Source organism: Desulfovibrio sp. 86 (genome assembly GCF_902702915.1).
GTDB lineage: Bacteria > Desulfobacterota > Desulfovibrionia > Desulfovibrionales > Desulfovibrionaceae > Desulfovibrio.
Map to the genome: position 1 here is coordinate 1,843,841 of NZ_LR738849.1, position 57,671 is coordinate 1,901,511.

The window sequence follows — 57,671 nt, forward strand, 5'->3', positions numbered from 1 at the left end:
GTCAGACTGTTGTCTCATTACGTTAGCGCAGTTTTTCTGTCAACGAAAAAGCGTAAAATGCGCGCCGTTCAAGCTTTTTGGCTCGCGAAACCAAAAGAAATCCGTTCTGGCAAGGCTGCGCGCACGATCATGATTACTGATAGTCTGATGAAATATTTGAAAATAAGAATTATAACCTACAAATCTACCAGGGTTACTTCGCTTTCCGTCATTTTTCGGCCAAGAAACAGGCCGCCAGTGCGGATAAAACGGGCCACGTGGTCTGTGGTCAGAAAATGGCTTTGCCCCAGGTGCTTTCCTGTGGCATCGCTGTCAGCGGTCGCCCTGTCCGGGTGCAGCAGATGCAGAGTGTTCAGCTCCCGCGCCACAAATTCCGCTGTGGTGGCGGCGGAGTCCACAATATGCACGTCCGGCCCCACAACCTGACGCAATGCGTCCTGAAGCAGGGGGTAGTGCGTGCAGCCGAGCACCAGGGTGTCGGGCAGAAGCGCGGCGTCATTGGCGGTCTTATTATCCGGCGCATCAAAAAGCCCTTCAAGGTAGCGGCGGATGATGCCTTCAACCAGGGGGCCGTTCATCCAGCCCTCTTCGGCCAGCGAGACAAAAAGATTGCACGCGCGCGTCAGAACCACGGCATCGGGGCGGATGCGCGTAATGGCCTGCTGATAGGCCCCGCCGTTGATGGTGGCCTCCGTGGCCAGCACCAGGATGCGTCCGTTGCGGCTGGCCTCTGCCGCTGCCTGTGATCCTGGTTCCACCACGCCCAGAACGGGCAGGGGAGCAAAATGCTCACGCAAAGCGGGCAGGGCAGCCGCTGTGGCCGTGTTGCAGGCGATCACCAGCATCTTGACGCCCATGTCCACCAGCTTTTGCGCGGCGCTGAGCGTATAACGGATGATGGTGTCACGGCCCTTTGTGCCATAGGGCAGCCGGGCTGTGTCGCCGAGGTAGAGCAGATCTTCGCCGGGCAGGCGCTTGGCCAGAGCCTTGAAAACGGTAAGGCCGCCCATGCCGGAGTCAAAAAGTCCAATGGGCAGCCGGGAATTCGAATCCATGCCATATCCTTTGAATGGGCCGCCCCAGACAAAGGCAGGCGGCCGTTAGAAACCTTGGCCCAAATACCGTATGGCTGTAAAGAGCAAAATGGCCGCCAGAAGGCATTTCAGCAAAGTGGCGGGCACGTATTTCTGGCAGCGTGCGCCAAGATACATGCCGCACATGCCGCCCAGCCCCACCAGCAGGCCCATGCGCCAGTCGGGCGCGACAGCCATGTCCGGATAAAAGGGGGCCAGCAGAAAGTAAAAGCTCACCCCTGCCACTGATGTGAGAAAGGTGGCAAAAAGTGTAGCTCCGGCCACGGCATAAACCGGAAGCGCAAAAAAGGAAACCAGAAAAGGAGCCATGATGGCGCCGCCGCCTATGCCGTATATGCCGCCCACAAGGCCGACGGCAAGGCTGAGCAGGGCCAGTTTGCGGGTGGAAACGGTATGGTTTTTTTCCTGAAAAACAAAAACAAGGGCGCGGGTGTTCCACACAAGCACGGTGCAACGGTCTGTGGCCGGCTGCCGACCTGCGGGGTTTATTGCCGCCGAGCCGCCCGCCCGCATGCTTTCCGTCTTGTTGTGCCGGGCCTTCCAGGTGGTAAGGGCCATGCGCCCGCCGACATACAGCAGTACCAGCCCCGCGAATATCTTGAAATTTGTCGGGTCTGGCAACCAGTTGATGCGGATGAGCGCCCCGAAAAAAACCCCCGGCAAGGTTCCGACGGCCACGGTGAGGGTCAATGGCCAGACAAGCCTGCCCTCACGCCAGTAGCGCCAGACGCCGGGCGGACAGGCCAGCACGTTGAAAAACTGGTTGGTGGCGCTGACGCTGGGGTTCACATAGCCAAGTACGCTCATATGAAAGGGGAGCAGAAGGAACGCGCCCGAGATGCCGCCCATGGACGTAAAAAAAGATATGCCCAGGGCAACACCAAAGGGCAGCAGCGGGTTGCATTCGATGCCGGCAGTGGGAAAATACATGACGGCCCCCGGGTTTTGTAAAAATAGCATTATAAAAAAATATTAAAAAACAGTAGAATAAGCGTATCGCTCTTCACGGTTTATATAATAAGCGTGATTTTAACTCTTGTCACTAGATAACACTTGAAATGCTCGCGTACGGCAGGCAAAAGCCCGCCTACTCGCATTTCGTGGCAAGGATTTTTCAGAAAAATCCTTGCATGGCATTTAACTCATTTCATTCGTAAACTGCTCTAGGGCAGGTGGGCGTGCGGCGGCGTGTTGCCTGAAAACGCTGTTTCTGCTGCCCCATGCTCCAGGTCGGAACGCCATAAAATGTATTGAAATACCCCTGCCAAAAAATTTTAGGGAAGCGCTGATTAAAGAGCCTTCTGGAAACGCGCTGGTATTTCCTTTGGCAAGACGCGATCTTTTTATGAAGCAGGAGTGGGCACTTCCGTCCTCGACGGTTTCAAAAAAGTGAAGCAAGTCCGCCAAACGGAATAGATCCGCGCTTCCCTAAAAATAAGAGTTTTGGGGGGAGGGGGCGTGGGGGAGGAGACCTTTTTACAAAAGGGTCCCTCCCCCACAAAGCAGTGCAACGCGCCGCCGCCAGGGCGGATGACGGCGCGTTGCCTGTCGTCCTGCAAAAATGTATGCTTGCGGCTTCTCCGCGCACAAGGCAGTCGGGGCTTTGGCCTGGGCTGCGCAACACAGTAAGGAAGCACCATGCTGGCCATTCTGGATTACAAGGCAGGCAATCAGACGAGCGTGCGCCGCGCTCTGGAGCATCTCGGCATACCCTGCGCCATAACGGCGGACCCCGCAATGCTCGAAAGCGCCGGGGGGGTTATCTTTCCTGGCGTGGGTGCTGCGGGGCAGGCCATGGGCGCGCTGGCGGAATCCGGCATGGACGAAGCCCTGCGGCAGGTTGTGCGCAGGGGGCAGCCCCTGCTCGGCATATGCCTTGGCTGTCAGATCCTGCTGCAACGCAGCGAGGAAAACGACACCACAACCCTTGGCATCGTGCCCGGCATCTGCCGCCTTTTTGAAAACGACATGGTGCAGGAGGACGGCACCCCTGCGCCCGTGCCCCACATGGGCTGGAACAGTCTTGAGGCCGTAGCGCCCTGCGTTCTGCTTGAAGGCATAGAGCCCATGGCGGAATACTACTTTGTGCACAGCTATTATGTGGAGCCCGATCCTGCGCTTGTGCTGGCCACCACCACCTACGGGCGCACCTTCTGCTCGCTGTACGGCCGCGAGGGCCTCTGGGCCGCCCAGTTTCACCCGGAAAAAAGCGGACGGCCCGGCCTGAACCTGCTGCGCAATTTTTACAAGTACTGCCAGAATTCGCGGGAGGCGCGCCATGCTCAGTAAGCGGGTAATACCCTGTCTGGACGTGCGAAATGGCCGTCTGACCAAGGGCGTCAAGTTTGTGGGCAACGAGGACATAGGCGATCCTGTGGAAAGCGCGCGCCGGTATTATGAAGAAGGTGCGGACGAAATCGTTTTTTATGACATCACGGCCTCGGCCGAGGCTCGGGGCATTTTTCTGGATGTGGTGGAGCGCGTCGCGGAACAGATTTTCATTCCCTTTGCCGTGGGCGGCGGTATTTCCAGTGTGGCCGACATGCGCGCCGTGCTGCTGGCCGGGGCGGAAAAGGTCTCCATAAATTCGGCGGCGGTCAAGGACCCCCATCTCATCAGCCAGGGGGCCGACGCCTTTGGCTCGCAGGCCATAACGGTGGGCATGGACGTGCTGGCCGTGCCCGTGAGTCCGGAGATTCCGTCCGGGTATGAAATTGTCATCCACGGGGGCCGCAAGCGCATGGGGCTGGACGCCATTGCCTGGGCGCGCCGCTGTCAGGAACTGGGCGCGGGCGAACTGTGCGTCAATTCCATTGACGCGGACGGCACCAAGGACGGCTATGAACTCAAACTGACCCGCGCCATTGTGGATGCCGTGTCCTTGCCCGTCATCGCGTCGGGCGGGGCGGGCGAGCCGCGTCACATGCTGGAAGCCGTGACCACGGGCGGGGCTTCGGCGGCCCTCATTGCCTCCATTGTGCACTACGGGCAGTACAGCATCCGCGAGTGCAAGGAATACATGGCCGCGCACGGGGCCAAGATGCGCCTGACCTGGTAGGCCGGGCAGCGTGAAGAGGTTTTGGATGGGGGCCCGCGCGGCCCCCGCGCGCTTTTTTTATGGCGCTGTTGCGCCGCATGCACACGCCCCTTCCTTCAGGAACGCCAGAGAAAAGCCAGAGGAGCGCCAGAGGGGCATCAGAGGAGCGCCAGAGGAGCGCCAGTATCACATGACCCACAAGCACCACTTCACAAAGGCCCGTGGGGGGGCAGCCGTCAGCGCGACGGAAGACGCCCCGGCAACCGGGTTCACGGAAACGCCCCAGGCTCTGTCCCCGGCTCAATATCTGCCCCAGGCCCAAGGTCTGGCCCCTGCCCAGGCTCTGCCCCAGGAACTGGCGCGGCGGCTGCGGGCCCTACCGCCGCTGGTGGTGGCTTTTTCCGGCGGCATAGACAGCCGCTTTCTCAGTCACGCGGCCTTGCTGAGCGGGTGCGACGTGCTGGCAGTGCATGCGCGCGGCCCGCATATCCCGGCTGGCGAAAGCGCCCACGCGCTCGCCTGGGCCAGGAGGCGCGGCCTGCCCCTGCTGGTGGTGGATTTTGACCCCCTGTCCCTGCCCGAGGTGGCCACCAACAGCCGCCAGCGCTGCTATGCCTGCAAAACGGGCCTGCTGGCGGCCATCGGGGCGGCCCTGGCGGAGGTCGGGCAGCAGGGGCGCATTGTTTGCGACGGCAGCAACGCTGATGATCTTGTGGCTTTCCGGCCCGGCCTGCGCGCCTTGCAGGAGGCGGGCGTGGTTTCGCCCCTTGCGGAATCGGGCATGGACAAGGCCGCCATCCGCGCGGCGGCACGGGCCACAGGGCTGGATGATCCCGATCAGCGCGCGCGGCCTTGCCTGCTTACCCGGCTGGCCTATGGTCTTGAGCCGGATGCGGACGTGCTGGCGGGTCTGGCCGCTGCCGAAGAAGCGCTGGCAGGGCTGGTACTACCGCAGTTTTCGGAAAAGGCCCCCGCCGCAGCAGGCGCGGCACACGGGGAAGACGTCGCGGGCCACGGGGCTGAGGCTGAAAAAATTGTTTCGCCCTTGGGTGATCTGCGTCTGCGGCTTACGCCAGCCCCCGTGCTTCAGGTGGAGGCGCTGCCCCCGGAGCTTGCGGGCCGGGTGCAGGAGATTCTTGCCCAACACGGATTTACCAACTGCGAGCTGCGCGTGGGGCAGGGCATCAGCGGTTTTTATGACAGTCAGGCCCCCACTCTGGACTGAGTGCAAATCGCCAAGGCCTTTGTCTGCGTCAGCGTGGCGCGGAGCATAAGGCGGCGCGCGGCCTGTTTTTTCTGCCCCGGAGCGGTGCCCAAAAGGGAAAAATTTGGCGTAGCCTTGTGCAAAAGCGCGCCCGCCGCGCATTCCGGCCATATGGGGCTGGACTTTGCAAAAGAAAGAGCCTATGAATACCGACTTATATCAATGGGGCTTACCCCGGAGGAAAACATGGCTCACAAAAAGATCGAACGTAAGAAAGAACTTGCCCGTCGCCGTCATCGTCGCGCTCAGCGCCTCAAGCAGCGCGTGCGTGAAGCCAAGGCTGCCGCCTAGGCTCAGGTTTTTTGATGAGGCCCGCAGGGCCGTGTCGCCCTAGAGCTTTTTCTTGGTGAAACTGCTCTGGCGGCTGCGTGAGCAGGCGCTCGCCGTGAAGGCGCGGGCGCGGTTCATCCGCGCTGGCAAGCGTCATAACTGGCGTGTCGTACTTTTGGGAATGTATGTTCTCAAGGGTGCTCTGCCCAAGAGGGGGCTGCATCGGCAGCAGCCCTCTTGTGTCATGTGCAAGTTTGAGCAGGTTGTGGCGCGCGTAGGTTATGCGCGTGCATTTCCGTCGCCGGAGGGGATTTGTGCTCCCCGGCGAGGCGGGCCTGGGCATTTGACGGGCGGCGCGGTCGTAACAAAAACAGTGTTTAGCCGTCTTTAGCGTAATCATGCCTATTTACGAATATCAGTGTCCCCAGTGTCAGCACCGCTTTGAGGAATGGGTAAAAAGCCCCTCCGCCCAGGGCGAGGAGCCTTGCCCCAAATGTGGCACGGCCTCGCCGCGCATCATGTCGCAGACTTCATTTGTCCTCAAGGGCGGCGGCTGGTATGTTGACGATTATGGCTACCGCAAGGGCATAAAGGAAGAAGGCGCGTCTTCAGCGTCTTCCACCTCATCTGAAGGGTCTTCGGCGTCCGGCGCGGGGGAGGCTTCATCCGCGCCAGCAGGCGGCGAGAAAACCGGCGGCAGCGCCGCGCCTACCCCGGCGTCAAATGCGCCTGCTGCCGCTCCTGCTCCCACGCCAGCCTCAACGCCAGCCCCTACAACCGCGGCCCCCAAGGCCAGCGCCGCCAAACCGGCTCCATGAGGCAGTCATGATCGAACGCTACTCCCGCCCCGAAATGAGCAATATCTGGACGTTGCAGAACCGCTATCAGGCATGGCTTGACGTTGAAGTGGCCGTGTGCCGGGCCTGGAGCGAAATGGGCCGCATCCCGGTCGAAGCCGTGGAAAACATCAGCGCCAAGGCGTCCATCGACGTTGACCGCATTCTTGAAATTGAAGAAGTGACCCGGCACGACGTCATTGCCTTTCTGACCTCGCTTGAGGAAAAGGTGGGCCCTGACGCCCGGTACATCCATCTTGGCTGCACGTCGTCCGATATTGTGGACACGGCCAATGCCCTTTTGCTGGTGCAGGCTGGCGAGCTTATCCTCAAGGATATACGCGCGCTTTTGCAAAGCATTGAAACCCTGGCCCGCCGTCACAAGGGGCAGCTGTGCATGGGCCGCACCCACGGCATCCATGCCGAGCCCACCAGCTTCGGCCTCAAGATGGCCGGGTTTTACGCCGAATTTTCACGCCATCTGGAGCGGGTGCAAGCCGGACTCGAAAGCGTGCGCGTCGGCAAGATTTCCGGCGCGGTGGGCACCTACGCCTTTCTGTCGCCCGAACTGGAACAGCGCGCCCTGACCCATCTGGGCCTTGGGGTTGACCCGCACTCCACCCAGATCATCCAGCGCGACCGCTACGCGCACTTCTTTACCTCGCTGGCCATTCTTGGCGGCGGCATAGAGCGCCTTTGCGTTGAGCTGCGCCACCTGCAGCGCACCGAAGTGCTGGAAGTGGAAGAGGGCTTTGCCAAGGGGCAAAAAGGCTCTTCGGCCATGCCGCACAAAAAGAATCCCATTTCCGCCGAGAACATGACCGGGCTTTCACGGCTGTTGCGCTCCAACGCCCTGGCCTCTCTCGAAAATCAGGCCCTCTGGCATGAGCGCGACATCAGCCACTCTTCGGTGGAGCGCGTGATCATGCCCGATTCCACCATCCTGGCGGACTATATTCTCACCCGCCTTACCCGCCTTCTGGACGGGCTGGTGGTCAAGCCCGAGCGCATGCTCGAAAATATGGACCGTTCTTTTGGCCTGTATTTTTCGCAGCGTGTGCTCACGGCCCTTATCGCCACCGGCATGCCGCGCCAGCAGGCCTATGAGGCCGTGCAGCGTCTTGCCATGCAAAGCTGGGAGACCCGCGTGGCCTTTCCCGATCTTGTGCGGGCCGACGCCGACATGCGCACCCGCCTCGGCGAGGCCGCGCTTGATGAGCTTTTTGATCCCTCCTATTATCTGCAGCACGAGGACGAAATTTTCGCCCGTGTGTTCGACAGCAAACCCGTATTGAGCTAGCCGAGGTCATGATGCGCGCCGGTCAAGAACAGATGATGGAACTCAAGCGCCGTCTGGCGCGTCTGCTGGTGGAAAAATCTTATCGTGAAGGCGATTTTGTGCTGGCTTCGGGCCGCCGAAGCGACTATTATTTTGACTGTCGCGTCACGGCATTGCATGCCGAAGGCTCCTGGCTTATCGGCAACCTGTTCAACGATATGCTCAAAGGCCTTGATATCAAGGGCGTGGGCGGCATGACTCTTGGGGCGGACCCGCTGGTTTCCGCCACAACCGTCATTTCACACGAACAGGGTCGGCCTCTGCATGGCCTCCTGGTGCGCAAGGAGGCCAAAGGCCACGGCACCGGACAGTATGTTGAGGGACTTGGCAATTTTAACGCTGGCGATCAGGTCGCCATGCTTGAAGATGTGGTCACTACGGGCGGTTCGCTGCTCAACGCCTGCCACAGAGTCACCGACGCGGGGCTGAATATCGTCGCCGTGTGCGCAATTCTGGACAGGGAAGAAGGTGGCCGCGAAAAGCTCCGTGAGGCGGGATATGAACTGCTTGCCCTCTTCACCCGCGCGGAACTGGTGGCCCTTGCTCGCTGAGCCTGCCAGCCCTGAGGGCTGGGGCGCGGTCAGACGGGCCGCGTTCCGGTATTTGCGCATAGTTTCCCGTTTTGCCGTGCGCGGGCTTATGGGCTTCATGCTGGCGCTTTTGTGCGCCCTGGCCCCACGTTCCGCATATTCTGCGGAATGGCAGCCCACGCTGTACAACGAGGGGCTGCCTTCGCATCTGGTGGCTGTGGACAAGAACCGCCAGACCTTCATGTTTTTCGAAAAAAAAAGTCCCTTCAAACTCCGCTACGCCTACCCCTGCACCACTGGCCAACTGCCCGGCGACAAGCAGTCCCTCAATGACCTGCGCACCCCGGAAGGCATCTATTTTGTGGAATACAAAATTGCCAGCGGGCTGGACTTCAAGGAATACGGCGGCATAGCCTATACGCTCAACTATCCCAACCCCGTGGACAAGCTGCGCGGCAAAACCGGGCACGGCATCTGGATTCACAGCAAGGGGCTGGGCATCGAACCCCTTTCCACGCGCGGCTGCGTCGCCATCGGCCTCAAGGAAATTGACGAGGTGGGGCCCAACCTTGTACCAGGCACGGCAGTGGTGCTGGCTGAAAAGCTGGACGAAACCAGCATGCTGCAGTCCGACAGCGGCACTGCCCGCGAATTGCGCCGCCTCATGCAGGCCTGGAGCAACGCCTGGGCCGCGCGCTCGGATAAAATGTTCGAGTTCTATGACGCCGAGTCCTATACCAAGGCCATGTCCGAAAGCTTTGCCGCTTTCAGGCTCAACAAGGAACGGCTGTTCAAAATCCTCAGTTTTGTCAAGATTTACAACCGCAAGATACATGTGCTCGAAGGGCCGGGGTACTGGGTTACCTGGTCCGAGCAGCTCTATGCGGCGTCCAACCTTTCCTCCGAGGGCATCCGCCGCCTGTACTGGCAGCGCGGCAAGGACAAGAAATTCCGTATCGTCGGCATGGAGTGGGCCCCGCGCGATCTCGGCATGCGCGCCGCGTACCAGCGCGGGCAGCTCGTGGCCGAGGCTCCCTTGCAGGTGGTCTCGGACGCTGACTCCGAAGCGCCACAGCCGCCGCGCCTTGATATGCCCGAAGCCGCCAGCGACATGACGGCCGAGGCCGCCGTGGCCGCGGCTGCCGCCGATAACGGCAAAGTGCACGACAAGGCCGCGCCGGACAAGACTGCGTCGGACAAGACTTCGTCCGAGTCCGTTCCTGGCAAATCCGTGGCTTTGAGTGACCCTCTTGTGCCGCGCCGTTCGTCCACGCCGCCTCCTGCGGAAGTCAACTGGGGCGCACGACCCGCCATGGAAGATTCCGCCAGACTGGCGGCGGAACAGCGCGCAGCCGAAGAACTGGCGCAGCGTCAGCAGGCCGAAGAAGAGCGGCTCGCCCAACAGGCCGCCGAGGCCCGTGCCGCCGAGACCCGCGCTGCCGAGGAAAAGGCGCTGGCGGAAAAAGCCGCCGCTGAAAAAGCCGCCGCCGAAAAAGCTGCTGCTGAAAAAGCCGCTGCAGAAAAACTTGCCGCAGAAAAAGCTGCCGCCGAAAAAGCCGCCCAGGAGGCGCAGGCCAAACTGCTTGCGCAACAGCAGGCTGCGGAAAAGCTCGCGGCCGAGAAATTGGCCGCCGAGAAGGCTGCCGCTGAAAAACTTGCGGCTGACAAGCTCGCGGCTGAAAAACAGGCAGCCGAGCAACAGGCCGCAGAAAAACTGGTCGCCGAAAAACTGGCAGCAGACCAGCGCGCAGCCCAGGAGCCGGCGCCTCAGGCCCCTGCCGCGCAGGATACAGGTCTGACGCCGCAGGTACAGGCGCAATTGCAACAGGCAGTCAGCGGATGGGGTGCGGCCCTGGCCTCGCGTTCGCCCGCGCTCGCCGATTTTTATGACCATGCCCGCTACAACCGTGAACCCGGCGCGCCCCGTGGCCAGTCGTACAACAGCGCCTGGCGCGAGCTTGAGAAGCACCTTGGCGCGCCCTGGCTGCGCTATATCAGCCGCAAGCCCGTTTTCGAGGTGCACGGCAATCTTGCCACCAGCCGGTGCGAAGAGCTCATAGCCAGCCCCGGCGGCATCAGCGAAGGCATCCGTACGCTCTGGTGGCGCAGGGGCAATGACGGCGACCTGCGCATCGTGGCCGCGCAGTTCAAACCGCAGGATATGGGTCTGGCTGCCGACTATCTTGACCAGGTCGGCGGCGCGGTGAGCGAAACCCTTGAGGGTTGGCGCAAAGCCTGGGAAGCGGGCAACCTGGACGACTATATGGCCTATTACACCAGCAACGCCGTGCAGCAGGGCCGCTGGGGGGCCAAAAACATCCGCAATCAGAAGGAAGGACTGTGGGGCCGGGTCAAGCCTACCCAGGTACAGCTTTCGGGCCTGCGGCTCGTGGTGGACAGGCAGGGCATCCGGGCCGACATGAGCCAGACCTATGCCGACAGTTCGGGACACAGCGACCGGGGCACCAAGACATTGCTGCTCCAGTACGACGGCAAGCAATGGCTCATTGCCCGTGAGGACTGGGCCCCAATGCCCGCAGCCACAGGCAACCCCACTGACGTGGCGCAGGCCAGGGGAGCAGAGGAAAGCAGACCTTGAAGTACAAGGAAAGTCTCTCCATCATTTTTATGAGGGATAACGGCCCCCGGCGCAGTTTTCGCGTACGGCGGGGCCTTTTTTACACTGTTTTGTGTTTTTTCGCCTGCCTGCCCCTGCTGAGCGCGGGCCTTGGCTGGCAATGCTGGAAGCTCTGGCAAGACAACGGCCTCCTGCGCGCCAACATGCTGCGCTTCGAAAGCGATTACCAGGAGGCTCAAGCCACTGCAGAACGCCTTGAGCACCTCGAGGAACTGCTGCGCGAGGAAAACGTGCAGGGGCGCACTCTTGCACTGCGGCGGCTTGGCGGTGAAGACGTCGCCAAACCGGGTGAAGCTGCCCCGGCAGACAGGGAAGAGGCCGCAAAGGCTGAAGCGCCGCGCGGCGCTGAAGGGCCGGGGCATGAGGACTTTCCCGCCATTGACCGCGACTACGTCAAGGTGGACAACGTGCAGGTGCGGGCCCTGCGCGGCGGCAAACTGCGCATGGCCCTCGATTTGCGCAATACCGACAATCAGCGGCTGGCCTCCGGCTCGGTTTCCGGAACCCTGCTTACCGCTGACGGCTCCAAACACCCCCTGAGCTTTGACCCGGAAAATGTGGGCGATTTCCGCATCAGCCGCTTCAAACGCACTGTCATTGTGGTGCGCCTGCCAGGCCGACTCAATCTCGTGAACGCCCAGGTCATCCTTGAAGTGCGCAACCAGGACGACAGCGTGGTGTTCCGCAATATCTTTCCCGTGGAACAGTAGATTTGAGTATTTTTGAAATATTTCGTGGGGAGATGCTTTGTGGGGGAGGGACCCTTTTGCAAAAGGGTCGCCTCCCCCACGCCCCCACCCCCTAAAACTCTTGTTGTATTTTAGTATGCTACAAAGAGTTTGCTGATCTGAAGCGGTGGTTCCAGAGGCCGCGCCCTTCCGGCATCACTCCATATCAAAACACGCTGCAAAAGCCTGCACATAACCCTGCCCTGCTGCATCATTCCGGCTTCATCGGGATGAATATCTCCGTCAGCAGGTCTTCGGGGGCCGTTGTTTGCGGCGAATTGTAGTACGCCTCAAAACCGGGGTCGTTGACAGGTTCCCGCCCGCTCTGCGGAAACCACTGGCCGAAAAGCGAGCGGTAGGCCGGGTGCAGCAGCGCATAGTCCCCTTGCACCTTCACGGCCACGTAGTCGCAGTCGCTGCCAATATGCCGCAAAAACAGTTCCTTGTTGCGCAGCAAATCCCGTATGGCCGGGGTTTCTTCGGTCACGCCTTCGGGCAGGCTCACGCAGACGTCCATGCGGCATTTGTCCTTGGGGGTGACGTCGGGATTGTCATGGCTGACCCCGTAGGCCACCATGCCCGCATGTAAAAGGCCAGCCGGCCCCAGCAGGGAAAACAGATGCAGCCAGGCTGACCCACAGTCGTCGTACGGGCCGGTGTGGCGCATGGCGGCCACCAGCAAGGGCGCGAATTTCGTGACCCGTATTTCCAGCGCGGGCACGCCGACAACCTGGTGATGAAACAGCGGGGCATCGGGGTTCTGTTTGCGCGCCCGCATCAGATGTCCGTCGTTGCGTCGGTACTCGGAAGGCAGCGCGGCAAAGTGGGCGCGAAAAGCCCTGGTGAACGCGTCCACGCTTTCATAGCCAGCATCAAGGGCTATGAGGGTAATGGGGTCGCGCGTATGGGCCACCTGCTGGGCCGCCCTTTCAAGAAGCAGACGGCGCACATAGGCGGCGACGCTTTCCCCCATCATGGACGAGAAAATACGGTGGAAATGGTAGGGGGAAAAGCAGGCGATTTCCGCAAGTTGCGCAAGGTCGGGCCGGGAGTCGAGATTGCTTTCGATATGCCGCAGCACACGGTGCAGGCGCTCCTCATATGACAATGTGTTCATGCTGCTCCGTGGGGGACAGTCTGTTTGGGTGTGGTTGTTGGGGTGGGCGGGTTTCTGTCAGGGTGAACGGAACCGCAAAAAAAGTCGAGCGTGTTTACGCGCGAAAGTGCAGGATGCAGATCAAGCGTCGTTACCGGGCGCTTGCGGCCCCGGCGGCGTGCCGGGCGCAAGCTGCGCGCCCTGCGAACAAACGGCCAAATGGCATTACCAAGCATGTGGAGAATTATTGTGAGTGAATTTACCGTGACGATTGTGGAATACCCGGCCAAGCGCCTCACCGGCATAAAAGTGCGTTCGAACATGGCAAAAGCGCAGGAGGATTGCTCCGCCCTGTGGCAGCGTTTCTGCACCGACTATGCGCAGGTCATGCCCACTGCGTCCTATGGCGTGACTGTCATGGTCAACGCGGAAGACTTCGACTACTGGGCTGCCGTGGAAGACAAGGACGGGCGTCTGCCAGCCGACCTGGAGCACGTGGACATCCCGGCGGGCAAATACGCGGTTTGCGGCGTGCCCAACCTTGCGAGCATCGGGGAAGCGTACATGTTCATTTTTCAAAATTGGCTCGCCAGCCAGCAGACGTATGCTTATGACGAACAGTCACTGAGCTTTGAGCTGTATCCCTCGCACTGGAGCGTGGAAAATCCTTTTGAGATCTATGTGGGCATAAAGGGATAAAGGTTCCGCTCGCCCCACGCGGGGCAACTCCACTGCCATAAGCCCGGCGCCGCCATTTGCAGGCTTGTGTCGCCGCGTGCAGAGCAACCACTCCCGGCGTCACACGGACTTGTCGCGGCAGGGCTCCCTTGCCAATGGCACGTCCTGAGCGTGGCGCTCGTATCGCGCAGGTAAGCTTTTCCAGCGCTAAAAAGATCCAGCCAGAATCCTTATTGCTGGAAAGGCAGACGTGTCCTGAAGGCTGGAAACAAAACCCCAGCGGCGGCGTGTTGTCACGCTGCGCTGGGGTTTTGTCATATGTTGTGATGTCGTGAAGGCTCTGTCTCAGAAACCCCGCTTCAACACAGAAACCACAGTGTATTCTGCTAAAATGCCATAAGAGTTTTAGGGGGTGGGGGTGTGGGGGAGGAGACCCTTTTGCAAAAGGGTCCCTCCCCCACAAAGTATTCCGCCATCCGGCCCTAGCGTGCGCCCTTGGGAAAGAGCACCACGCCGACGGTCTTGAAGATGATGTTGATGTCCAGCAGGATGGACATGTTCTTGATGTAGTACAGGTCGTATTCCAGCTTGCGGCGGGCGTCTTCTTCGGACGCGCCGTAGGGGTAGCACACCTGGGCCCAGCCCGTGAGGCCGGGTTTAACCGTGTGGCGCAGGCTGTAGTAGGGTATGGTTTCCTTGAGCTTCTGCACAAAGGCCATGCGCTCGGGGCGGGGGCCGATAAAGCTCATGTCGCCTTTGAGGATGTTCCATATCTGCGGCAGTTCGTCTATGCGCACCTTGCGTATGAAGCGTCCGAAGCGGGTCACGCGGGCGTCTCCGGCGCTGGCCCAGACGGCTCCGTTCTTTTCGGCGTCAGCCCGCATGGAGCGGAATTTGTACACCGTAAATTCTTTTTCAAACAGTCCCACGCGATCCTGCTTGTAAATGACCGGGCCGGGGGATTCCAGGCGCACGATGAGGGCGGTCAGCAGCATGATGGGCGTGGCAGGTATGAGCAGCACCAGGGAAATGAGCACGTCCAGGGCGCGTTTGAGTCGCCGTAGCGAGCCGCGCGTGTTCAGCGAAAAGCCCTCTGTCTGCAGCAGCCATTCGTCCGTGATTTGTGAAAGCGGCAGGCGCTGCACCACGTGTTCGTAAAAACTGCGAATGTCCACAACCATGCTGCCGCGTAGCTTGGCTTCAAGCAGGTCGTGCGCGATTTCATCGTCAATGGGGGCGTCGGGCAGCAACAGGATCATGGTGGCCTTTTTTTCGTGGGCTATGTCCAGAGCCAGGAATGGCGGACCAAGGCAGGGGCCTGCGTCCGGGCCCTGATCGTGCTCGCCCACATAGCCGATGATTTCGGCCTGGGGCAGGCCTTCGGCCAGCAGTTGCCGCACTTTGCCGGCACGGTCAACGCCCACGAGAAGAATACGCATGGGATGGGTAAGCTTGTGCGCGTTGAGGTGATACAGCCAGCGCCAGAACAGGCTGAAGCAGAAAGAAAGCGCAAAAAGCAAGACGACGGTTTCGCGGTCAAAGCGCCAGTGCTGGAAGGCGTAGGATGCCGTTGCCGATGAAATGATGCCCAGCAGGCAGGCCACAAGCACGCGGCCCGCAGTCTCCTTGAAATCTTCCTGGCCCACGCTGTAGGCGTCAAGAATATAGAAAAACAGCATGTAGAAGAAAATGGTAAAGAGCGTGGCGCCGGTGTAGTCGTCAAAAACGCTCAAATCCGGCGCAATCGTGGTCAGCCCGGAAATTGCCAGGGCCAGCAGGATGCAGAGCAGGTCCAGCACCTGTAAAAGTCCCATACGATAACTGCTTATCATTGCAAAATATCCTCTAGAGCATTTTACCTTGGCGCGTTACGTCCACAAGGTTTTTACGGGCTCGCTTTGCTGCTTGGCAGCGCAATTACATTAATTCAATGGTGAAATGCTTCGCATTATCCCGCCGTAAGCTGCTCTCAACGGCGCGAACGCCTTGGGGCGGACGCCAGGGCGCGCAACAGCCGGGGCAATGTTTCCGTGGAATTGCCCCGGGGAAGTGCCGGCTCGGCAGGGGCTAGCGCCCCGTGCTGTCCGATTCCGGCGATGCCGGAACGTGCATGTCTTCAAGGATGCCGTCGGCCACCTTTTCGGCGTCAAAGTCGTTCAGGGCCATCTGGCGTCCGGCAGCGCCCATGCTGGCCATGAGCTCGGGGCGGAGAATGAATGCTTCCATGGCGGACGCAAGGGCCTTGGGATCGCGCAGGGGTACAAGGTAGCCATTATGCCCGTTGCGCACAACCTCGCGGCAACCGGGCGCGTCAGTGACGATGGCGGCGCGTCCCATGCTCATGCCTTCCATGATGGAGGTGGGCGTGCCCTCGCGCCACGAGGGCAGCACCATGACGTGCGCCGCGCTTATGTAGGGGCGCACGTCCCGCGTTTCGCCAAGATATTCGATGCCGCCGTGGTCCTGCCACTGGCGCACCTGCTCCAGGCTGACGCTGCCGAGTCCCTGTTCCTCGGGTCCCAGAAGCAGAAAACGCGCCTGGGGATGCCTGGCCTTGAGTTCATGCGCGGCCTCGGCGTATTCACTCAGCCCCTTGGCTTCAAGCAGGCGGGCCACCAGCAGAAAAACCGGCGGTTCGGTCAGCGTGCCGTCATCCGTAAGCCCGGGCAAGGGCGTGGGGGCAAAGCGGGCTGTGTCCACCCCGGTGCCGCGCGCCCGCAGGATTCGCGCCTTTGGCCCCAGAATCCCGGCTTTCTGGAAGGTGGCGATGTCGTCTTCATTCTGAAAAAAAACGCCTTCAGCGGCGGAAAGCGCCGTGCGGTACAAGAGGGCGCTCAGGCGGTTGACGCATTTTTTAAAAAGGCTGTCGGCCTCAAAGGCGTAGCCGAGTCCGGTGATGGTGGCGTAACTATGCGGCACGCCTGCCACACGGGCCGCAATGCCGCCGTATATGACGGGCTTGATGGTGGAGGCAAAGAGCAGGTCGGGCTTTTCATTTTTGAAAATGCGCAAAAGCGCCCCGGTGGTGCGCAGGTCGTTCAGGGGGTTGAGCCCCTTGCGATCCAGCGGATAATGCTGCAGCCGCGCCCCCTGGGCCGCCAGAACCGCCTCCGCTCCCGGATCGCCGGGCGGCGTGCAGCAGATCACTTCATGGCCAGCCCGAAACATGTGGCGCACCAGTACGCTCCAGAAATTGCTCATGGACCTGGCCTGATTGCCCAGAACTATGATCTTCATTCTCTCGCGGCTCCCTTTGGCGCTGACACCGGCCTGTCACAAAGTCAGGCCGCGCTCTTATGTAAATGGCTATAGCATCTGCAAGGATAACTGAAAAGGGGCTGCCGCGGCTCAAAACCGATTTTGCTACATTGCCGCGACATTTTCACACGGGCTGACGCCAGGCGAGCCCGGCTTTACAGCCCGGCCCGAGCAGCGTAACATCAACAGAATCTGGCCTGGAGGTCATACGCCTCCCGCACGGATACAAATCATTGCAAAACAGGACGCAACTATGAGCGCGTATTCCCAATTGTGTGCCTCCATGCAGGCAGCCCCTTCCCGCTGGCTGGTTACCGGCGTCGCGGGTTTTATCGGTTCCAACCTGCTGGAACATCTTTTGAAGCTTGGCCAGACCGTCGTCGGTCTGGACAACTTTTTGACCGGTTATCAGAAAAATCTTGATATGGTGCGCGATATCGTCGGGCCTGAAGCCTGGAGCCGTTTTACCTTCATTGAAGGCGACATTCGCGATCTGGACACCTGCCATAAAGCCTGCAAAGGCATACAGCACGTGCTGCACGAGGCGGCGCTGGGTTCCGTGCCGCGCTCCATTGATGATCCCTTGCTGTCCAACAGCTGCAATATCACGGGCTTTCTGCACATGCTTGTGGCCGCCCGCGACGCCGGGGTCAAGAGCTTTGTGTATGCCGCTTCTTCATCAACCTACGGCGATTCGCCGGGACTGCCCAAGGTGGAAGACAAGATCGGCCGTCCCCTGTCGCCATACGCCGTCACCAAGTATGTGGACGAGCTTTATGCCGACGTGTTCAACCGCTGCTACGGCTTTTCCACCGTCGGGCTGCGCTACTTCAACGTTTTCGGCCAGCGGCAGGATCCCTACGGCGCGTATGCCGCCGTTGTGCCGCAGTGGTTCGCCAGCCTCATCAAGGGCGAAACTGTCTTTGTGAACGGCGACGGCGAAACCAGCCGCGACTTCTGCTACATTGACAATGTTGTGGAGGCCAACCTGCTGTCCAGCTTCGCCCAGGGCGAAGCCGCCAACACCATCTACAATGTGGCCTTTGGTCAGCGCACCACCCTCAATGAGCTTTTTGACCTTATCCGCGAAGAGGTGGCCCGCCATAAGCCCGAAGCCGCCAACGCCAAGGCCGAACACCGCGATTTTCGCGCGGGCGACGTGCGCCACAGCCTGGCCGACATCAGCCGCGCCGCGACCCGGCTGGGATATGCCCCCCATTTTGACGTGCGCCAGGGCCTGCGTCTGGCTGGTGACTGGTACGCCGCCAACCTGTAGCCCCCTTTACAGCACGGCCGCAGCCCTGCTTTGCCAGCGCTGCCGCTGCCGCGCCGCGACGAAAGTACTGAAAAAGCCGTCAGCCCATTTGGGCTGACGGCTTTTTTGCGCACTGTGTGATGTCGGTTTGAAGTGCGTTGCGGGGAGATTGCCATGTTCTGTGGGGGAGGGACCCTTTTGCAAAAGGGTCCCCTCCCCCACAAAGCAGCTCAAGCGAATGCGTAAAAAATCGCACGCCTATTGCTTGCGCGTGGAGTTGTAAAAGTTGATCAGGCAGCCGTCGAGAATGATCTGGCGCTCGTCATCGGTCAGATCCTTGAGGGTCAGGGCTATCTGCTCGGCGCTGCCGTTTTCGCGCACGACGTAGGCCAGTATGGTGGGATCGGCATTCTGCACGGCCCTGCGCACGTTGGGCACGGCCAGCCAGTCACCCACCTTGAGCGTCGCGGCAAGATCGGCGTCAGTGATGAAGGGCAGCATGCCCCAGTTGATGAGGTTGGAGCGGTAACGCTTGGTGGCGTATTCCACTGCCAGGTTGGCCCAGCCGCCCAGCACTTTCTGGCAGGAGGCGGCCTGCTCGCGGGCCGAACCGTCGCCGGGTTTGACGGCAAAGATGGTGGACCCGATGCCCACGTTTTTGAGGTCGGCGGCTCCCTGCATGATGTCCAGCCCGCAAAGGGCGAAAAGGGCGCGGGCGCGGGCCACGAGTTCAGGATCAGCCGGATTGGCAAGCCGCGCCTTTTCCATGGCGTCTACGGCCTTGGCGCGCCCAACATAGTCGGGGTCTTTGCGCGACAGGGTGTATTCCGCCAGTTTGAGGGGATTGGAGCGCAGCGACGAGGTTTCGCCCGAAGGGATAAGCTCGTCCGTGGTGGTCACGGGATCGGTGATGACGCTGGCCACCTGGAGCAGCAGATGGTCGGTCAGGGCGCTCATGGCGGGCCAGTCCGCGATATTGGGGCCAAAGATCAGGGGCACTTCGGGCTTGGGATGGCCAAAGCCGTTGTACACGCGGCGATGGTAGATAAGCGGCTCGAAGCGGTAGTCGAGGTTCACGTCGGCAAGGCCGGGCGCGGCCCAGTCAAGGTCAGTGGCCGGGGTCAGGCGGCCGCCGTTGGCCGCCGTGGCGGCAATGGAGCGGGCGTCCATAAGGGCCACGGCTGAAAGCTGGCCGTTGGACGGCTTGGAGCCTTCGCGGTTGGGGAAGTTGCGCGTGGTGTGCCGGATGGACAGCGCGCCGTGCGCCGGGGTGTCGCCCGCGCCGAAACAGGGGCCGCAGAAGGCGTTTTTGAGCACAGCGCCAGCGGCCATGAGCTTGGCCGTGGAGCCGTTGTTGACCAGGGCAAGGCCCTGCGGTTCGCTGGCAGGGTAGACGGACAGGCTGAAGGCCAGGTTGCCCGTGCTTTTGCCGTCAAGGATGGCGGCGGCCAGCGTGATGTTTTCAAAACTGCCGCCAGCGCAGCCGGCGATGATGCCCTGGTCCACCCACACGCCGCCGTCGCGGATCTTGCCGCAAAGATTCAGCCCCCTGGCGGCGTCGCCAAACTGCTTGCGGGCTTCGTCCTCCACCTGGGCCAGCAGTTCGGGCGCGTGCCGCACCACTTCGGCCACGGGATAGGCATTGCTGGGATGGAAGGGCAGAGCGATCATGGGCACGATCTTGCCAAGGTCGATGCGGATGAGGCCGTCATAACAGGCCGGGCCTTCGAGGCGCAGTTCCGCGTAATCCTGGGCGCGGCCGTGCTTTTCAAGGTACTGGAGCACTTTGGCGTCCGTGGTCCATATGGACGAAAGGCAGGTGGTTTCCGTGGTCATGACGTCGATGCCGCAGCGGTATTCCACCGAAAGGCCCTCAACGCCGGGGCCCATAAATTCCAGCACCTTGTTTTTCACAAAGCCGTTCTTGAACACGGCGGCGATCAGGGCCAGGGCCACGTCCTGCGGGCCCACGCCGGGGCGCGGCGCGCCTTCGAGCCAGACGGCGATTTTTTGCGGATTGGCCACGTCATAGGTCTTGCCAAGAAGCTGCTTGACGAGTTCCGGGCCGCCTTCGCCAATGGCCATGACGCCCAGGGCGCCGTAGCGGGTGTGGCTGTCGGAGCCAAGAATCATGCCGCCGCATTTGGTCATCATTTCGCGCACGTACTGGTGGATGACCGCCAGATGCGGGGGCACGAAGATGCCGCCGTACTTCTGCGCGGCCGCGAGGCCGAAGAGGTGGTCGTCCTCATTGATGGTTCCGCCCACGGCGCAGAGGCTGTTGTGGCAGTTGGTGAGGGCGTAGGGCACGGGAAATTCCGTAAGGCCGCTGGCGCGGGCCGTCTGGACGATGCCCACGTAGGTGATGTCGTGGGAGGCCAGGGCGTCGAAACGGATGCGCAGCACGCCCGCGTTCTGGTCAACGGTATTATGCGCGGCGAGAATGCGGGCGGCCAGGCTGTTTTTGCGCGCGGCTTCCACATCCACACCCTTTGCGCGGGCCTCTTCGGCACTGCGGATGGTGTTCCCGTCAATGACAACGGCATTGCTTATGAGTTCAATCATGGTGGCAGACCTTCCTGCTGGGTTTTGGGGTCGCTGGCGCGACGCTGGTTAGCGGGACTGCGCCGCGGCCAGTTTGAGGCCGAAGGCTATGAAGACGAAACCTGTAACGCGTTGCAGCCAGAGTTGAAAACGGCTGTTTTCAAAAACGTGGCGCACACGGCCCAGCATGTAGGCCAGGGGGACGTACCAGAAGAGGCACAGGGCCGACATGATGCCGCCAAGCTCCAGAAATTGGGGAGCCAGCGGAGCATGGGGATTGGTAAACTGCGGCAGAAACGTCAAAAAGATGATGACGGCCTTGGGGTTAAGAGCATTGGTCAAAAAACCCTGCCAGAAAAACTTCCACCACTGGCGGGGCGAAAGGCGCGCTTGCGCAGCAGGATACGCGGCGGAACTGCGCACAGTTCCGCGAGCGTCTGGACGAGAACCTGGGCGAGAACCTGGGCGAGAACCTGCGCGAGAATCTGGGCGATCATCTGCGCAAGCATGTGTGCAAGTATTTGTGCGCGCGTCTTTACGGGCACCTGCCCCGGCATCAGCGCGTGTGTCTGCGTCATCACGCGGCGCGGTTTTTACAACGGCGGCGCTGACGGCTCCGTTGTGGCGCAGGGCCTGGACGCCAAGCCAGACAAGATAGGCCGCGCCCACATACTTGAGCACGCTGAACCACAGCATGGACTGTGCAATGACGGCGGATATGCCCAGCATGGCGGCGGTGGTGTGCACGCAGATGCCAAGGGCCACGCCGCAGGCGGCGGCCTGCCCCTGAGGGCGGCCATTGATCAGCGATATCTTGGCGATGAGGGCAAAGTCCGGCCCTGGCAACATCACCAGTATGGCCGCCATGGGTATGAAGAGCAGCAGGGTTTCCAGTGAAATCATGACAACAACCTTGGCGATGAAAAGAAGGACGTACAACCAGCCAGCGCGTCTTTGCACGTTACTCATGCGACCTTGTTCATACGCAAGGTGCTCGTGCGCCAGTCACTCTGGCGTAAAATGCTTGTGCGCACTACGCTCGCGGCTTTGGGGCAACGGCTTTTGGGGCCGCTTTGCGCCGTGGCGGCGGCAGGCCTGCGAGTGGTCTGGAGCAATGGCGCACTGCGACCACTCTGGCGCAGCGGGAGCGGCGCTCGGTCCGCACGCAAGGCGTTTGTCCGCGCTGGCGTGCGCTCTGGCGGCCATAACGGGCGCGCTGTCAGCCGTGAGCGTGCACGCTGTCGGCCGTGAGCATATCTCCTTTCTGCGCTGATCCGCTTTTCCGTTAAAGAGAAGGGAACCCCGGTTTGGCCCTGCTGGGCAGAACCGCAACCGGGGGCCTCCCTTCTCCCGGGTCTGCTACAGATATGCTCCGATGATGTCGCCGAATTCCTTGCAGCCCACCACACGGGATCCGGTGACCTGCGCGGCCAGGTCTTCGGTGACGGACTTGCCCGTGATGGCCCTGCCCACGGCTTCGCGGATGCGGTTTGCCGCGTCGTGCTGGCCCAGATGTTCCAGCATGAGCGCCCCGCACAGAATGACGCTGCCGGGATTGGCCTTGTCCTTGCCTGCGATGGTGGGGGCTGTGCCGTGGGTGGCTTCGTAAAAGGCGAGGGTGTCGGACATGTTCACGCCGGGGGCCAGCCCAAGGCCGCCCACCTGCGCCGCCAGCGCGTCGGAGATATAGTCGCCGTTGAGGTTGGGGGTGGCCAGCACCTGATACTGTTCAGGACGCAGCAGGGCCTCCTGGAACATGGCGTCGGCTATGCGGTCCTTGACCACCAGACGTCCGGGCACGGGCTCTTTTCCGGTGCAGGTGAGGTCGCCGAACTCCTGAGCGGCCACATCGTAGCCCCACTGGCGAAAAGCGCCTTCGGTGAACTTCATGATATTGCCCTTGTGCACAAGGGTGAGGCTTTCCTGTTTCTGGTCCAGGGCGAAACGCAGGGCACGGCGCACAAGACGTTTTGAACCGGCCTCGGTCATGGGCTTGATGCCCACGGCGGCATTGTCGTTCACCTTGGTCACGCCGAGTTCGTCACGCAAAAAGGCGACAAGCTTGCGGGCTTCGGGGGTATTGGCGGCAAATTCCACTCCCGCGTACACGTCTTCGGTATTTTCGCGAAAGATGACCATGTTGACGCGCTCGGGGTGCTTGACCGGGGTTTCCAGGCCCTCGAAGTGCCGCACCGGGCGGATGCAGGCATAGAGGTCAAGGGTCTGGCGCAGGGCCACGTTAAGGCTGCGCATGCCCGTGCCCACGGGGGTGCCCAGAGGGCCCTTCATGGCGAGTTCGGCATGGCGCAGGGCTTCAAGGGTAGCGTCGGGCAGGGGGTGGCCCGTTTCTTTCACGGCCTTGTCGCCGGCCAAGAGTTCCACCCAGTCAAGGGTAAGGTCGGCCCCGGCGGCGCGGATGGCCCCTTCGATAACCGGGCGGGCGGCCTGCCAGATTTCCGGGCCGATGCCGTCGCCTTCAATCCAGTACACTGTCTTGCGCATGTTCCCCTGTCCTTTTGAGTGTCGATGAATATGAAACAGGCCGGGCATCTTGAATCAGAGCAACTTCGAGAATGTTCATTCTCAAAGTTCAAGATACGTTCGCTTCGGTGCTTAACCGCGCAAGTAATAACGCTTGCGCCGTTGCGGCGGGCGTCTGCTCCCGCAGCCGCCAGAGCAGTTTTAAAGTAAAACTGCTCTTAGCCCGGCCCATCTGAATAACGCTAGTCGCCTTCTTCGTGCTCTTCCACTTCGTGCTGGAGCGAGCGCGCACGCTTGAGCAGTTCCTCAAGCTGGATGTCCACGCCGATGACGCCCACGATATTGTCCTTTTCGTCAGTGACGGCGCAGGACACGGTGATGATGAGCTTGCCCGTGAAGTGCGACTGGTACACGTCCATAATGTGCAGGTCGCCGCTCTGCATGGGCACCTTGAACCACTGGCGGTCGGAGAAGTCATAGCCGATGGGCAGGGCTTCGTAGGTTTCCTTGTATACGGGATCGGTGATGGCCGAACACTTGAGGCGACCCTGGGCGTCCGTGAGGTAGCAGTACTGGATAAAGGGATATTCGCGTACGAAATCGTCCAGCCTTCCGCAGGCCTTTTTGCCGAAGTCCAGCAGGTCCTTGTTGCGCCCGAGGCGGACAATGATGTTGGCGGCCAGTTCGCCCGCCAGCTGCTTCATGTGGTCGAATTCCGAGGCAAAGAGTTCGGGCATGAACTTTTGCACAAGCGCTTCCATTTCTTCGTGCGAGAAGTGGGTGGTGCGGCCGGTCTCTTCGTAGACGGCCATGATGGCGTCGTAGATGCTGCCCACGGCGGGGTGCTTTTTGGAGACCTGCCGGTCTTTTTCAAGATGGAGGTTGGTGTTGATCCAGTACGCCACGCCCGCACGGCCCGTCTTGTCGGTGATGATGATGGGCACGGGACGGCCGAGCAAATGGTTGGTGTCGAAGATATTGTAGATTTCTTCGTTCTTGGCCAGGCCGTCGGCGTGCACGCCCGCGCTGGTGGCGTTGAAGTCGCGCCCCACAAAGGGGTAGTTGTGGGGGATGCGGTAGTGCAGCTCTTTTTCAAAAAACTGGGCTACTTCGTCCAGAATGGTGGTGTCTGCGGCGGCGTCGTCGCCCGTGAGGGAGATGTATTCGACCAGCAGGGCTTCCAGCGGGGTGTTGCCGGTGCGTTCGCCAAAGCCGAAAAGCGTGCTGTTGACCGCGCCGCAACCGTGCAGCCACGCGGTGACGCCGTTGACCAGCACCTTGTGAAAGTCGTTGTGGCCGTGCCACTCAAGCCACTGGCCGGGCACTCCGGCCTCATCGGTAAAGGTACGCACGATGCGCTGCACCGAGCGGGGCAGCGCCGCGCCGGGGTAGGGCACGCCATAGCCCATGGTGTCGCACAGGCGGATTTTGACCGGCATGCCGCTCTGACGTGAAAGTTCCATAAGCCGCTGGGCGAGGGGCAGGCAGAAGCCGTACATGTCGGCCCTGGTGATGTCCTCAAAGTGGCAGCGGGGTATGATGCCCCACTCCAGCGCCTGTTCGGCCATGCCCACATACATGTCCATGGCCTGCTGGCGGGTTTTGCCCAGCTTGAGAAAAATATGGTAGTCCGACACGCTGGTGAGCATGCCGGTTTCGTCAAATTCCATATCGCGGGCCAGCTTGAGGTCATCCTTGATGGCGCGTATCCAGGCCGTCACCCGGGGAAAGCGGTAGCCCCTGGCGCGGCACACGTCGATGCACTTGCGGTCCTTGGCGGAATAAAGAAAAAATTCCGAGGCGGTGATGAGGCCGGTTTTGCCGCCAAGACGATGCAGAAAGTCAAACATCTTGGCCACCTGCTTGACCGTGTAGGGCGGGCGGGCCTGCTGGCCGTCACGAAAGGTGGTGTCGGTGATGCGCATCTGTTCCGCAGGGCGCGGAGCGAGCAGCACTTCATCAAAGGACGTGCGGCAAATGCTGGTATAGGGAAAAAGTTCGCGGTAGAGCTGGGGTTTTTCAGGCTCCTGCATGACCAGGGTCCGGCTGCCTCCGCTTTGATGAATGATATTGCTCATATGCTCCCGCCGGCTCGCGCTGTGCGCGCGGAAAAAAGTTGTCCGTGAAGCACTTTTATAGCGGCTTCGCGATTCCCCGTCCAGTGTGCGCGGGGCGGGCCATTTCGCGGGCAGTGCGCGCGCCGTGGCCGTCCCTCGGCGGCAAGGCCCGCATGCGCCCGGTTATGGCGGAAATAGCGGAACGGGAGCCGCAGGCGTTTCGGGGAAAATCCGCTTCAAAATGGGTGACGTATGACCCGTGCGTTACGCGGGCACTTGCCAGAAAAGCAAAAATAAAGGATTGTCCCTGTCGAAGGCGTGCGGCGGCAAGGCTTGTCTGGCGCGCCTTCTGAAGGAGCAGGCATGTCGGATTGTGTGCGCTACCCAGCGCCGGGCTGCGTGGTGGAATATATGGAGGGCAATGCTGTTCAGATTGCCCTGATTACTGAAGAGGCCGGGGGGCGTTTACGCCTTCTTTTGCCCAACCGCCGTGAAACGCGGCTCAATGCCTCGCGTCTGCTGCCCTGGCTCGGCCCCTTGCATGGGGCGGATCTTGGCCGCGACGAGGCTGTGCGCCTGCTTGAACAGCATAAAAAATGCCGTGAGGAACTGGCCAGCGACGTGCCCGTCATGGACGTGTGGGAGCTGGCGCAGGGCGAGGTAAGCGTGGCTCCTGCCACGTGGTTTGCCGAGCTTTTTTCCTCCGACCCCTCGGCGGACCAGGTGTCCGCCTATGGCCGCGCCCTGCTGGCGTGTAAAAGCCACTTTCGCTTTCAGCCGCCGGATTTTCAGGTCTTTCCCGCTGACATGGTTGAAAAACGCCTGGTGGAAGAAAAAAACCGCCTTGAACGTGAAGCCCTCATAGCGGGCGGCGCGGCCTTTTTGCGCATGCTCTGGGATGTGGCCTGCCGTAAGCGTGAACTGCCGCCGCCACCGGCGGAAGGCGCGGGCAGCGGCGAGTGGCCGTCCGCAGACGTTGCGGAAAGCCTTGAAGAAGTGCTGCGATCCCGCATGGTTGATCCTGAAGGGCAAGAATTCGACGCCCTGTGGCGCACCCTTGGCAAGGGCTTGCCTGATGTGCCCCATTTGCCCCTGCAACTGCTGGTGGCCTGGGGCAAGGTGCCGCCGCACTACAATTTCTGGCTTGACCGTGCGGGCTTTGCCTCTGGCGACGACTGGTGGACGGCGCACCGCGAGGAAGTGGACGCGCTGGTGCGCGCCGCCGACAGCGGCCAAATGCCCGATGCGGCGCTTTTCGCGCCTGCCGCGGCAACGCCGTGCATGTGCGACCCTGCCGCCGCGTCCATCCCTGCTGTGCCCCCGGCGACTACCCTGCTTTTTGAACCCGGTCCGCTGCCCGAAAGTCCGCTGCCCTTTGTCAGCATAGACAGCGCCAGCACCCGCGACGTTGACGACGCCTTTCATGTGCAGCCCACGGACGACGGCTATCTGTTGACGCTGGCTCTGGCCTGTCCAGCCCTGTACTGGCATTTTGGCGGCGCTCTGGACAAGGCTGTGCTGCACCGGGGCACCAGCATCTACCTGCCCGAAGGCGACTGCCACATGCTGCCGGAAGTTCTGGGCACGGCGGCGTATTCGCTGCTGGCGGGCACGCCGCGCCCTGCGCTGTGCGTGGAGGTTCCGGTGGACGCCCAGGGCCGTTACGGTTCCTGCCGTACCTATCTGGCCCGCGTCCGCCTTGCCGCCAACCTGACCTACCGTGACAGCCAGGCCGTGCTGGATGCCCAGTCCGAGGGCGTTGCCCTGCCCGACAATCCCGCCGCCGCGCATGCCGGGCAACTGTCCGCCGGGCTTGAACTGGCCCGCAAACGGCAGGATGCCCGCATTGAAGACGGGGCCGTGGTGATGGACAGGCCCGATCCCGTCATATCCCTTGAAGGCGAAGGTGCCGACGTGCGCGTGCATGTGGGGCCTGACTACTGCGCGCCCCAGGCGCAGATGCTGGTGGCGGAAATGATGATTCTTGCCAGCGCCGCTGTGGCCCACTGGGCTAGGGAGCGCGACATGGCCATGCTGCACCGCGTGCAGGACGTGGTTTTGCCCCGTGAATACGCTGGCGTCTGGAGTACCCCGCAGGACATGACGCGCATAATGCGCGCGCTGACGCCCTCGGGGCTTGAGGTGCAGGCCCGGCCCCACGCGGCTTTGGGCCTTGATCGCTACACGCCCGTGACCTCGCCCCTGCGCAGGTATCCTGATCTTGTCAACGAGGCTCAGGTGGTGCATTTCTTGTGTACGGGACAGCCCCGCTGGAGCGAAGACGCGCTTGTGAGCCTTTTGCACGCGCTTTCGCCCGCACTGGACGGCGCCGGACAGGTGCAGCGCTTCCGCCCGCGCTACTGGAAGCTGCTGTTCTTTCGGCAGCAAGGCGACAAGGTGTGGTGGCCCGGCGTGATCACGGAGGAAAACGACGCCTTTGTGAGCGTGAGCCTGCCGGATCAGGGCATGTTTGTGCGGGGCCGGCGTAAACTTTTTGACGACAGGGCACATCCCGGATTGCAGGTGGATGTGCGCATCGGCAAGGTGCATCCCCTGTATAACGAGATCATGATTCTGGAAGCGGCCACGGCAGGGTAGCGCGAGGGCGCTTGCCCCGTCCGCGAGGGGCGGCCCCTGGCATGGGCGAGTGGCGTCGTGAACCTCCCGCTTGCGCGGACTGTCCGTGGCGTGAAGTGGCCGTGGCGGTGGCGACTCATGTCGTGAATTACCCGCCAGCGTGGACGCCCCGTGGCGTGAACTGACCGTGCGGCTGGCGACGCCCAACGGAATAACGGCGCGTTTCCAGGATGCTCTTTAATCAGCGCTTCCCTAACAGCATATGGCGGAGAGAACCATGCTGGAAGTTTTATGGATTGCCCTGGCCTATGTACTCGGCTCCGTGCCGTGGGGACTGGTCGTTGCCAGAACATTTTGCGGCCTTGATCCCAGAGAGAGCGGCAGCCGCAATACCGGGGCCACCAATGTGGCGCGCCTGTGCGGCTTCAAGTGGGGCGTGGTCACGCTGTTGTGCGACGTGCTCAAGGGCGCTGCGCCCGTGTGGCTGGCCTTCAGAATCAACGCCTCCCCGGTTTTTGTCAGCGTGGTGGCCCTGGCCTGCGTGCTGGGCCATGTTTTTTCCTGCTTTATGAAGTTCAGGGGCGGCAAGGCGGTGGCCACAAGCATCGGCGTGTTTCTGCCCCTGGCCTTCTGGCAGCTGCTTGCTGCTTCGGTGTTGTGCCTGCTGGTGATCTGGCGCAGCGGCTTTGTGTCCCTGGGGTCGCTGACCCTGGTCACGGCCCTGCCTGTGGCGCTGTCCGTCAGCGGACAGTGGACATGGCTGCCGCTGGCCCTTGGCGTCTGGGCTGTGGTGGTCTGGAAGCACAGGGAAAATATCGCCCGCCTGCGCGCCGGAACCGAAAAAAGCTGGCAGAAAAGCAAGAGCCAGTGTGAAGCTTCCTGCGCTCCGCAAGGCGGAGGCCAGGACGAAAAATAGCGCCTCGCCCGTGCGGGCAGGAGCGCCGCATATTTTGGATTGCCCCGCGCCTTTTGCGCAGGGCGGGTAAAAAGCCTCGGAAAGCGGCTTCGGCAGCAGGCATTTTTGCAGTCGAAGGTGGGGGAAGAAAGGTTTTTTACGCAAAGTCTCTCTTCCTCCGGCTTGCCAAGAAGGAGTTCGTTTTATGTCCCACGCGGATTTTCCGGCCTATCGCGGCCGCATGGAGTATGTCTGCCTTGACTGCGGCGCGCGCTACCCCGGCGACGACCTGCTGTACACCTGCCCCCAGTGCGGCGGCGTGTTTCTGCTGGAAAACCTCGATTTCGGTAAGCTCAAGGAGCGCAGCGGCCAGGAGTGGCGGCAGGTTTTTGATGACCGCAGCGCCACCCGCGTGACGGCCCTCAAGGGCATTTTTCGCTATTACGAACTGCTGGCCCCGTTGCTGGACGAGGACGACATCGTCTATCTCGGCGAAGGCATCACGCCCATTGTGGAGGCTGCCCCGGCCCTTCGGGATCAGGTTGGCGTGTCCTTTGCCTACAAGAATGACGGGCAGAACCCCAGCGCGTCCTTCAAGGACAGGGGCATGGCCTGCGCCTTCAGTTATCTGAAGTGGCTCTGCCGCCGCAACAAGTGGGACGAAGTTCTTACGGTCTGCGCCTCCACGGGCGACACGTCGGCGGCCGCCGCCCTGTATGCCTCCTATGTGGGCGCTCCCTTGAAGTCCGTTGTGCTGCTGCCCCACGGCAAGGTGACGCCGCAACAGCTTGCCCAGCCCCTGGGCAGCGGCGCTACGGTGCTGGAACTGCCGGGCGTGTTTGACGACTGCATGAAGGTGGTGGAACTGCTGGCCGAGAACTACCGCGTGGCCCTGCTCAACTCCAAAAACAGCTGGCGCATTCTGGGGCAGGAATCCTATGCCTACGAAGTGGCCCAGTGGTACGGCTGGGACATGACGGACCAGTGCCTCTTCGTGCCCATCGGCAACGCGGGCAACGTCACGGCCATCATGTGCGGGCTGCTCAAGATGCTGGATCTTGGCATCATCACCAGCCTGCCGCGTATTTTCGGCGTGCAGTCCGAGCATGCGGACCCCGTGTGGCGCTACTATGACGCCCCCAAGAGTTCGCGCCACTGGCAGCCTGTGACCGTGCAGCCCAGCGTGGCCCAGGCGGCCATGATCGGCAATCCCGTGTCCTTCCCCCGTGTGCGCATGCTGGCCGAGCGCTTTATTGAAGCTGGCGGCGAGCGCGCCTTCCAGGTGGTGCGCGTGACCGAGCAGCAGATCATGGACGCTATGATCGTTGGCAACCGGCACGGCCATATCGCCTGCACCCAGGGCGGCGAATGCCTGGCCGGCCTGCGCAACGCCCGCGTCCTCGGCCTTGTGGGCGACCACGAACACGCCGTGCTGGACGCCACGGCCCACGCGCTCAAGTTCGCCGGTTTTCAGGATATGTACTTCAATGACGCCTTCCCGCCGGAATACGGCGTCACGCCTGACAAGAGCCTTGCCAACATGCCGGAACTCCTGTTGCCCCAGAGCGCCAGGGTTGGCCGTGAAGTGGCGGAATTTGCCAGCATGGGCGCGGATGCCGTGGTTCGCAGGCTTAATCTGCAAAAAAAATAGGTATATTAAAGCTTGTTCCATAAAATGCGGTGGCGTAACAGTAGTTGCGCCGCCGCATCTCTTTTTGCCTGTATTCCGGTTCTGTCAAACCGGAATACAGTCATAAACCGGTACGTACGTAGATTGTTCCCCGGCAGGCATGCCGTGCGGAACGCTGCCAATTTCTGCAAAGAGAGGAAAGGATGTTTTCCAGTATCAGAACAGCAATGCTGCTGCTTGTGGGAGGGGTTGTCATTGTAATCCAGTCCCTGCTTATCGGAATCGTGGTCAAGCTCAGCTACGATTCAAACCTGGAGGTGCGCACACACGAAATGCACCTTATGTCCCAGACCATTTCAAAGTCTTTGTCCGACTTCGGCCAGCAGCAGGCAATGCTGGTGCGCGGCGTGGCAAAGGCGCCGAGAGTGAAGGATTTTCTGCTTACGGGCGAGGGGATAGAGGGCGCAGCCACTTTTATTTCCGTCATGTCGCAGGCCTCATCAGACGTGAACACGCTGTACCTTTTTGACCTCAAGGGCGAACAGCTTATCACGCGCATGCAGGGCAAGGAAGTCAAGCGCAGCAACCTTGCCGAACGCGCGTACGTTCAGGCGGCCCTGGCCGGAAAGGACGGCTTCAGTTCATCCGCCACCATGAGCTATGCCACGGGCAAGCTCATTGTCAGCGTGACCGCGCCGGTGCGCGACGACAGCGGCAGGGTCATCGGCGGCGTGGGCATGTCCTACGGCATTGAGGGCCTCATGAAGAACTACATCCAGAGCATCAAGCTGGGCAAAACGGGATATCCTTTCATTATCTCGCCCGAAGGCGTCGTGATAGGGCATCCCGACAGCGAGTTTGTTCTCAAAAACTTCGCTGCCGAGCCCGGCATCGCCGACATGCTCAAAAGCCCCTCTGGCCGGGGTCTTGCCTACAAGAATCCCAACGGCCAGGCACGTATCCTGGCCTGGGACCGCGTGCCCAACTGGAACTGGATTGTGGGCGTGAGCATGACTGCGGCGGAGATTGAAGCTCCCTCTCTTGAACAGCGCAACATCATGCTGCTCATCGGCGGCATCGCCGTGGCGGCGCTGATCATCATTACCCTCATTGCCCTGGACAGGATTGCGGTGCGCCCCTTGCGCCAGTTGCAAGGTTATGCGGCCGAGGTGGCCGAGGGCAGGCTGGACAATACGCTGCTGCTCAGGTCGCGCAACGAGATCGGCAGACTGGCGGAAAACCTGCGCACCATGGTGGCAAGCCTCAAGGACATGATAGCCCGGGCCGATGAAAAAACCAGCATGGCCAAGCTTGAGTCCGACCGCGCGGCCCAGGCCACGGCAGAGGCGCAGGAGGCCCGCGCCGAAGCTGAAAAGGCCAAGGTCGAAGGCATGCTGCACGCGGCCTCACGTCTTGAGGGGGTTGTGAAAGCCATTACCGACGCTTCCGGGGCGCTTTCCACCCAGGTTGACCTGTCCAGCAAGGGGGCCGAGCAGCAGAGCGCCCGCGCCAGTGAAACGGCCACCGCCATGGAGGAGATGAATTCCACCGTCACCGAGGTGGCCCGCAATGCCGCCGAAGCCGCAACCTCGGCGGACCATGCCAGATTACGGGCCACGGATGGCGCCGACGTGGTTTCACAGGTCGTCAGCGGCATCGGACATGCCCAGGAACAGGCCACGGAACTCAAGGAAGACATGAACGCCCTGGGCAAACAGGCCGAAAGCACGGGTCAGATACTGGGCGTTATTTCCGACATTGCGGATCAGACCAACCTGCTGGCCCTCAACGCCGCCATTGAGGCCGCCCGCGCTGGCGAAGCCGGGCGCGGTTTTGCCGTGGTGGCGGACGAGGTGCGCAAGCTGGCCGAAAAAACCATGAGCGCCACCCGCGAAGTGGGACAGGCCATTACTGAAATACAGAACGGAACCCGCAAGAACGTGGGCCACGTTGAGCAGGTGGTGAACAGGATAGACGAGGCCACGGCCCTGGCCGGAGCCTCTGGCGAGGCCTTGCAGGAAATAGTGTCCCTGGTGGAAACGACGTCCAATCAGGTGCGGTCCATCGCCACGGCGGCGGAACAGCAGTCCGCCACCAGCGAGGAGATCAACCGTTCGGTGGAAGAAGTGAACCGCATCTCCGCTGCAACCTCCGAAGCCATGCGCTTGTCGGCGTCGTCCGTGGCCGAGCTCACAGGGCAGGCGCAGGTGCTGCGCGAACTTATCGAAAGCATGAAGAACGAAGGCAGGGAATAGCGCCAACTTGGCGTAAACCCGCTCTGGCGTCGCAAATACGTTCAGCCTTTGCAGGCTGAAATGCCCCCGACATGCGGTTTTGGCCGCATGCCGGGGGCATTTCGTGCGAAAACATCCGCGCCAGAGTGATGGAAAAGGTCACGCCCGCAAGAGCCTCACCCGCAAGATCTCCAGCCGTTAGAGCATTTAACACTTGAAATGCTCGCGTACGGCAGGCAAAAGCCCGCCTACTCGCATTTCGTGGCAAGGATTTTCAGAAAAATCCTTGCAGAGCATTTAACTCATTTCATTCGTAAACTGCTCTAGCGCCGCAGCCGTAAGGACGCGCCGGGCGTGTGCAGAACGCATTTCAGCAGACGCGAGCTGTCTGATCCCGCCACTGCCATATGCCCGCAGGCACAGGCCCGCTGGCTTGTGCCCGCAGGTTCAGGCCGGTTGCGCCGTCGGGGTGCAGGCCATCTCCTCGCCATAGGTGTGGGTGCGGTTGCGCCCGGCGGACTTGGCGTCGTACAGGGCCGCATCGGCGTTGCGCACCAGCAGCTTGCCGTCACTGGCCGCGTCCTTGCCGGGCACAAGGCTGGCCACGCCCAGACTCACGGTCACAAAGCCGTTTACCGGGGAAGCGGGGTGGGGCAACTGCTCGCGTTCTATTTCATTGTGTATGCGCAGGGCCACGGCGCGGGCCGTGTGCGTGTCTGCCCCCGGCAGAAGCAGCGCAAACTCCTCGCCGCCGTAGCGGGCGCACACGTCTGTGGAGCGGGCGGCCCTCGTCATGGCGGCGGCCACGCGCTTGAGGCATTCGTCGCCAGCCTGATGGCCGTAATTGTCATTATATATCTTGAACTTGTCCACATCCAGCATGATGAGCGCCAGGGGCTGCTGCCGTTCCTGCGCAAAACGCCAGAGGGCGCGCAGGCTGTCGTCAAAGGAGCGGCGGTTGCGCACGCCGGTGAGGCCGTCCACAAGTGACATCTTCTGAAAGCGGTCATGCTCGGAAACCAGCTTGTTGGACTGTATGGTGGCCTTGCTCAGATAGGTGCTCAGATTGTCCAGAGCGGAGGCGATGTTGCGTATCTCTACAATGCGGCTGCGTGGCAGAAACAGCTTTTTGACGCCTGTGCCCAACTGGTCGAGATAGGCCATGATGCCGCGCAGAGGGCGCGCCAGTTGCAGACGCAGGATGGCGTAGAGCGAGGTCATGCCCGCGCCGAGAAAAAGAAAGCCCAGCAGCAGTCTGTTTTCAAAATCGTGCGCCAGGGCGGCGGTACGCCGCAACTGCCCGTGCATTTCGTCAGCAAGAGGGTTGCGCGCCTCAATATTGGACAGGGCCGAGGTAAAGTCGGTCAGGGCCGCGTCCATGGCCAGACGCACAGCAACAAGACGTCCTGCGGCATATGACGCGGCGTTGCCGGTGGCGTCCTGATCGTCGTGGTCGCCGTCGTGCCGCAATCCGGCGTTCTGCGCCACAGGCGGGCTGTGAAGCGCGGCTTCCAGATCGTGCGCCTGGGCGTGCAGGAAGGCCAGCCGTTCAAGCGCGCTCAAGGCTCCCTCCCAGTGCTGGCGCTGTACAATGGCTCCCGGCGGCGGCGCTTTGCGCAACTGCGCTATGGCCGCCTGCACGTCCTGGCGGCTCTGCGCGCCGGACTCTGCGAGCGCCACTTCGCCCAGGAGGCGCCACAGGTCTTGCTTCTGTCTGTCCACCTGATCAAGAGCTTCGGTAAGGGGCAGGTACGCGCCGTAAATTCTGGTGCTGGCCACGCTGATGTCGCGCGCCATGTTCATGTAATAGAAAAAACTGGCCGAAAATATGAGGCCCAGCACAACGATGCCGCTGCTGAGAAAAGCGTTGATGCCTATGCAGGCGTCCTTTTTTTCGTCGGGAGCCATGTCAGTTTCCCATCCAGGCGCAATAGGTCTGGTAAATGCCCACGGCCATAGCGAAGGCCAGCAGGGTATTGAAAATGATGCTGAAGAAAACCCATTTCCAGCTGCCGGATTCCTGTCGTATGACCACAAGGGTCACAAAGCAGGGCGCGTACAGCATGACGAAAACCAGCAGGGCCAGTGCCGAACCCTGGTTCCAGCTTGGGTCCTTGCGCAGAAGCTCCGCCAGCGAAACGTCGTCGTCAGGGTCCTGCTTGCCAAGGGCGTACGCCGTGCCCAGGGTGGAAATGATGGCCTCCTTGGCGGCAATGCCGCCGATGAGCGCCACGTCCGTGCGCCAGCTGAAGCCCGCGTGCCGCGTCACGTCCTCAAGCCATGTGCCCAACTGACCGGCAAGGGAATGCCGGAGCCTTTCGGCGTTAAGGGCTTTCTCGGCATTGCCAAGCCTGTCTTCAAGGTCGGCGCGCGCGTCTTTGGCAAGCTCCGGGTTTTCCAGGGCCGCTGACAGCCGTGCCATATCGTTTTCAAAGGGCAGGGCCAGTTGCGGATCAAGAGCGGGAAAGGTCATGCCCGCCCAGATGAGCATGGCCAGGGGCACAAGCACGGTCCCGGCCTTTTTCAGGTACATCCAGGTGCGCTCCCAGCAGTGGATGCAGATGCCGCGCACTGTGGGCAGGCGGTAGGGGGGCATTTCCATCACAAGGGGGGTAGCCTCTCCCCGCAGCACGGTCTTGCGCAGAAACAGCGCCACAAAAAAGGCGAAGGCCCACGAAAGAAGGATGATCATGAACATCATGTTGGCCGCGTTCTCGGGAAAAAACGTGCCCACCAGCAGCAGGTACACGGGCAGCTTGGCCCCGCAGGCCATGTAGGGAAGGGTGAGCATGGTGGCCAGTTTTTCCTTGGGGCTGCGCATGGTGCGCGTGGCCATGACGCCGGGGATGGCGCAGCCCCCGGCAATGCCGCCGGAAATGATGTAGGGCATCACCGACGCGCCGTGCAGACCGAACATCTGAAAGACCCTGTCCGCGATATAGGCCATGCGGGCCATGTAGCCGCTGTCTTCCACAATGGCGATAAGGGCGAACATGATGAGCACCAGGGGCACAAAACTGAGAACGCCGCCCACGCCGGCGATAAGACCGTCAATGATGAGGGACGACAGCAGACCTTCGGGCAGGGCCGAACCGACCATTTCGCTCAGGAGGGAAAAGCCGGATTCCAGCCATGCCTGCGGGTAGGAACCGAGCACAATGGTTATCTGAAACATGGCGTAAAGCACGCCCAGCATGACCAGCGCGCCCCAGAGGGCGTGCGCCAGCACCTTGTCCAGCCGGTCGCTCATGCCCAGGCGCTGGCGGTTGCCGGTTTTGCTGATGCAGGCGGTGGCCACCGTGCGCACAAAGGCGCTGTGCCCGTCAGCCACAAGGCCCTCAACGTCCATATCCTGCGCGCGCAGGGTCTGGTGCAGGTCGCGGCACAGGGTTTCAAGCCAGTCAGCCAGGGTGGGGTCTGCGGCGCGCACGGCCCGGAGAGCCTCCGGGTCGCTCTGGGCAAGGTTCAGGGCCAGCCAGCGCGGCGCGCAGTGGGCATAGGGCGATGCGGCCATGCGGCTGCTGCCCGCGATAAGTTCTTCCATCTGGGCCAGTACCGGGTCCAGCAAGGGTCCGTAACTGACATGCAGTGCTTGTGTTTTCAGGCGGGGGCAAAGCGCGTCCTGCGCTCCGGCCAGGGCGGGTTCGGGGTAAGGAGCGGGGCCAGGGTAGGGAGCGGATTCGGGGTCAGGCTCGACATCGGCCAGGGCGCATCCGCGCGCCGCGTCAAGAGCCTCGTGCAGCCCCTTGCCGCTGGTGCCCACCGTGGGCAAGGCGCTTGCGCCCATCATGCCGGAGAGCCTGATAAAATCTATTTCAATGCCCGCGGCTCTGGCCTCGTCCATCATATTGCAGGCCAGCACCACGGGCAGGCCCATTTCGCGCAACTGGGCCGTGAGCAGCAGGCCGCGCTCCAGAATGCCCGCATCCACCACATTTATGACGGCCTGCACCGTTCCGCTGAGCAGCACGTTGCGGGCTACCACCTCTTCCTGCGAGTAGGCGGAGAGCGAATAGGTGCCCGGCAGGTCCACAAGCACCAGCTTTTGCCCCTGATGGCGGATGATGCCCTCTTTTTTTTCGACGGTGACGCCGCTGTAGTTGCCCACATGCTGGCGCGCGCCGGTGAGAGCATTGAAAACCGTGGTCTTGCCGCAGTTGGGGTTGCCCGCAATGGCGAACCGCAAAGCATAGGTAAGGCCGCCAATATTGGCGCGTGCGCTGGCTGCTGAAGGCAACGCGGCATCAGCGGTGTAGGGGTCCGACATTATGGCGCTCCTGTGGTTGTCTGCGGCCTCCGCAATGCGAAAGCCGTGGACAAGAAGCTGGTGGGGATATTTTTCGAAATTGAAATCTATTTTCAAAAAAGAATGAAGTCAAGCAATGCTTGCGAGAGAGGAAAAATTGGCGGGGCGCAAGGCTGGCGGCTGCATTGGCCACATTGACGTTTCGTCCACCTTTACGATAGATGTCCATACATAAAAGATACCACGGAAAACCATTGCCCTTTCCCTGCATCCCCTTGCACGCCCGCAAGACAGACGCCTGCTTTCATCGGTGTTCGGGCCATATGTGGTTTCCAAGGTTTATCCGCTGGGGCGTCAGGCAGTTGAAAGCGTTCATCCGCACTGTTTGCAAACGCTCGTGGCGCACGCCAGGGTATTTTAAAATCAAAGCTCAGGAGAGCATATGCGTAAGGTGGTTGTAACTGGATACGGCATCATTTCACCTTCGGGAAATGACGCCGAAACGCTCTGGAAGAACATCTCGACCGGCACGTCCGGCATAAAAAAAATTGACGACCCCGCCTTTGAGGAAAGTGCGTCGCGGGTTGGCGGCGTCATCGGGGACTTTCCCGCCGAAGCCTATCTGGAGGCCAAGGAGGCGAAGAAGTACGACCGCTACATCCAGTATGCCTATGCGGCGGCCAAGCAGGCTCTTGATATGGCCAATCCCGGCGACGACTGGGACGCCGAGCGGGCTGGCGTGTATGTGGGGTCGGGCGTTGGCGGCATAGAGACCATCATGCGCAACCATGAGGCCTTTCTTGCCAAGGGCGCGCGCCGCGTGTCGCCCTTCTTGGTTCCGATGATGATCAGCAATATGGCTTCGGGCGTCATTGCCATCAAAACGGGCTTCAAGGGGGCGAACTACGCGCCGGTTTCGGCCTGCGCCACTGCGAATACCGCCATTGGCGAGGCATTTTTGAGCATCAGGCACGGCTATGCCGACATGATGCTGGCCGGTGGGGCCGATGCGGGCATCCATCCCTTTCTGTTCGCCGGGTTCTCAAGCATGAAGGCCCTGACCACCAATAACGACCATCCGACGCAGGCCAGCCGCCCCTTTGACCGCGACCGTGACGGGTTTGTCATGTCCGAAGGGGCCGCCGTGCTCCTGCTTGAAGACCTTGAGCACGCCACACGGCGCGGGGCTATCATTCTGGGCGAAGTGGCGGGCTACGGCGCGACCTGCGACGCGGGCCACATCACCTCGCCGGACTTTCACGGCGCGGCCCGGTCAATGAAGATCGCCATCAAACAGGCCGGGGTGACTCCTGGCGACATTGGCTACATCAACGCCCACGCCACCGGCACGCGGGAGGGCGACAAGTCTGAAGCCAAGGCCATTGGGGATGTTTTTCAGCAGTGCCTGGACAGCGCCCGCGTGAGCGCCACCAAGTCCATGACGGGCCATCTTTTTGGCGCGGCGGGCGGCATTGAGGCGATCATTACCTTACAGGCCCTGCGGCACGGGCTGCTGCCGCCCACCATCAACCTGGACAATCCCGATGACGAGTGCGGCCTGAACCACATCCGCAATGTGGCCGTGAAGGCCGACATTACCTACGCGCTTTCCAACGCCTTTGGCTTTGGCGGGCACAATGCCTCGGTGGTTTTCAAAAAGTACGAGGGATAAACCCGCTTTCCCGTGAACGTGCTCCGGGCATTGCCACAGCACCGTTCAGGATACGACATCTCTGCCATGCAAAAGGGCGCAGCCGTGTGGCTGCGCCCTTTTGCGTTCATCTATGACAGGAACCTGCCGCTAATCTATTGCTTGCCGCAGAGCCCCATTGAAATGGCGTGATACCGAGAAACCTCTTGCCTCTGAAACCCCGCTTCAGATCAGCAAACTCTTTGTAGTACGGTAAGACACGATAAGAGTTTTAGGGGGTGGGGGCGTGGGGGAGGGACCCTTTTTCAAAAGGGTCCCTCCCCCACAAAGCATTGCCTCTCACTCCAACAACAAATCCCAACCGTACCCGCTCTAGCCTTCGCCTTGTAACGCGGCGCGGATGCGGCAGACGCCGCAGGTTTCGCCCGAGGACGTGGGGTAGCCGCAGAGGGTGCAGGGCGCCAGTTCCAGGCCTTCTTCGGCCTCGCGCCGGGCGAAGACGGGCCGTCCGCGTGCGAGAAAGCCCTGATAGAAATCGAGCTTGCGGCCGGGCATGGCGGCCTCGAGGTTCTGCATCAGGCCCTTGAGGGTGGTGAAGCTTGCTCCGGGGCTGTAGGGGCAGGGCGCATAGTGGTTTTCGATGCCCATCAAGAAGGCGTAGTTGGCGGTTTCAAATTCCGAGAGCCGCCAGAGGGGTTTGACCTTGCGTGAAAAGCCGTGCTCGCTGTCCAGCAGCGGCCCCTGGTCGGAAAGGTAGGCTGTGTCCCAGCGCAGGGTATTGCTGAACAGGCGGGCCACCTCGTCATCGAGGTTATGGCCTGTGGCCAGGGCGTCAAAGCCTTCATCCAGGGCGACCTTGTTGAAAAAATGGCGCTTGATCTTGCCGCAGGCGGAGCAGATGGGGCGGTTCAGACGTTCTTTGACAGCCGGAATGGGCAGGCCCTCGGCGACCATTTCCTTGACCATCAGATTGAGGCCGTGCTTGGCGCAGAAGCGCTCCACCACGCCGCGCGCGGCAGCGGAGGAAACGGGAATGCCAAGGTCGATGTGCAGGCCCGTGACATTGTAGCCCTGCAGCGACAGCTCAAGCATGAGGGCCAGCGAATCCTTGCCGCCTGAAAGCGCCACCAGCACGCGCTCGTCGCGGGTGAAAAGGTTTTGGCCTTCAATGCCCCTGGCAACCTGGCGGGAAAAAAACGTTTTGTAGCAGTCGGGACAAAAGGCGGCATTGTGGCTGCGCAGGGCAACCACGGCCTCGGCTTTGCATATCTTGCACTTCATCGCTGTTCCTGGTGTATGTAATAATAAGGAGTCATAGTATTTCAGTATGGGGAAACGCTGATGTATTCCGTTTGGCGGCGTTGCTTCCCTTTTTTTGAAACAGTCGAGGACGGAAGAGTCCACTCCTGCTTCAAAAAAAGATCGCGCCTTGCCAAACGAAATACCTGCGCGTTTCTAGAAGGCTCTTTAATCAGTGCTTCCATAGAAATCTGTTCAAGTCCGGGAATCGCCTGTGACGGGCGTGGGATCAAGCCAGCCAAGCTGGCGGCACCATTGCTGATATTGGGCGCAGGCCCTGGCGGCAAAGGATTCAAGTCCCACATGGTCGCGCAGTGGCTGGCTGGCTTCGGCGAGCCTGCGGCGCAGGGGCGCGTCCTGCATGATGTCGATCATGGCCTTGGCAAGGGCCTGGGGATCGTTTTCTTCCACCAGCAGCGCCACGTCGGCCGGGTCATTGCCGTCAAGACGCAGGCGTTCGCGGTGCAGGGGGCTTGTGCTGCACACTGTGGGCAGAAAGGCCGCCACGCCCGCCCAGAGGCTCTCGGGCCGTTCTTCGGGGGAAGATCCTGGCGCTATCCAGGCATGGCAGTGCCGCAAAACCTCTGGCAGGGACTGCTCGTTGAGCAGGCACAGGCGCGAACTGACGCCAAGGTTTTCGGCCTCTTCCAGCAGTTCGGCATAGCGTGGGCCGCCGCCCAGCGCGCGTACTTCCCAGGTGGGGAGGTCGTCGCGCTGCCACATGGCCGCCATGGCGCGCGTCACCAGTTGCGCGCCGGAGCGCGGCGTCATGGCGTCGCCCAGGGCAAAAATAAAGCGTTGCTCGCGGGAGTGCGCCGTTTCTCCGGCAATGGGTTCAGATGGTTGCGCCTGCTCCCAGGGCGGGGCGGGCGCAAAGTCGTCCAGGCTCATGCCAGGGGCAATCGGGGTGAGGAGGTCGCCGTCAAGGCGCAGTGTCCGGCCTTTTTCGCCACGTTCTGCGCGCAGGGCCGCCGTGGTGGAGTCTCCACCAACCGGGAGGCCGGGCCGGGCCGTGCCGCCTGAGTGGGGAGTACCGTCGGGCCGGGTCGCGGCGCTTTCCGTCGCGCTGTTTTCCGTCACGGCGCATGGCGTGGCGGCGCGTTCTGTGGTGCCGGAGGCGGGCATACGCTCCAGGATGTGTTGTGAGCCGCAAAGAATTTTGTGCGCTGCCAGAAAGGGCTTGCCCGTCATGCTCTGGGCCGCGGGCGGCCGTAGCAGAAAAGCGTGGGCCAGAAGGGTCGCGCCGGATTCACGCATGCGCAGAACGCTGCGGCCAAGGGCCATGGCGTCCTGACCGATTGTCTGCACCAGCAGGCGCGCATGCCTGCGCTGCCAGCGCCACAGCCTCCACAGATTGAGGGGGTTGCGCTGGCTCGCGCCGCTGACGGGAATAACGGGCAGGTTGAGTTGCACGGCGCGGCTATGCAGGGTGGAATGCTCGAGGCAGACCAGCATGGGGGCAAAGTTGCCGCCGTCGCGCATGCTGCGGGCCAGCGCAAGGGCGTGTTCCTCTTCCATACGGGCCGTGCGCATGGGCGAACCAAGCTCGGCCCAGCGCGTCTGCTCGTCAGGGCTGGCGGGGCCGGGCGTGGTGTTTTGCAGGGCTATGAGCAGAACACGCATCAGAAGGGAGTGCCTTGTTGCAACAGGTGGTCAAGCAGGGCCGTATGCAGCCATTGGGCCACGGGGCCGGGCTTGCCGCGCCACGCGCCATGCCCCACGGGGATGCCGTCAAAATGCGTAACGCCCACGCACAGGGTGGAACTGGTGAAAAGCAGCATTTCACGGGCAGTGGAGATTTCATCCTTGTGGATGGGCCGTTCCAGCACAGGCAGCGGGTCGGGGACGCGCCGCGCCGCCAGTTCAAGGGCCGCCAGCATGGTGGTGCCGGGCAAAATGCGCCTGAGTTCGGGGCAGAGCAGGCTGCCGTGGGCGTCCACAAGGCCCACGTTGGCCGTGGCGGCCTCGCCCAAAAAGCCGTTTTCGTCAAAGGTCACGGCCACGTCCATGCCTTTTTGCGTGGCTTCCATAGCCATGAAGACATTGGGCAGGTAATTGGTGTTCTTGATGCGGGCGAGGTATTCCTGTTTGGGCGGGATGTCGCTGGTAAAGGCGGTGAGGCCTTTTTCATAAAAGGCTTCGCCCGCGAAGCTTTTGCGCAGGGCCACAATGTAAAGCCCGGCCTGCGGGCATTCCGACGGGCTGATGCCGAAACCGCCGGGGCCACGGCTCAGGAACACGCGCATGTCGCCCTGCTCGCTTGCTGCGGCGCGGGCAACATCCAGAATAATGGCGCGCACTTCGCCCCAGGAGCAGGGCGGCGTGATTTTCAGGGCGGCTGCGCCGTCCTTGAGGCGATTCAGGTGCTGGTCAAGGCTGAACAACCTGCCCTGGCGGTAACTGATGCTCTCAAAAAGACCGTCGCCCCTGTGGCAGATGTGGTCGTCCAGAGGCAGGAGCAGCAGGCTGGCGTCAGTGCAGATATGCCCCACCCTGTGGTCATAGAAGGCCAGCACGTTCTCTGAACCGGGTCGGGGAGCGGCCAGCAGGGCCGCAAGGTAGGTCTGGGCATCCACAGCTTTCAAGGGGGGGTCTCCTCAATGGGCGGACGGGGTCTCCGTCCGCCCGCTGAAGGCGTATGTGTATCTGGCGTTGCGAACGCGCGCGTAAACGCAGGCCGCCCTACGCCATGAAGACGTTTTTGTCCGCCACACGCACAAGTTCGCGCTGCACAAGCTCTTCGGCAATCTGCACGGCGTTGAGGGCCGCGCCCTTGCGTATGTTGTCGGCCACGATCCACATGTTGAGGCCGTTTTCAATGGTCTCGTCCTCGCGGATGCGCCCCACGTAGGTGGCGTCCTCGCCCACGCAGTAGCCGGGCATGGGGTACATGAGCTCGCGGGGATTGTCGAACACGCGCACGCCGGGCGCTTGCGAAAGCAGGACGCGGGCGTCGCGGGCCGATATTTTCTTTTCCGTCTCGATGTTGACGGATTCCGCATGGCAGTAGAACACGGGCACGCGCACGCAGGTGGCCGTAACCTTGACCGAAGGATCGTTGAAAATCTTGACGGTCTCGTGAACCATCTTCATTTCTTCCTTGGTGTAGTCGTTTTCAAGGAAAACGTCGATGTGCGGTAGACAGTTGAAGGCGATGCGGTAGGGATAGGTCTTGTTTTCGGGGTCGCGGCCGTTGAAAAGGTCGCGCACCTGCCGTTCCAGTTCTTCGATGCCCTTCTGGCCCGTGCCGGAAACCGCCTGATAGGTGGAAACCACGATGCGCTTGATTTTCGCCGCGTCGTGCAGGGGCTTCAGCGCCACAACCATCTGGATGGTGGAGCAATTGGGGTTGGCGATAATGCCCTGGTGCGCGTCCAGCGCGCCGGCATTTACTTCGGGCACCACCAGAGGACAGCGGTCGTCCATGCGCCATGCTGCGGAATTGTCCACCACGACACAGCCAGCATGGGCCGCATGGGGGGAGAATTTTTGCGAAGCGGCGCCGCCAGCGGAGAAAATGGCCAGATCAATGCCTTCAAAGACGTCTTCTTTCAGCTCTTCAACAGTTAGCTCGCGCTCGCCAAAAGGCACCTTGGAGCCCGCCGAACGGGCAGAGGCAAAGGCACGTACTTCGGTAGCGGGAAATTCGCGCTCGTGAAGGGTCTTGAGCATTTCACGGCCTACGGCGCCAGTGGCGCCCACAACGGCAACAGTCAGCTTCTTGCTCATGGTCTTTCGCTCTCCTTGGGGCGATGCCCGGCGACCTTACGGAGCCGCCGATAAAAAGGGCGCGGCATGTGCGCGCGGTGAGGCGGTAGTATAGTCCCCATTGCGGCAAAAGTGAAGGGCGGGCTTGCTGCAAAAACTGTTGCGTTTAAAGCTGTGTTCTGGAGCGGTGATGTTTTGGAGCGGTGGTATTTTGAAATGCTTTGTGGTGGAGGGACCCTTTTAAAAAAGGGTCGCCTCCCCCACGCCCCCACCCCCTAAAACTTTTATTGTATGAGGCGGGGGGGCAAAAGAGAGCGCCTTGCCGGCATAACACCGCAAAGTTTATCTGCTCCAAGCAAGGGACACGGCGGCGGCAAACAGCGCATGCCCCCATATGAGGCGCGCCAATAACCACAGCCGCCAGTGCAGTTTTATGGTGAAACTGCTCTGGCGGCTGTAAGTTTCGGCCTTGTGTCTCTGTCAGACCCGCCTTGCCGGGGCCTGTCCACGGCCCGGTACAGTAGCGTGGCGTATTCCGCGCCGTGGCGCGCCCTTGGCCCGGGGGCTTTTGGGGCAGGCCTAGAATTCCAGATTGCCCGGCGTGCGCGGGAAGGGAATGACGTCGCGAATATTGGTGATGCCCGTGAGCATCATGAGCAGGCGCTCGAAGCCCAGGCCAAAGCCCGCATGGGGCACGGTGCCGAAGCGGCGCAGGTCAAGATACCACCAGTAGTCCTCTGGGTTCTGGCCCATTTCGCGGATGCGCGCCTCAAGCCTGTGGAGGCGCTCTTCACGCTGGGAACCGCCGATGAGCTCGCCAATGCGGGGCACCAGCATGTCCATGGCGGCAACGGTTTTGCCGTCTTCATTCTGCCGCATGTAGAACGCTTTGATATCCTTGGGATAATCGTAAACAATCACGGGCTTTTTAAAGTGTTCCTCGGCAAGATAGCGCTCGTGCTCGGTTTGCAGGTCTGTGCCGAAGGACACGGGGAAGGTGAAATCCTTGCCGCTTTTTTGCAGAATTTCAACAGCCTCGGTGTATGGCACGCGGGCAAAGGGCGCGGCCAGCATGTGCTGCAGGCGTTCACGCAGGCCCTTGTCCACAAAGCTGTCAAAAAGATTCACGTCCTCTTCGCAGTGCGTCAGTACGTGGTCCACCACATGGCGCGTCAGCCCCTCGCCCAGTTCCATGAGGTCTTCAAGATCGGCAAAAGCCATTTCAGGCTCGATCATCCAGAATTCGGCGGCGTGACGCGGGGTGTTGGAATTCTCCGCCCGGAAGGTGGGGCCGAAGCTGTATACGCGGCCAAGGCCCGTGGCCAGGGCTTCGGCCTCAAGCTGGCCGGAAACCGTGAGATTGCACTGGCGGCTGAAAAAATCCTCGCCAAGATCCTTTGCGCCGGGCTCAAGCGTGGTCACGCGGAACATTTCGCCCGCGCCCTCGCAGTCCGCTCCGGTAAGCACCGGGGTATGGACAAGGGAGAAACGGCGGCCGCGAAAAAAGTCGTGTACGGCAAAACCGGCCTCGGAACGGATGCGGAACATGGCCCCGTATTTGTTGGTGCGCGGGCGCAGGTGGGCGATGGTGCGCAAAAATTCGTCCGAATGCCGCTTTTTCTGCAGGGGAAAGCTCTCCGGGTCCGCAAGACCGTATACTTCGACGTGCTGCGCGCGTACTTCCCACTTCTGGCCCTTGCCGGGCGAGGGCACAAGTTCGCCCGTGACGCGCACGGCCGCGCCGGTGGCCGCGTCGCCAAGGCCTTCGTGGGCCGACGTGCCCGTGTCCACTATGCACTGCATGTTGGTGAGGCAGGAGCCGTCGTTGATTTCAACAAAACTGAAATCCTTGGCGTCACGGCGCGTGCGTATCCAGCCGCACAGGGCAATGGCGGGCTGTGCCGCTTCGGAATTGAGAGCGTCAATAATCAGGGTTCGCTGCATGGCGGGGCTCCTCGGTGGGAAAAGAATTTACGCAAGTGTAGCGCTTCCGGGGGGCGGGCTCAAGAGCGTATGCGCGGGCAGGGCCAGAGCAGACGGTGTGGCGCGGCCACATGCGCCTGGTGTAGGGCGGGCGTGCGGCCCACATGCGGCAAATGTGCGTTTGGCGTGTGCCGGGCGTGCGGTGGATGTTCCACGGGCGGCCGCTTTTGCGCGCCCCGCCTGTGGAACACCCGTTGAGGCGGATTTTGCCTGAAATAGTTCAGAATATTCTTACAAGAACGGCCCCGCCGAACAGCATGGCAACCCCCAGCAAGCGCAGCAGCGACGCGGGATGTTCGGGAAAGCCCACCAGGGCGAAGTGGTCGAGGATGACAGAAACCGCAAGCTGGCCCAGCAGCATGAAGGCCGTCATGGTGGCGGCCCCCAGTTTGGGGCCGAGCATGATGGTGCAGGTGACAAAGACCGTGCCGAACAGGCCGCCGATCCACAACCACCAGGGCGTGGCGGCTATTTCGCTGATGCCCGGCCAGCTTTGGCGCGTGACGAGGCTGTATATCCAGAGGGCCAGCGTTCCCACGGCAAAAGACACAAGGGACGCCTGCATGGGGTCGCCCAGAAAACGCCGTAAAAGATTGTTGATGCCTGCCTGTACGGGAATGCACCCGCCGCCGACGACGGCCAGAAGAAGCAGTAGACTTTTCATGATGGCTCCTGGAGCAGTTTACGAATGAAATGCGTTAATTGCTCAGCAAGGATTTTTTGAAAATCCTTGCCATGAAATGCGGGTAGGCGGGCTTTTGTCTGCCGTACGCGGGCATTTCAAGTGGTAATTGCTCTGGCTTGACGCTAACGAAAATACGGGCCTGATGCGTGGTGTCCGGCTTTGCATTATGGCCAAATTGGACTACGGTACAGAGCCATTAATAAAAAACTTGTTGGGCCATTATGGGCAAGCAAAGCATTATAACCGAGCTGGCGGCTCTGGGCGGTCTGTCGCTCAAGCCGGGCAGCATGGGCCGCCAGTTGGCCGCCCGCCTGCGTGAAGCCATTGAAACCGGCCAGCTTCGCCCTGGCGACAGGCTGCCCGCCAGCCGCATTCTGGCGCGCAAGCTGGGGCTTGCGCGCGGCACCGTGGCCGATGTGTACAGCCAGCTTGTGGCCGAGGGCTATCTTGAATCCCGCGTGGGCGCTGGCACGTATGTGGCCCGCGATCTGGGCACAACGCCCTTTGCCGCAATCCCGCAGGGGCTTGCCCGGCGCAGGGCGGATCTGTCTGTCCCGCCGCACTGGCCCAGGGCCAGCCCGCCGTTCCGCTTTCCTGAGCATCTTGAGAAAACGCAGGCCGACATGCCGCCCAACGCGCGGCGTTTTGCCGTCTTTGCCGGGCGCTTCGCCCCGCAGCCCCTGGTGCCCTTTTCTGTGGCTGTGCCATTGGCGGGCGTTGCCCCTGACCATAACTGGCGGCGGCTGGGCAATCGCGTTCGATCCGGCATGGAGGCCGCCCCCACAGGGTATGAAGATCCTTGCGGTCTCATGGCGTTGCGGGAGGCCATTGCCGCCTATGTGCGCAAATCCAGGGCAGTGGTCTGCGGGCCGGAAAATGTGATCATCACAAACGGCGCACAGCAGGGGCTCTATATCACGGGGCGAATCCTGCTTGGGCCGGGCGAACCCGTATGGGCGGAAAATCCGGCCTATCCCGGACTCATGACCGTGCTTGAGGACGTGCAGGCGCGCATATTCCGTATTCCTGTGGACGGGCACGGCATAGACGTGTCGGCCGGGGCGGCCCTGTGTCCCGACGCCCGCGCGGCTTTTGTCACCCCTTCGCACCAGTTTCCGCTGGGAATGGTCATGAGCATGGCCCGCCGTATGGAGCTTCTGGCCTGGGCACGCACCTGCGGGGCCTGGCTCGTGGAGGACGACTACGACAGCGAGATGCGTTTTTCCGGCCAGCCTTTTCCCGCATTGCAGGGGCTTGATCCGCAGCACGTCATCTATCTGGGAACCATGAGCAAGGTGCTTTTTCCCTCCTTGCGCATAGGCTATGCCATTGTGCCGCAGGAACTGGTCGGGGCCTTTGTGGGCGCGCGCACGCTTATGGACAAGCAGTCGCCCACGGCAGAGCAGCATGTTCTGGCGGCCTACATGAAAGAAGGGTATTTTGAGGCGCATGTGCGCCGCATACGCAAACTCTATGCCCAGCGCAGGCAGAGTCTGCTGCACCTGCTGCGTGCGCGTCTTGCGGACTGGGGCAGCCCGCAGTCTGGCGAGCAGGGCATGCATCTTGTTTTTTGGCTGTCCGCCCAGGTGGACGACGTGGCAGTGGCGCTTGCGGCGACTCAAGAAGGGTTGGCGGTGCGCCCGCTTTCGCCCCTGTACGGACGGGAAACTGGCAGGCCTGGCCTCATGCTGGGTTTTGGCGGGTTCAGCGAACAGCAGCTTGAACAAGGTGTGGAAAAATTGCGATTGGTGCTGGAACGGCATTGCGGGCGGGCCTGAGCCGCAATGGAACGTAAATCGCGCTGCGCGTCACGTGGGCGCGGATTGCAGCAGGGCTGCTATGTACCCTGGCGCAAGCGGCGTAATCTCCGCAGGACAACGATGCGCCGCTCAGGCTGCAATGCTGCCGCACGCGGCGTAACCCCGTACCCTTTGAAAATGTGCATTTCTCAAGGTAATCCGCTTTGGTCGGGTGCTGGCGCTTTTCTTTTTTCTAAACTTTATATAGACTCAAAAAGGATGTATCCTGATGCCGCGCCCGCTCGGGCTGGCAGGGTCAGGAACCGTCACACACTCCGCATGTTGAGGTGAAAGGCATGAAGAAATTTTTTGGCATTCTGGCCCTGTTCTGCGCATTGACGATGGCTGGTGCAGCGATGGCCGCTACGCCTCAGGCGGGCAAGCCCGTTCAGGACAAACCCGAAAAAGGCGCGGACCGCGTGACGGTTGTAAGCGTGACCCTTGAAGGCACGGACAGCATTGGCGCGCGCCTGGGCACAACTCTGAAGGAACGCTTCAATAAAAGCAGCCTCTTCACCCTGAACGACGATGAAGAAAAAGACGTGCCCAAGCTCTACGTCATGGTTGAAACCAAACCGGAATTTTCCAGCCGCCCCGGCGTGGGGTCAGTGTATTCCGTGTGCTGGGTTTTCAAGCAGGGCAAGGGGTATCTTGGGTATCTGCTGGCCCGCGATCTTGGGACCATCAACTATGAAGACGTGGACGGTCTGGTAGACAGGCTTGTGGAGCGAACTGACGGCATTGCCGCCAAGTACAGCAGTTTGTGGAAATAAGCGCTTCGCGCTGGCAGAGAAAAGTTTTTCTTTTCGAGTGATGTTTGCTGTGCCCCGTAGGGGGTTGTACCCCGCAGGGGGTGTAAAGGCTCTCCGTTGGGGGGCCTTTTTTTTGTGTTGTCTTGGGGGGGCACGGCGAAGCGTGAGCATGCGCGGCGGGCGACGTGGCGTGAGCATGCGCGACGGGCGCTCTGAAGAAAGCAAAGAAGGGCCTGTCCTTTGAGAGGTGGGTGTTGTGCCCTGCGGGCATGGCGGCCTGTCTTTTATTACGTTTGGGCCGCCTCCGGCGGGTGGCGTGTCGGGAGTATGCGCGACGGGCGCTCTGAAGAAATTAAAGCAGGGCTTGTCCTTTGAGAGATAATTTGTCTGCCCTACGGGCACGGCAGCTTTTCTTTTCTGTTGTTTTGGCCGCCTTCGCGGCGTGCGGCAAGGCGGGGCCGGTTATGGGGCTGCGCCCCCTTCTCGGCCCCCCTTGCATCCCCCCCGAAGCACCCCCCTGTCCTACCCTGACCAACAGTTTCCCTTTTTCGGGGGCGGCTACGCACGAACCTCGCCGACGTGTCGGCTTCGGTTCTTTATGACGCCGCCCCCGGCGCTGCCCCTCTCCTTGCCTGAGAAACAGCTCTGGCTTGAGTGCGTTGCCTGCGTAACAGCAAGCGATCCCCATTCGGCGCGGAGGCGCACGTTGGCATAATGAGGCACTTTAGCCGATCTCTCGTTCAGCGCGAAGGTGCACGCTGGCATTGCGCGGCGCGCAGGGAGATCGCCGAGCGGAGCGAGGAAGCTCCCGGAGCAAAAGCCGCGCAGCCCTCGCCAATCTGCGGTAATTGGAAAGCTTTGGGGGTAAACGGGGGGAGTGCAGAGGGGGCCTCGTCAGGGGGCGCAGCCCCCTTCACAGGCCCCTTCTGCCCCCGCCGGAGGCGGCCCAAACGTAATAAAAGAAAAGCCGCCATGCCCGCAGGGCACAGAAGCTTATTCTCAGAGGACAGGCCCTGCTTTAATTTCTTCAGAGCGCCCGTCGCGCATACTCTCGACACGTCACCCGCCGAGGCGGCCCAAACGTAATAAAAGACAGGCCGCCATGCCCGCAGGGCACAGAAGCTTATTCTCAAAGGACAGGCCCGTGCTTTAATTTCTTCAGAGCGCCCGTCGCGCATACTCACGCCACGCCGCGCGCGCAGGCGGCCACGCAAAAATTCAAAGGGAAAAAAGTCTTGGAGTTGAGTGACTTTGAAAAAGTATAAAAGTTCTAAAAGCCAAAACCGCCCAGCCCGTCCCCGCGTTGCTGCGCTGCCGCCAACTCATCTGCCGTCAGCGGATCATCGTGAAAAACATAGCGATTCTTGCCAAGCTGCTTGGCCCGGTATTGGGCGTTATCCGCCTTTTGCAGCGCTTCTTCGTAGGAGGTCTCGCTGCCGTCAAACACATAGATGCCAATACTTGCGGTGATGTCCACGGCCTTGCCATCATGTTCAAAATGCATTGAAAGCGCTTGCAGCACGGATTCTGCCCGCGCGGTTATGGCGTTGCGGGTGATGCCTATGGCAAAGACGCAAAACTCGTCGCCGCCGAAGCGGCCTACGGCATCGGCATTGCGGAAGATGCGCTTGAGGGCGTCGGCAGCTTCGGCCAGGGCGTTATCGCCCACAATGTGCCCAAGGCTGTCGTTGAGGGCCTTGAAATTGTCCAGATCCAGAAAAAGCAAGGCGTGTGTTTTACCATTCAGGACAGTGGTTGGCAGATTCTGCATCACCCGCTCGCGGAAGGCGGTTTTGTTATAGAGGTCAGTAAGGCTGTCGCGTTGCGAAAGACGCTCCAGTTCCGCCCTGCGGCGCACCTCCTCGTCAATATCCACGATCTTGCCAACGATGCGCAGTGGGGCGTCGTTTTTGCTGATGCGGGTGGTCTGCACCCGACACCAGATATAACGCCCCTGGACTGTGGGAATGCGCATAACGCCAAAGACCGTGCGCTCGCCGGAACGGACGCGCCGCCGCATTTCCGCGAGGGCGGGCAGATCGTCGGGATGCACGACCTGATCATTGCGCGGGCGGCCGTCAGGAGCGAACAGCGGCGTGCCTTCGCGCCCGAATTTGGTGTAAAAATTGGGCGAACAGGTGTACTGCGCCTTTTCTGTGTCCACATCAAAAATGATGTCCTGCGACTGCTCAAGAATGATGCGATACCGTTCTTTTTCCTGTTCCAACTGCTCGTTCATGTGTTTCTGTTCGGTGATGTCAACGATAACGCAATCAAGACATGGCTGTGCGGCGTCATGCTCGTCACAGGACCATGTGCAACGTAATAACGCGGGCAGCCACAGGCCATTTTTGCGGCGCAGGTTCAGTTCCATGCTTATGGCTGCGTTTTCCTGCCGCTGTTGCTTAAGCCGCCGATACAGATGCTCGGCTTCGGCCGGAAGCATAAAATCGGCCAGACTCGGTTTTTCCGGCGGGTTGTCGCCATAATCCAGCAAGTGCCAGAAGCCGCTGTTGGCATTGCGGATGTCCAGCCGCACGTTGGCCGCAAGGCTGATAACGCCGCCGTTGATATTGTTGGCAATGTTGGTCAGGCGACGTTCGTTCTTTTGGGCGATGCTTCTGTTTTTGCGGCGCAGGTACATGACATAGGCAACAAAGGCCAGGGGAAAGAGCAGCAGCTCGCCCAGAATCGCCAGCAGCGTCCGGTGTTCGTAGGCCATGTCCTTGAGGCTCAGAGGCCCAGCCACGGCAGAAATGTTTTCGGAAATGATCTGGCTTTTGCTTTTTTCGTCCACCTCCATGATCTGCTTGTTGATAAGGCTCAGCAGGATAGGCGGCACGGTCGCGTTAATGCCCACCCGGGCTTCTTCAATGCCGCTGCGCCCCTGCAGGGCGCAAATGTCCTTAAAGCGTGGCCGGGTCAGAAGGTAATCCACTTCAAGCGTGTTTTGCAGCAGCAGATCCGCCTTGTTTTCGACAACCGCATTCAGGCAATCTTCTGTGCTGTCAAAGAACTGCAGGCGCGTGGCGGGATAGTATGTTTCCATATAGGCGCGGCCGCCGAGCCAGTTTTGCGGCAGGGCCACGGCCAGGGTAGAAGCGGTCGGGATATCAAAGAAATTTTTGCCGTACAGGTTGAGCCCGCAGCGCAACAGGGGTGAGGACAGCGTATAGACGGGGTTGCCCTTGGTACAGGGGTCGAACATGGCCCCGACGCACAGGTCTATCTTGTCGCGCACAAAGTACTCGTCAAGATTTGCGTCCGTCAGATTCATAGGCACAAAGGTGAAGCGCAGGCCGCAGTTGCGGGCGATGAGGCGCAGAATATCCGGCAGAATGCCCCTGGCTTCGCCAGTTGCAGGGTCAAACCAGGACATGGGCTTGCGGTTCGGGGGATATCCCACCCGCAGGAGGGGGCTTTCTGCCACAAAGTCGCGTTCCGCCTTGGTCAGCGGGGTCTGGTAGCTGCGCCACATGTGGGCGCGGGCCAGTCTGCTTTCCAGGTCGGGCTGCTCCAGCTTCAACTGGGCCATGGCCTGCTCCAGTTCTTCCATCAGGGCGCGATTGGAGCGGTTGCCGATAAAGAAAAAGGGCAGGGGATTAAATTTGGCAAGAATGACTTCGTCATCCCGAAGGGCGGTCACCGTAGTGAGTATGGCGTCCAGCTTGTGTTCGGCCAGGGCTTGCCGGAGCGCGGCGAGATCCCTGAACGGAAGGAGCGGCGGCGGCGTGAAGCCGTGCTGTTTGGCATAGCTGGCAAAGTTTTTGTGCCAGGGGCTTACTGCGTCAATGCCTATACGCAATTTATCGAAATTATTGAAGTCCTCATAGGCAAAAGGTGTGCCTTTGGGCGCGATGAGGGCGGTGTAGGTGGTTCCGTTGGCGTAGGGGGAGTATAGGAAACGCTTGCCGCGTTCCGGGGTGAAGAGGGTGCCGCCCATAAGATCAATATGCTCTTTTTCAAGAGCGTCAGCAGCGTCATGCCAGTTGTCGAAGTGAACGTATTCCACCCGCCAGTTGGCATATCTGCTCACCTGCTCAAGATAGTCCACATTGTAGCCGACGGCATGGCCGTTTTCCATGCGATGAAAGCCTGCAAGAGGAAAGATGCCTACCCAGACTGTGCGGGAGGCGGCATGGGACAGCAGGGGCGCAGCTGCCTGCAACAGGCAGAAAAACACCCAAGCGAGAAGCGGCAGGACGCGGATGTTCCTGTGCATGTGCCCTTGTCCCCCATTGAAGCCTGGCGTACCCAGCCCGTTGCCTGTGCGTCGGTGCAGTGTACATTTGTTCTGGAAAGACGTGTTGTCATGCGCCAGCCGCCAGAGCAGTTTACGAATGAACGGAGTGAACTGCTCTGCAAGGATTTTCCTGAAAATCCTTGCCTCGAAATGTGAGCAGGCAGGCTTTTGCCTGCCGTACACGAGCATTTCAAAGGGGCACTGATTAAAGAGCTATTTCGTTTGGCAAGGCGCGGTCTTTTTTTGAAGCAGGAGTGGACTCTTCCGTCCTCGACTGTTTCAAAAAAAGTGAAGCAAAACCGCAAAACGGAATAAATCAGCGTTTCCTTAAAGGCTCTAATGCTGTGCCGCGTTTGCCGCGCCGCCGCGTGAGACCCCCCCGGTCTGCCTTGGGCAGAGCGTCCTTGAGAATGCCCGTTCTTCAAGGTTCTGCCATTCCCGCTCCGGCTCTGTCCCCGCAAACGGCCAGGGGCGCGCTGCGCTCTTGCGCGGTGCGAGAACATGTAACCATTTCAATGGTAAACTGCGCTATCTCGCCAATGGTTCAGGCATGCCTGCGGGCAGGGAGGCAGTGGCGTTGACGCCTGTATGCCCGGCCCTGTTCGCGCGGCAACCTGAGAACTGCAAAATAAAATGCCCTAAGCCCCAAGTCGCAGCGTATGTATACGCATGGCCAGGGCCTCGACCGCCCGTGCGGGCGTAAGCCCGTATTGCAGGGCGTCCTGTGCTTCGGTCAGCCATTGGCAGACAAGCGCCAGGCCCTGCGGCCCCAGGGAAGACAATGCAGAATCAAGTGGAGAGGATACGTTGTTATGTAACGTTTTTGACATTATCCGGTTTATGGATTTCTGGCAACAGAGCATGAGACGCCCGGCCGTGGCGGCGTCCATGGCTCCCTTGGCCGCCAGGGCGTCAAGAAGCCCCTGGCCGCTGACAAGAAAATGCGCCAGCTTTTCTTCCCATGGGCGCATGTCTTCGTCCGTGGCGCGGCTGTCGGGCCAGGGCAGGGTGAGGCAAAAGGAGCGGGAAACCAGGGTGGGCAAGAGTTGCTCGCGCTGGGGGGCGAGCAGGACAAAAACAGTGGTGGCGGAGGGTTCTTCAAGGGCCTTGAGCAGGGCATTGGCGGCTTCATCGCGGGTAAGGCTCAGGCCCGCAAGCACGACAACCCTGCGCCCTGCGCCGTGGGGCGCGTCGCGCAGGCGGCTTTTAAGCTCCCGCACGCGCTCCATGTTGAAGGCGCGCACGGGGCCGGGATTTTCTTCGTCCTCACGGTTGCTGATGCGCCCGTCATAGGCGGCAAGGTCAAGGTGCTCGCCCGTTGCCGTTTGCAGGCAGCAGGGACAGGCGAGGCAGGGCGACCCCGTGGCCGAAGCCTGGGGGCAATTGATGCGCGTCGCCCAGTACAGGGCCATGTCGCGCCGTTGGGCCTCGCTGCCGCCTTCAAGCAGTAAAACCTGTGGGGGCGCGGCCCCAAGGCGGTTCAGCACGTCCTTGAGCCTGTCAAAGGCCGGAGCGGCAATGGCCTGAAGCAGAGGGCCGTTCATGAGCGCACGGCGACCGCGCCTCAGCGCACGATGGTCTGCGTGCGTTCGGCGCCCACAGAGACAATGCTCACCTTTACGCCGGTAAGCTCTTCAATACGGGCGATATAGGAACGCACGGTTTCGGGCAGGGCGTCATAACGGGTGCAGTCGGTGATGTCTTCTTCAAAGCCGGGCAGGTCTTCATACACGGGGGTGACCCTTTCCAGCGCGCCTTCTTCCTGCGGCGTATAGTCGAGCTTGCGGCCATCGAGTTCATACGCCACGCAGATGCGCAGGCCGGGCAGATTTTGCAGCACATCGAGCTTGGTCAGCGCAATGTCGGTCATGCCGCACAGGCGCACGCTTTCGCGCAGGATAACGGCGTCCAGCCAGCCGCAGCGGCGGGGGCGACCAGTGGTGGCCCCGAACTCGTGGCCCTGGGTGCGCAGATAGCTGCCCGTGTCGTCAAGCTGCTCGGTGGGGAAGGGGCCGGAGCCCACGCGGGTGGTGTATGCCTTCACGATGCCCACCACGCGGTCAAGAGCCGAGGGGCCGATGCCGCAACCGGCGGAAGCGTTGCCCGCCACGGTATTGGATGAGGTCACAAAGGGATAGGTGCCGTGGTCGATATCCAGATGGATGCCCTGAGCGCCTTCAAAAAGAATGTCGCCGCCCTCGGCCTGCACTTCCTGCAGGCGGTCTTCCACTTCGGTGAGGTAGGGGGCAATGCGCGGGGCCAGAGCCAGCAGTTCTTCACAGACAGCGGCTTCGTCCAGAGGCTCAAATTTGTAGAGGTCGCGCAGCAGGGTGTTTTTTTCCTGCAGGGCGTGGGCCACCTTGGCGCGCACCAGGGCCGGATTGGTGAGGTCGCCGGCGCGCAGGCCTATGCGGGCGGCCTTGTCTTCATAGCAGGGGCCGATGCCACGACCGGTGGTGCCGATCTTGTGGGCGGCGCGTTTGGCTTCGCGGGCTTTGTCCAGGCTTTTGTGGTAGGCCATGATGAGGTGGGCTTTCTTGCTGATGCCGAGCCTGGCAGGGGAAACGTCAATGCCCTTGGCGGCGAGATGGTCCACCTCTTCAAGAAACACAAAGGGGTCAAGCACCACGCCGTTGCCGATGAGGCAGATTTTGCCTTCGTGCAGGATGCCTGAAGGGATCAGGTGCAGAATGGTTTCCTTGCCCTGAACTTTGATGGTGTGACCGGCGTTGTTGCCGCCCTGAAAACGGACAATGGCCCGGCTCTGGGCGCTCAGCATGTCAACGATTTTGCCCTTGCCTTCGTCGCCCCACTGTGCGCCGATGATTACCGTATTAGCCATGGTATTACCTGCCTGAAACGCCGCGGCCGGGGCGGCGTGCTGTCATGAGGAAAGGTCGCGCGCTTGTGGGCGCAACGAATGACCGCTTTGTCAAAGTGCCAAAAACGGGACGCAAAGCCTTTCATGGTACCTATCTCGGATGCAACTACAAGTCAAACGTTCATAATGGCTTGAATCGAACAAGCGTATGCAGGGGGCAGTGCCGCGCCATGTCTTGCGCCAGGCCACGCGCCGGGCCACGCACCGGGCCATGCGACGGGCCATGCGCCAGCCTTGCGTCAGGGCTTGCGGGGGCCATGCGGCGGGCTTTGAGCCCAAATCTGCGCCCGGATATGTGTCCTGTGCTGCGCCCAGATCTGCGCAGGGCTGCCCGGCGGCCGGGGCGTCTTGCGCCTGCCGTGCCAAAGTCCCGGTTCAGCTCTCGTCGTTTTCGTTGTTTTCGCCGTTTTCGTCGTCCTGCTTGAGGGGGCGAAACTCCAAAACCCTGCAACGGTGTTCCGGCGCGGGTTCCTGCGGCGCTTCCAGGGAGAAGTCCGGGGCAAGGTTGGGCATCTGAGGGTCAAGGTCTTCACGCCCCTGGCTCTGACGCGACCAGTGGAAGTTGAAAAGCTGGTTTTTCCAGCGTTTGGCCTGAATGAGCGAAAAAATGAGAGTGGCTTCTTCCCACCGTTTGGTGGGTTCAAAGCGGCTGGTTATGGTGGCGTATTTGCTCCACAGCGACATGAGCGACGCTTCGTCAATAGTGTCCAGTTGCTGTGCCAGCCGGGCGAGCAGTTTTTCCATATGTCCTCCGCTGATGCGGGTCGGCAGCGCCAAGCGGCGGCCCGCGTTGTGAGCCCTTTGGGCGACAAGGCAATGTAGGGCCTGGCTCGATTTTCGTCAACGCGCGCAGCTTTGCCGCCGGGCGCGGTTTTCGGGGTCTGGTGGCGCGGCCCGTTCTGTGCTATGCAAAGCCCTCACCTGACCAGCGAACATCTGGAGGAAGCATGTCGGATCTCAAGGCCATGTACAGCACTGTGCGCAAGGACGCTTTTCCTGAAACCATGACCATTCTTCTTGGCGACGAAAAGCTTGTATTTCAAAAACGTGTCTGGACGCTGGACGGCGAAGAAAAAGGCCTGCGCTACGGGGAAAACCCCGATCAGCCCGCAGCCCTCTACGCCCTGAAAGAAGGCTCCATCACCTGCGGCGGCCTTGAGTGGCGCGGCCCCGGTCACGGCATCGTTTCGGCCATGACCGAAGCGCAGATGATCCAGGCTGGCAAACACCCCGGCAAGACCAATCTGACGGATGTGGACAATGGCGCCAATATGCTTCAATACCTCGCCGATCGTCCGGCGGCCATCATCCTGAAGCACAACAATCCCTGCGGCGCGGCCTGGAGCAAGGACGGCGTGGCCGTGGCCCTTGAAAAGGCCTTCTGGTGCGACCGTATCGCCGCCTTTGGCGGGGCGGTGGTCGTCAACCGGCCCTTCACCCGTGAGGCGGCCGAGATTGTCGCGGCCAACTACTTTGAAGTGGTGGCGGCTCCGGCCTTTGAAGAGGGCGTTGTGGAAATCCTCAAGGGCCGCAAGAATCTGCGCATTATGGAATTGCCCGGTCTTGGCCGCCTTGAAGAACTGACCTCTTCCGCCTTTCTTGACATCAAGTGTCTGGCCGACGGCGGCATGGTGGTGCAGAAGTCCTTTGTGAACCGTATTCTTTCCGGCAAGGATTTTCTGCCCGCCACGGCAACGACAAAGGACGGCCTTTCGGTGACGGCGCGCGCGCCCAGCCCGGCGGAACTGGACGACCTGCGCTTTGCCTGGGCCGTGGAAGCCGGGGTGACGTCCAATTCGGTGATTTTTGTGCGCGACGGGGCAACCCTTGCCATCGGCACCGGCGAGCAGGACCGCGTGGGCTGCGTGGAACTTGCCATCCACAAGGCGCACACCAAGTATGCGGACACGCTGGCCTTCCGTGAACTGGGCATGACTTTGTACGAGCTCAAGCTCAAGGCTGTTCAGGATGCGGACATGGCGG

The 57,671-nt window shown here is 61.2% G+C and carries 39 protein-coding genes (1 of these 39 cut by a window edge); 18 read left to right on the top strand and 21 right to left on the bottom strand.

Annotation, left to right across the window (positions count from 1 at the left end; all coding sequences use genetic code 11):
* Positions 1 to 176 precede the first annotated feature (176 nt).
* Both murI and DESU86_RS07660 read right to left on the bottom strand, forming a co-directional pair.
* Positions 177 to 1,055 carry a glutamate racemase gene (murI, locus tag DESU86_RS07655; protein ID WP_179980509.1) on the bottom strand — a complete coding sequence of 293 codons (879 nt, stop codon included), beginning with the start codon at positions 1,053 to 1,055 and terminating at the stop codon, positions 177 to 179.
* A 45-nt stretch (positions 1,056 to 1,100) separates the two neighbouring features.
* Entirely contained in the window at positions 1,101 to 2,024 is a 924-nt protein-coding gene (locus DESU86_RS07660; RefSeq protein WP_179980510.1) for a sulfite exporter TauE/SafE family protein, read from the bottom strand.
* A gap of 708 nt (positions 2,025 to 2,732) precedes the next feature.
* Here DESU86_RS07660 and hisH point away from each other — a divergent pair.
* From hisH to DESU86_RS07700, 8 genes are all read left to right on the top strand, one after another.
* Positions 2,733 to 3,383 (top strand): imidazole glycerol phosphate synthase subunit HisH, encoded by a 651-nt coding sequence (gene hisH / locus DESU86_RS07665; protein ID WP_179980511.1) that lies wholly within the window; start codon positions 2,733 to 2,735, stop codon positions 3,381 to 3,383.
* Positions 3,373 to 4,152: an imidazole glycerol phosphate synthase subunit HisF gene (hisF, locus tag DESU86_RS07670; RefSeq protein ID WP_179980512.1), complete on the top strand. Its 780-nt coding sequence runs from the start codon at positions 3,373 to 3,375 to the stop codon at positions 4,150 to 4,152. The genes hisH and hisF overlap by 11 nt, the downstream gene beginning before the upstream one ends.
* 169 nt (positions 4,153 to 4,321) lie before the next feature.
* Positions 4,322 to 5,356 (top strand): PP-loop family protein, encoded by a 1,035-nt coding sequence (locus tag DESU86_RS07675; RefSeq protein ID WP_232088296.1) that lies wholly within the window; start codon positions 4,322 to 4,324, stop codon positions 5,354 to 5,356.
* A 707-nt stretch (positions 5,357 to 6,063) separates the two neighbouring features.
* Positions 6,064 to 6,483 carry an FmdB family zinc ribbon protein gene (locus tag DESU86_RS07680; RefSeq protein ID WP_179980513.1) on the top strand — a complete coding sequence of 140 codons (420 nt, stop codon included), beginning with the start codon at positions 6,064 to 6,066 and terminating at the stop codon, positions 6,481 to 6,483.
* A 7-nt stretch (positions 6,484 to 6,490) separates the two neighbouring features.
* Positions 6,491 to 7,801: an adenylosuccinate lyase gene (purB, locus tag DESU86_RS07685; RefSeq protein WP_179980514.1), complete on the top strand. Its 1,311-nt coding sequence runs from the start codon at positions 6,491 to 6,493 to the stop codon at positions 7,799 to 7,801.
* Between the two features lie 32 nt (positions 7,802 to 7,833).
* Entirely contained in the window at positions 7,834 to 8,391 is a 558-nt protein-coding gene (pyrE, locus tag DESU86_RS07690) for an orotate phosphoribosyltransferase (RefSeq protein WP_179981761.1), read from the top strand.
* Complete coding sequence (locus DESU86_RS07695) at positions 8,339 to 10,969, top strand: L,D-transpeptidase family protein (RefSeq protein WP_232088297.1); 2,631 nt, start codon at positions 8,339 to 8,341, stop codon at positions 10,967 to 10,969. The genes pyrE and DESU86_RS07695 overlap by 53 nt, the downstream gene beginning before the upstream one ends.
* On the top strand, positions 10,966 to 11,718 hold the full coding sequence (locus DESU86_RS07700) for a hypothetical protein (protein WP_179980515.1): 753 nt from the start codon (positions 10,966 to 10,968) through the stop codon (positions 11,716 to 11,718). Before DESU86_RS07695 ends, DESU86_RS07700 begins: the two co-directional genes overlap by 4 nt.
* 229 nt (positions 11,719 to 11,947) lie before the next feature.
* On the opposite strand, the gene DESU86_RS07705 is transcribed toward DESU86_RS07700, so the two are convergent.
* Positions 11,948 to 12,853, bottom strand: coding sequence for an AraC family transcriptional regulator (locus DESU86_RS07705; RefSeq protein WP_179980516.1), 906 nt, complete (start codon positions 12,851 to 12,853; stop codon positions 11,948 to 11,950).
* Between the two features lie 228 nt (positions 12,854 to 13,081).
* Between DESU86_RS07705 and DESU86_RS07710 the strand changes: the two genes are divergently transcribed.
* Complete coding sequence (locus DESU86_RS07710; protein WP_179980517.1) at positions 13,082 to 13,531, top strand: GyrI-like domain-containing protein; 450 nt, start codon at positions 13,082 to 13,084, stop codon at positions 13,529 to 13,531.
* Positions 13,532 to 13,992: 461 nt separating this feature from the next.
* Here DESU86_RS07710 and DESU86_RS07715 read toward each other — a convergent pair whose 3' ends face one another.
* Positions 13,993 to 15,342, bottom strand: coding sequence for a sugar transferase (locus DESU86_RS07715; RefSeq protein ID WP_179980518.1), 1,350 nt, complete (start codon positions 15,340 to 15,342; stop codon positions 13,993 to 13,995).
* Positions 15,343 to 15,577: 235 nt separating this feature from the next.
* Positions 15,578 to 16,747, bottom strand: coding sequence for a glycosyltransferase family 4 protein (locus DESU86_RS07720; protein ID WP_179980519.1), 1,170 nt, complete (start codon positions 16,745 to 16,747; stop codon positions 15,578 to 15,580).
* A gap of 274 nt (positions 16,748 to 17,021) precedes the next feature.
* On the opposite strand from DESU86_RS07720, the gene DESU86_RS07725 reads away from it, so the two are divergent.
* Positions 17,022 to 18,044 (top strand): SDR family oxidoreductase, encoded by a 1,023-nt coding sequence (locus DESU86_RS07725; RefSeq protein WP_179980520.1) that lies wholly within the window; start codon positions 17,022 to 17,024, stop codon positions 18,042 to 18,044.
* Positions 18,045 to 18,281: 237 nt separating this feature from the next.
* Here the strand turns inward: DESU86_RS07725 and DESU86_RS07730 are convergent, their stop codons facing one another.
* From DESU86_RS07730 to DESU86_RS07745, 4 genes are all read right to left on the bottom strand, one after another.
* Positions 18,282 to 20,588, bottom strand: coding sequence for a hydratase (locus DESU86_RS07730; RefSeq protein WP_179980521.1), 2,307 nt, complete (start codon positions 20,586 to 20,588; stop codon positions 18,282 to 18,284).
* Positions 20,589 to 20,636: 48 nt separating this feature from the next.
* Entirely contained in the window at positions 20,637 to 21,536 is a 900-nt protein-coding gene (locus DESU86_RS07735; protein ID WP_179980522.1) for a LysE family translocator, read from the bottom strand.
* A 390-nt stretch (positions 21,537 to 21,926) separates the two neighbouring features.
* On the bottom strand, positions 21,927 to 23,069 hold the full coding sequence (icd, locus tag DESU86_RS07740) for an NADP-dependent isocitrate dehydrogenase (RefSeq protein ID WP_179980523.1): 1,143 nt from the start codon (positions 23,067 to 23,069) through the stop codon (positions 21,927 to 21,929).
* Between the two features lie 221 nt (positions 23,070 to 23,290).
* Entirely contained in the window at positions 23,291 to 25,126 is a 1,836-nt protein-coding gene (locus tag DESU86_RS07745; RefSeq protein WP_179980524.1) for a cache domain-containing protein, read from the bottom strand.
* Between the two features lie 342 nt (positions 25,127 to 25,468).
* Here DESU86_RS07745 and DESU86_RS07750 point away from each other — a divergent pair, with 342 nt between their 5' ends.
* The 4 genes from DESU86_RS07750 to DESU86_RS07765 all read left to right on the top strand — a co-directional run bounded on the left by DESU86_RS07750 (position 25,469) and on the right by DESU86_RS07765 (position 32,462).
* Positions 25,469 to 27,703, top strand: coding sequence for a ribonuclease catalytic domain-containing protein (locus tag DESU86_RS07750; RefSeq protein ID WP_179980525.1), 2,235 nt, complete (start codon positions 25,469 to 25,471; stop codon positions 27,701 to 27,703).
* A 256-nt stretch (positions 27,704 to 27,959) separates the two neighbouring features.
* Complete coding sequence (gene plsY, locus DESU86_RS07755) at positions 27,960 to 28,598, top strand: glycerol-3-phosphate 1-O-acyltransferase PlsY (protein WP_179980526.1); 639 nt, start codon at positions 27,960 to 27,962, stop codon at positions 28,596 to 28,598.
* 184 nt (positions 28,599 to 28,782) lie between these two features.
* Positions 28,783 to 30,228 (top strand): threonine synthase, encoded by a 1,446-nt coding sequence (thrC, locus tag DESU86_RS07760; RefSeq protein WP_179980527.1) that lies wholly within the window; start codon positions 28,783 to 28,785, stop codon positions 30,226 to 30,228.
* 182 nt (positions 30,229 to 30,410) lie between these two features.
* Positions 30,411 to 32,462 carry a methyl-accepting chemotaxis protein gene (locus DESU86_RS07765; protein WP_179980528.1) on the top strand — a complete coding sequence of 684 codons (2,052 nt, stop codon included), beginning with the start codon at positions 30,411 to 30,413 and terminating at the stop codon, positions 32,460 to 32,462.
* Positions 32,463 to 32,888: 426 nt separating this feature from the next.
* Here DESU86_RS07765 and DESU86_RS07770 read toward each other — a convergent pair whose 3' ends face one another.
* Complete coding sequence (locus DESU86_RS07770; RefSeq protein ID WP_179980529.1) at positions 32,889 to 34,349, bottom strand: GGDEF domain-containing protein; 1,461 nt, start codon at positions 34,347 to 34,349, stop codon at positions 32,889 to 32,891.
* A 1-nt stretch (position 34,350) separates the two neighbouring features.
* Positions 34,351 to 36,708 (bottom strand): ferrous iron transport protein B, encoded by a 2,358-nt coding sequence (gene feoB / locus DESU86_RS07775; protein WP_179980530.1) that lies wholly within the window; start codon positions 36,706 to 36,708, stop codon positions 34,351 to 34,353.
* 421 nt (positions 36,709 to 37,129) lie between these two features.
* On the opposite strand from feoB, the gene fabF reads away from it, so the two are divergent.
* The gene (fabF, locus tag DESU86_RS07780) at positions 37,130 to 38,359 is read left to right on the top strand and encodes a beta-ketoacyl-ACP synthase II (protein ID WP_179980531.1); all 1,230 of its coding nucleotides are present in this window, start codon (positions 37,130 to 37,132) and stop codon (positions 38,357 to 38,359) included.
* A gap of 351 nt (positions 38,360 to 38,710) precedes the next feature.
* Here fabF and DESU86_RS07785 read toward each other — a convergent pair whose 3' ends face one another.
* The 6 genes from DESU86_RS07785 to DESU86_RS07810 form a co-directional block, all read right to left on the bottom strand.
* Positions 38,711 to 39,619, bottom strand: a complete 909-nt coding sequence (locus tag DESU86_RS07785) for an ATP-binding protein (protein ID WP_179980532.1) — start codon at positions 39,617 to 39,619, stop codon at positions 38,711 to 38,713.
* Between the two features lie 213 nt (positions 39,620 to 39,832).
* Positions 39,833 to 41,260: a glycosyltransferase gene (locus DESU86_RS07790; protein WP_179980533.1), complete on the bottom strand. Its 1,428-nt coding sequence runs from the start codon at positions 41,258 to 41,260 to the stop codon at positions 39,833 to 39,835.
* A complete protein-coding gene (locus DESU86_RS07795) occupies positions 41,260 to 42,213 on the bottom strand; it encodes an aminotransferase class IV (RefSeq protein ID WP_442873488.1) in 954 nt (317 codons plus the stop codon). Before DESU86_RS07795 ends, DESU86_RS07790 begins: the two co-directional genes overlap by 1 nt.
* Positions 42,214 to 42,319: 106 nt before the next feature.
* A complete protein-coding gene (locus DESU86_RS07800) occupies positions 42,320 to 43,366 on the bottom strand; it encodes an aspartate-semialdehyde dehydrogenase (protein WP_179980535.1) in 1,047 nt (348 codons plus the stop codon).
* A gap of 558 nt (positions 43,367 to 43,924) precedes the next feature.
* Entirely contained in the window at positions 43,925 to 45,289 is a 1,365-nt protein-coding gene (gene asnS, locus DESU86_RS07805; RefSeq protein WP_179980536.1) for an asparagine--tRNA ligase, read from the bottom strand.
* Positions 45,290 to 45,548: 259 nt separating this feature from the next.
* The gene (locus DESU86_RS07810) at positions 45,549 to 45,992 is read right to left on the bottom strand and encodes a DMT family transporter (RefSeq protein WP_179980537.1); all 444 of its coding nucleotides are present in this window, start codon (positions 45,990 to 45,992) and stop codon (positions 45,549 to 45,551) included.
* A gap of 242 nt (positions 45,993 to 46,234) precedes the next feature.
* Between DESU86_RS07810 and pdxR the strand changes: the two genes are divergently transcribed.
* Both pdxR and DESU86_RS07820 read left to right on the top strand, forming a co-directional pair.
* Positions 46,235 to 47,791, top strand: a complete 1,557-nt coding sequence (gene pdxR / locus DESU86_RS07815) for a MocR-like pyridoxine biosynthesis transcription factor PdxR (RefSeq protein ID WP_179980538.1) — start codon at positions 46,235 to 46,237, stop codon at positions 47,789 to 47,791.
* A 317-nt stretch (positions 47,792 to 48,108) separates the two neighbouring features.
* Positions 48,109 to 48,585, top strand: a complete 477-nt coding sequence (locus DESU86_RS07820) for a hypothetical protein (RefSeq protein ID WP_179980539.1) — start codon at positions 48,109 to 48,111, stop codon at positions 48,583 to 48,585.
* A 1,249-nt stretch (positions 48,586 to 49,834) separates the two neighbouring features.
* On the opposite strand, the gene DESU86_RS07825 is transcribed toward DESU86_RS07820, so the two are convergent.
* From DESU86_RS07825 to DESU86_RS07840, 4 genes are all read right to left on the bottom strand, one after another.
* Positions 49,835 to 52,786 (bottom strand): diguanylate cyclase, encoded by a 2,952-nt coding sequence (locus DESU86_RS07825; protein WP_179980540.1) that lies wholly within the window; start codon positions 52,784 to 52,786, stop codon positions 49,835 to 49,837.
* Positions 52,787 to 53,445: 659 nt separating this feature from the next.
* Entirely contained in the window at positions 53,446 to 54,351 is a 906-nt protein-coding gene (locus DESU86_RS07830; RefSeq protein WP_179980541.1) for a DNA polymerase III subunit delta', read from the bottom strand.
* Positions 54,352 to 54,371: 20 nt separating this feature from the next.
* Complete coding sequence (locus DESU86_RS07835) at positions 54,372 to 55,649, bottom strand: adenylosuccinate synthase (protein WP_179980542.1); 1,278 nt, start codon at positions 55,647 to 55,649, stop codon at positions 54,372 to 54,374.
* 414 nt (positions 55,650 to 56,063) lie between these two features.
* Positions 56,064 to 56,432: a hypothetical protein gene (locus DESU86_RS07840; protein WP_179980543.1), complete on the bottom strand. Its 369-nt coding sequence runs from the start codon at positions 56,430 to 56,432 to the stop codon at positions 56,064 to 56,066.
* Positions 56,433 to 56,635: 203 nt separating this feature from the next.
* Between DESU86_RS07840 and DESU86_RS07845 the strand changes: the two genes are divergently transcribed.
* Positions 56,636 to 57,671, top strand: partial view of an IMP cyclohydrolase gene (locus DESU86_RS07845; protein ID WP_179980544.1) — the 5' portion only. 242 nt of this gene lie beyond the right edge of the window; only the first 1,036 of its 1,278 coding nucleotides appear in the window; the start codon lies at positions 56,636 to 56,638; its stop codon lies beyond the right edge, outside the window.

Coding starts and splice junctions, on each gene's coding strand:
- murI (WP_179980509.1), bottom strand. CDS start 1,055: ATGGATTCGAATTCCCGGCTGCCCATTGGACTTTTTGACTCCGGCATG.
- DESU86_RS07660 (WP_179980510.1), bottom strand. CDS start 2,024: ATGTATTTTCCCACTGCCGGCATCGAATGCAACCCGCTGCTGCCCTTT.
- hisH (WP_179980511.1), top strand. CDS start 2,733: ATGCTGGCCATTCTGGATTACAAGGCAGGCAATCAGACGAGCGTGCGC.
- hisF (WP_179980512.1), top strand. CDS start 3,373: ATGCTCAGTAAGCGGGTAATACCCTGTCTGGACGTGCGAAATGGCCGT.
- DESU86_RS07675 (WP_232088296.1), top strand. CDS start 4,322: ATGACCCACAAGCACCACTTCACAAAGGCCCGTGGGGGGGCAGCCGTC.
- DESU86_RS07680 (WP_179980513.1), top strand. CDS start 6,064: ATGCCTATTTACGAATATCAGTGTCCCCAGTGTCAGCACCGCTTTGAG.
- purB (WP_179980514.1), top strand. CDS start 6,491: ATGATCGAACGCTACTCCCGCCCCGAAATGAGCAATATCTGGACGTTG.
- pyrE (WP_179981761.1), top strand. CDS start 7,834: ATGATGGAACTCAAGCGCCGTCTGGCGCGTCTGCTGGTGGAAAAATCT.
- DESU86_RS07695 (WP_232088297.1), top strand. CDS start 8,339: ATGAACTGCTTGCCCTCTTCACCCGCGCGGAACTGGTGGCCCTTGCTC.
- DESU86_RS07705 (WP_179980516.1), bottom strand. CDS start 12,853: ATGAACACATTGTCATATGAGGAGCGCCTGCACCGTGTGCTGCGGCAT.
- DESU86_RS07715 (WP_179980518.1), bottom strand. CDS start 15,342: ATGATAAGCAGTTATCGTATGGGACTTTTACAGGTGCTGGACCTGCTC.
- DESU86_RS07720 (WP_179980519.1), bottom strand. CDS start 16,747: ATGAAGATCATAGTTCTGGGCAATCAGGCCAGGTCCATGAGCAATTTC.
- DESU86_RS07725 (WP_179980520.1), top strand. CDS start 17,022: ATGAGCGCGTATTCCCAATTGTGTGCCTCCATGCAGGCAGCCCCTTCC.
- DESU86_RS07730 (WP_179980521.1), bottom strand. CDS start 20,588: ATGATTGAACTCATAAGCAATGCCGTTGTCATTGACGGGAACACCATC.
- DESU86_RS07735 (WP_179980522.1), bottom strand. CDS start 21,536: ATGAGTAACGTGCAAAGACGCGCTGGCTGGTTGTACGTCCTTCTTTTC.
- icd (WP_179980523.1), bottom strand. CDS start 23,069: ATGCGCAAGACAGTGTACTGGATTGAAGGCGACGGCATCGGCCCGGAA.
- DESU86_RS07745 (WP_179980524.1), bottom strand. CDS start 25,126: ATGAGCAATATCATTCATCAAAGCGGAGGCAGCCGGACCCTGGTCATG.
- DESU86_RS07750 (WP_179980525.1), top strand. CDS start 25,469: ATGTCGGATTGTGTGCGCTACCCAGCGCCGGGCTGCGTGGTGGAATAT.
- plsY (WP_179980526.1), top strand. CDS start 27,960: ATGCTGGAAGTTTTATGGATTGCCCTGGCCTATGTACTCGGCTCCGTG.
- thrC (WP_179980527.1), top strand. CDS start 28,783: ATGTCCCACGCGGATTTTCCGGCCTATCGCGGCCGCATGGAGTATGTC.
- DESU86_RS07765 (WP_179980528.1), top strand. CDS start 30,411: ATGTTTTCCAGTATCAGAACAGCAATGCTGCTGCTTGTGGGAGGGGTT.
- DESU86_RS07770 (WP_179980529.1), bottom strand. CDS start 34,349: ATGGCTCCCGACGAAAAAAAGGACGCCTGCATAGGCATCAACGCTTTT.
- feoB (WP_179980530.1), bottom strand. CDS start 36,708: ATGTCGGACCCCTACACCGCTGATGCCGCGTTGCCTTCAGCAGCCAGC.
- fabF (WP_179980531.1), top strand. CDS start 37,130: ATGCGTAAGGTGGTTGTAACTGGATACGGCATCATTTCACCTTCGGGA.
- DESU86_RS07785 (WP_179980532.1), bottom strand. CDS start 39,619: ATGAAGTGCAAGATATGCAAAGCCGAGGCCGTGGTTGCCCTGCGCAGC.
- DESU86_RS07790 (WP_179980533.1), bottom strand. CDS start 41,260: ATGCGTGTTCTGCTCATAGCCCTGCAAAACACCACGCCCGGCCCCGCC.
- DESU86_RS07800 (WP_179980535.1), bottom strand. CDS start 43,366: ATGAGCAAGAAGCTGACTGTTGCCGTTGTGGGCGCCACTGGCGCCGTA.
- asnS (WP_179980536.1), bottom strand. CDS start 45,289: ATGCAGCGAACCCTGATTATTGACGCTCTCAATTCCGAAGCGGCACAG.
- DESU86_RS07810 (WP_179980537.1), bottom strand. CDS start 45,992: ATGAAAAGTCTACTGCTTCTTCTGGCCGTCGTCGGCGGCGGGTGCATT.
- pdxR (WP_179980538.1), top strand. CDS start 46,235: ATGGGCAAGCAAAGCATTATAACCGAGCTGGCGGCTCTGGGCGGTCTG.
- DESU86_RS07820 (WP_179980539.1), top strand. CDS start 48,109: ATGAAGAAATTTTTTGGCATTCTGGCCCTGTTCTGCGCATTGACGATG.
- DESU86_RS07825 (WP_179980540.1), bottom strand. CDS start 52,786: ATGCACAGGAACATCCGCGTCCTGCCGCTTCTCGCTTGGGTGTTTTTC.
- DESU86_RS07830 (WP_179980541.1), bottom strand. CDS start 54,351: ATGAACGGCCCTCTGCTTCAGGCCATTGCCGCTCCGGCCTTTGACAGG.
- DESU86_RS07835 (WP_179980542.1), bottom strand. CDS start 55,649: ATGGCTAATACGGTAATCATCGGCGCACAGTGGGGCGACGAAGGCAAG.
- DESU86_RS07840 (WP_179980543.1), bottom strand. CDS start 56,432: ATGGAAAAACTGCTCGCCCGGCTGGCACAGCAACTGGACACTATTGAC.